The organism is Mycoplasmopsis californica, from assembly GCF_000695835.1.
In the GTDB taxonomy this organism is placed as follows: Bacteria; Bacillota_I; Bacilli_A; order Mycoplasmatales; family Metamycoplasmataceae; genus Mycoplasmopsis; species Mycoplasmopsis californica.
Genome location: NZ_CP007521.1, coordinates 288358 through 346028, shown reverse-complemented (window position 1 = coordinate 346028; position 57671 = coordinate 288358). Strand labels below are relative to the sequence as shown.

Below are 57671 nucleotides of genomic sequence, written 5' to 3'. Positions count from 1 at the left end.
GATGACAACTATTCTTATGCTCAAAGTTTTTGAGAACAAAAAAATAAAAATTATCAAAATTGACTGAAAAATATTGATAAATATACTGAAAATTACCCAGAATTATCTTCTGAACTTCAATCTTTAATTAGCAACAATATTTCTTATGATTTAAGCAAAATTGAATTCTCAGCAAACGATTTATCAACTCGTGAATATAGCGGGCAAATTGTTAAATACTTAGAACGAAATTATTGATCAATAGTTGGTGGAAGTGCCGATTTGTTTTCATCGACTAAAATTGGATTTTCAAAATCTATTAGTGAAGGCGGCCAAGGTATTAAATATGGTATTCGTGAGCATGCCATGTGTGCAATCAATAATGGCATTAATTTAGCTACCAATTTAAAAACATTAGCTTCTACATTTTTAGCCTTTGCTGATTATTCAAAAGGCGCGATGCGTCTTGCTTCATTAATGGAATTACCAGTAATAAATGTGTATTCTCACGATACATACATGGTTGGCGAAGATGGCCCGACACATCAGCCCGTTGAACAATTAACTATGTTGCGCTCAACGCCAAATATGGTTGTTATTCGCCCCTGCGATCAATACGAAACTGAGGCAGCCTTTGCTTATGCACTAAATTCAAAACGTGAACAAATTTCAATTATAACATCACGCCAAAACTTAAAAACTTATACACAACCCCAAGATTTAACAAGTGTATTAAAGACACGTTTAATTATTGAATTAAATTCCGAATCTACTAAGTCAATTAACCTTTTGGCAAGTGGTTCAGAAGTTGAAATAGCTGTTAATGCGGCTAAAAAATTAAATGAAAAGCACAACTTGAATGTAAAAGTGTATTCTGTTCCAGTCTTACAATTTTTAGTTAATGACACCGAGGAAATTGCAAAAATTTCTAATCATTTTCAAACTCCTTTATTAGCGATTGAAGCAAGCAATGACACAATGTGATATAAAATTGCTGAATATACACGTTTTAGAGCCATTTTGGCCAAAAAATTCGGTTGCTCTGGTAAAGGTGAGCTAATATACCACGATAATGGGTTAACTGTTGAAAATATCATTGATGAAACAATTAAGATGCTTGAGTTGTAATGCTAAAATTACAAAAATTTTTGATGCTAAATTAAAATTTTATATTTTAAATTAGCCTCGTTTTTTGTATAATGTAAATTATCTATTTATATTTAATGAATTATCCTAATTAAGTCATTAGAGAAAGGTTGTATGAAGAAATTTTTTACCAATATCGGTTACAATTTATCTCGTTTTTGATATGGTCTTGGCCAGCGTTGGAAATCTTTTTGAGAAAATAAAGATGTAACAAAAAAGGTTATTTTAACACTTTCATTTTTAGCTTTATATGTAATTATGACTACAATCGGGTCTCCATTTGTTAAAATTAACAGCCCTGATACAGTTCAACAAGATACATTTTTTAATACATTGAACTTAATTGGGGGTGGTGGTTTAAGGAATTTTTCATTAGCTGCCTTAGGTATTTCTCCCTTTATTAACGCTTCCTTAATTATGTCATTGCTTCAAACTAGATTGTTTCCTGCGATACACAAATTAAGTCAATCTGGTCCGCAAGGTCGAAGAAAACTAAATGTTATTACTCGAGTTTTAACCCTAATCATCGCCTTTCCGCAAGCCATTCTATTGTCACAATCCCTAGGAGCGGGTGATAATCCATTTATAAAAATTATTCCTGTCTATGGACCTAATTCATTAGCACTGACAACATACTTGATTGTTCCATTAATCTTAATTGCGGGATCGTTGTTTTCATTGTTTATCGCCGAACAAATTACTGATCGCGGGATTGGAAATGGGACATCCTTAATTATTTTTGTAGGTATGGCATTTTCATTACCAAATCAATTTAGAAGTGCTATTACATATTTTGTAGGTAGCCACTCAAATTCGGCTATATTTATTGGTTCATTAAATTTTGCAGTATATTTATTCATTTTCTGCATAACTTTATTTGTTGTAGGTTTGATTTATAACTCAGAACGTCATATTCCAATCCAACAAACTGGGGCTGGACGCTCAAGAAATGTTAAAGATATGGGTAAATTACCAATTAAATTAAATCCTGGTGGGATTATGCCAATAATTTTCTCAACAATGGTTATTTCATTCCCGATTATGATTGCTCGAATTTTGCCAAATGGAAATGGTGCTAAAGCTTGAATTAATGAATATATGCAATTTACATCACCTCTTGGTTTGTCATTGCTAGTTATCATTACTTTCTTCTTTAGCTACTTAATGGGTATCCAGCAATCAAAAATTGATAAAATCAGTGAAGATTTTGCGAAAAATTCAACTTTTATCCCCGGAGTCCAACCTGGTGAACAAACCGAAGATTACTTATTCGCAATTGTTTTAAGATTATCAACATTTTCGGCATTTTATTTAGTGTTGCTAGCGTCATTTCAATATTTACAAATCTTAATTTTACATTGACCTCCTGCAATTTCTTTTGGCGGGACAAGTGTGATGATTTTAGTATCTGTGGCACTAGAAACAATTGCTCAATTTAAAGCGAGATTAAAAACAACTCGCTTCGCTAAACAAAAACAAATTACGCGTCAAGCCAGCGAACAAATCGCTTACGAAAATATGTATACAGAGTATGGTCCTGACAAAAAAGATACAAACAAAAACAAAAATGATGAGGGGTTATTATGATAAAAGATTCGCAGCCTAAATTAAATATGGTTTTCATGGGTCCTCCTGGTGTTGGTAAAGGCACTGTGGCTGGAATAATCGCCAAAGATTATGGATATATTCATTTATCAACAGGTAGCATATTTCGCGAAGAGATAGCTAGCCAAAGTGCACTGGGATTAAAAGTATCTGAAATTGTTAAATCAGGACAGTATGTACCAGATGAAATCACCAACGAAATAGTTAAAAATAAATTAATTGAATTAATCGGCGAGCAAAAAAGCGTTATATTAGACGGATATCCGCGCACAATTAATCAAGCTCAATTTCTAGATTCAATTGAAGGGTTTGAATATGCTGTTGTGTCATTGCACGCTGATGACGATTTAGTATTGAAGAGATTATCAGGACGTCGTTTTTGTCCACAGTGCAAAAGCGGATATCATATCGAATACATGCCATCAAAATTGGGTGATAAATGTGAAAAAGATGGAGCTCTTCTATTTACGAGAGCTGACGATTCGTTAGATTCAATTAGAGTTCGCCAAAAAATCTACCACGATTCAACTCAACCTCTTTTAGATTTTTACCAAGAAAACGGCCGGGTAATTTCAATCGACGCTAACGGAAACGCTAGTGATATAGCACTTGAAGTTTTAAACAAAATCAAAAAATAACCCTTAGCTATAGTTCAATAAGATATTTTATAGCACGTGTCTTGTTGAAACTGTTCTAATCGATTACCAAATCATAAAATTGGCGCCAAAAGGCGCTAATTTTTTCATCAAATATATTTAGTTAGTGAGCAAATTACTCAGCCACATTTTTGTTCCATTAAAACTACTAACGCTGACTTAAATGGTGAGTAAACATTTCTATTTTATTAATTTTGAATACAAAAATATGAAACAAGTGCAATATAGTTTGCTTTTTTTACAATAACAATGTTATTAACAAAAAAAGGAAAGTAAAAATAAAAAAATATTGAAGTTAACAATGTTGCTAATGCCATTGGCGACAACTACAACATTATCAATGTTATTCGCATCATGCAAAAATAAAAATCATGACACCAAACAAAACCAAGAACTACAAATAGCTAAAACAAATTATGAAACTACATTGACATCAGCTAATCAACTTAAAACTACACTTGAGACACAAATTGCATCAGCTCAAGAATCAGTGCCAAAATCGCCAACTAAACTAAACTACCAGTCCGCAAAAAATCAACTTGGAAATGCAATCCAAGCTGCATCAAAACAAAAAAGTGAAATTGATGATACAGAAGCAAAAAAACAAAAACAAGAATCTGAATTAAGCTCAGCAAAAGATAAAAGCCTTAAAACTCTTGATAATGCTATAAAAGAGGCCGAGCCAAAAGAAAAAGAACAATTAGAAAAATTTAAAAATAAATTGACCCCAATAGATAGCGAACATGACTCAAGTGGCTACATTGTCTTTAAATTTAAAACATCTAAAACAATTTATAACAAAATAAAAGATAATATCCTTACAATGAAATTCAAAATAATAGGGGTTCAATGTCATATGTATAGTGATACCACAACTTCGGCTGAATATAGTAATGGTAATTCTAAAATTTATGCTAATTTATGCACAATTTATAAAGCATAATTAAAAATAACGAACACCTTTACAAAATAAAGGTGTTCGTTATTTTAATATCTAAGGTATATCTCAGGATTTATTTTATTAATTTCTAACTGTGTTTATTTGTTTTACATTTACGTCCTCAATTTTGTATTCAAGTCCATCACCATCGCCACTACTTATTATAATATCCGCTGTAATGAAGTATTTTTTAGTTCAATCGGTTTGTAATTGAATTGTTTCACCTGGCGATTTATGATGAACAAATTTAATATTCATATTTTTAAATCGATTTGAAAGCGGGTTTTTAGTTACATGGATTTCTTTTTTGCCGTTTTTTTCTTTAATTACAACGTATTGTATTTTGTAACTAGTTTGATGATAACTTGTATCCTTGATTCATTCTTTTTGAATTAGATCAACTTCTTTTCTAAAAATTATTTCTTTCGCTTCTTTAACCGAAGCATCAAAATATGATTTTTGATTAATTACATTGTTATAACTATCTAATGGCCTAAATTCATTATCAAGTGGATTAGAACCATTGGTTATAATTTTAGTCATTTCAACTCTAAGGTTAGATGATAATGTATCAAATTTAGTTCAAGCTTGATTTTTTGTTGCTTCGTCTTGACCTCTTTGGCTAATATACTTATTCAAATCAGTATATCCTTTTTCATACATTGAAATCATTTCATAAATTTTATCTAATTCAGAATTTGCTTTTTTTACATTATTTTCTTTAAGAATGTCATTAAATGCATTTTTATAATTGTCTGCAATATTCTTGTAATTAACGCTCATAGACTGGTTTGAACTTTTAATACCATTATTATTTGGAAGATTAACTATTAACGCACTTGCTGATTTTTTAATCATTTCAATTTTTTTATCAAAATGGGTTTTTTGTTCCTGATTTTCTTTTATTTTTGTTTCTATTTCTTCTTTAAGTTTTTCAAATTCGCCAATACTTGCAGTATCTTGACCTAAATTAGATTCAATTCTTAAACGATACATTGCTTTATGACTTTCGCTCAGCAATCCAGAATCAATTGTGTTTTTTAGTTCATCATATTTTTTCGTTAAATCAATTTGTTCATTTAATAATTTTGATACTTCTTCTAACTCTTTAATCACTTTATTAAATTCAGATTGATTAATTTTACTATCGCCAAAACGTGTTTTTAGTTGTGTATTAATATTTTTATAGGTTTGAATACTTGAATCAAATTCTTGTTTTAACTTCAATAAAGCATCTTTTTTATGAAGATTTTGTGAGTTGAATATTTTACTTCTAAAATTATTAGAAAAATTTTGCATCGCTTTATTTAACTCATTATATTTTTTGCTTATTTCTGATTCTAAATTATTATTTTTACTTTTTAATTGAGATAAGGAATCATTATTATTTTTTGTGTTTGTAGAAATTAACGAATTCAATGAATTTAACACAGATTGTACTGAATTATTGTCAATTTTAGCTAGCTTTTGAACCTCTGCTTTAACTTTTTGTGCCGTATCAATTAAGCCAGCATTTTTATCAGTTTCACTATTTCAACTTTGGATTCCTTCGTTTATGCTGTTTAATTCTTGCTCGGTAGTTTTGTCTAGCAACTCATCTTTTAAATCTTGCTTACCTTTTTGAGTAATTTTATTTGATGATTGAATAGTTTTTTCAATTGGTTTCTTTTTATCGTTTAAGCCATTCAATTCATTGAATTTTGCTTTGGCTTTTTCTGCACCATCTTGTTTTTTAATTTGTTCAATCGCACTCGATTTTTGACCTTGCGAAATAAGACCTAATCCATTAATCTTATCAGCTCACATTTTCTTATCGTTATTTAATTTTTTAGCTTTTTCAAATTCTTTCTTAACATTAGGTACATTTTTTTGTTTTTCAATCAATTGTTTAAATTGTGTTTTTTCTTTTTCACTCAAATAAGTGAATTCATTAATAGTTGCCGACTCTTTTTTAGACTTAACTAAATCATTTTCTTTTCTTGCTTCATTCACAATACCATCAACTTGGTTTTGTTTTTCAAGTTTATCTATTCTGTCTTTATATTTATTTTTTTGTGTTGTTTCTAAATGATTAAAGCTATCAATAGATTTTTTAGCATTTTGTTTTTTAGTGTTGAATGCTTTATGATTGTCAAGAATTTTTTGAGCAGCAGGTATTCCATTTGCGTTTTTAATGTTGTTTTTCGCACGCGTCTTTAGAACTTGTGGCAATAAAGTTAAACTATCAATTTGATTAGCAATCTGTTTCTTTTGTCCATTTAAACTCTCAGCATTTTTAACGCTATTATCTATTTGGTTATCTAAATTTGCATTAACAACTTGTTTTTTGGCATTTTCCTTCTCGGCAGCGGATAGATAATCAAGTCTAGATATTTTATTAATACTATCAGATTTTTTCTTTTGGTCTTTTTGAGCTTGAGCTTTAACTTTTTGAACGCCTTTTTCATCATCAACTGCAATTAATTGACTTTCAAAATTATTTTTTTGTTGGTTAGTTAAAAAACTATTACTTTTTATTTCGTTATTGGTATTTTCTTTAGTTTTTGACAGTCTTCTAGCTTCATCAAGCTTAGAATTAGACTTGGTTTCATCCTCTTGCCGCGTAATTTCAGTCTCAATTTTTTTCTTATAAGCATTATTAAGCAATTTAAAACTATTTAGAGCGGCTATATTATTAATGTTTGTGTTATTTAGGCGTTCTGCCCGAGTCAAAATTCCTTCAATTTCATTTTTATTTGCTTTTGAAATTTCGTCTTTAAATCCAGTTTTTAATGATGGATCTAATTTGGCAAAAGTGTCAACTTTATTGTGTGCTTGTGTAATTTTTTGATTTCATTCTTGGTACTCACGAACGATTGTATCAACACTTGACTTAGTCTTAGCGTCTTTTAATTTCTTGCCAAATTCAGCTTCAATACCACTATTGACTCTTAGTTTGGTTAAATTCAACTTAGTAAACTCTTTTTCTTTTTTATATCCATTTAAATCTGTTGCTTCATTAACTAGTTTTTTAACTTCCTCAATATTATTTTTAGCATCTAATTGATTTTTTAACTCATTTTTATGCTCATCAGAAATTAAGTCAAGTTTATTGATATTATATTTTGCTTCATCAACAGCTTTATTTAGCTCATTTTTCATTTTAGCAGCTTCAAGAACTGAATCAACTAGCGTCTTATTAACGCTTCTGTCAATTTGGTCTTTAAAGTTCTGTTTGTGATTTTTTAATGAGTCCATTTGCTCTATTTTTAATTTAGCTTCTTCTTTTTGTGATTTTAACAATAAATCTTCATAAAATTTGGTTGCTTGAGATCTAGTTTGCTCATTTTTAATCTTATCTATTATTGCTTGTTTTTCAGTATTAACGTGTGTAAGTTCAGTAATTTTATCAATTAAATTCTTTTTAAAGTCATTTAAATTATTAGCGTCCTGCAATATCTTTTGTGAGCCTTGATTATCATCTTTTTCTTTTAATGAAGCAATAAAATCTTGCTTATCTTTTGTGCCTAAATAATTGAATTCATTTTGAATTTTATCTTTAATATCAGTTTTAACTTTTTCTAAAGCTTTAAATTCATCTTTAATTTTATCTCAGTCATTTTGTAGCGATGATTCAATTATATTTTTCTTAATTTTATTTTTATATTCTTGGTTAAATTCAATTGATGATGCGATATTGTTATTATATAAATCTTCTTTTTGTTTATTTTTATTTTTTAAAGCATCAAGCTTTTCTTTAATCTGAGTTTTCTGACTTTCAGTCAATGAATCTAGTTCTTTTGATATCTTATTTTTTTCACTTTCAGCGATTCAGTTAAGCTTTTCGATTTCTTCCTTAGCTTTTGCTACGTCGACTTTAAACGTTTCTCCTTTCGCCTCAGAAATAATTACTTCAATAGTGGCCGGAGAGGTTGCTTTTTGAATTTTATCTATTAATTCTTGTTGTTTTTGTGGTGATAATTTAGAAATTTCATTAATTTTTGCAATAGTTTCAACTTTTTTGATTTCAAGCTCTACTTTTTTTCTAAGGATATCTACATCTTCTTGCGTTTTTCTATTTTGTAGTTGATTTTTTAGGCTATCTTTATCATTTATATTAGCTTGTTCAATTAGTTTGCCAACATCTTTTTTACTGTTCTCAACAGCAATTACTGCGTTGTAAATTTGACTTGCTTTTTCAATAGAATCACTGTTTTTGATTAAATTAGCAAACTCATTCTTAACTTCTGAGCTAAAGTTATTTGATGCCTGGATTTTATCAATAATGTCTTGTTTGTCTTGATTTAATTTTGCTGCTTGATTTTTAATTTTTTCAATTTCTTCTGTAGTTAATGATTCTAAAATCACTTTTTTAAAGTTGTCTTTTGAATTTTGCGATAAATTGCTATGATTTTGAATTTCGGATTTAGCATTTTTCTTAATTTCATTTAATTGACTTGCTTTTTTTAGCAACTCATCAACAAGTTCCTTAGTTTTAGCACTTGCAATTTCACTAGCAAAATCTTGGTTTTCTTTTGTATTTAAATCTGAAAACGTGGTTAAATCAGATAGAGCTTTTCTTTTAGCATTATCCAAGTCTTTAGCATTTTGTAGAATTAACTCAATTTCACGGTCGCTAGTTCCATTTTGCAATAATACATAAATATTATTTTTGTCACTTTGACTTAAATTCTTTAATTCGCTTATTTCTTGCTTGCTTTTTTGTTTAGTTTTCTCAAAATTAATTGCTTGTTCATAAATCTCATTTAAGGCGTTTAGATCTTGGGTAGCCACAATTTTGTCATAAAATACCAAAATTTGTTTATCAGATAAGTTCGATAAACCTTTTATTTTTTCATGAATTATTTGTTTTTGTTGTTGTAAATTATTGATGCTTGAACTGATATTTTGAATTGAATCCTGAGTATTAGCACTCTTAATTTCATTCGTAATTGCAATTTTATGCTCCTTAGAAATTAAATCCATTACTTTAACTTGATTTATTAGCTCGTTTTTTAGTTTTGCTAATTTAATTTGATTTTGAGCATTTTTAAGTTGGTCAACTGAATTAGATTCTGAAATCAAGGAATTTAATTTTTGTTTATTTTCTATATCTAAATTAGCATTATCTAATTCAGAATGTAAAATAGATTTTAATTTATTCAGTATATTTTCAGCAATTTGGTGTTCTCGTTTTTCTACAACGCTTATTTTCTCAATAGCTTCTTGATATTTTGTTAGATTTGCTTGATTTTTTACTTCTTTAATAGGTCCGCTTAAGCGCAGTTTTGAATTGTTAAGTTCTTTTTCTAGAGTTTGAAAATCTTTGGAAACTTTAATAATTGATTGAGATTCGTTTTGTTCTTTTTCAACTGAATTTATTTTTTGCTTAATCTCGTCTTTAATTTGGTTTAGTTTTGAGCTTAAGTCAGAAAGTGTTTGTTTAGTAATTTCAATTACTTGTTTTAATTCAGTGTTTTTGTTACTAATTTCAGTGTTTAACTCTTCCGGATTAGAATCGATAAACGAGCTTGTGTCTTGGGCAACAACTGCTTTTTGCGCTAAATTCTCAATAAATTTTGTAATTTCTTCAACGTCAGATCCTAGTTTTGCACTTTTAGCTATCCCGTCATTCAATTCAATAATATGTTTTTGCATTTCTTGCAATCATCTTTGTTTTAATTGGTCAACAGATAAACTTTCTAATTCTTTAACTAAATTAGCCACTTTTTTCTCAGCTATATCAACTTTTGACGCAATCTTAATCAAGTTGTCGACATGTTCTCTGGAATCTGTCGCTTTTTTACGGGCTTCCTCCAGTTCTTTTAGCGCCAATAAAAGCTCCTTGTTAGCTATTTTTAAACCTGGAGTATTGATTTCAGATGTATTATTTAACTTTTTAATTGCTCTTTGTGAAGTATTTTTAGCTTTATTCACAATCTTGTCTAAATTAGATTTATTTTCTTTTAATCTTTCTCTTGATTGAACAATTTTATTTTCAAAACTAGAAATATTATCTTTTAATTCTTTAAGAGCTTGTCTAATTTTGTTGTATTGTTTATATTGATCTTTATTTAATTCTTGATATTTTGCTTTAATGTCTGATAATTGTTCTTGCGTTTCATTAATAACACTTTCTAGACTATCTACTGAATTGTAATGTTTGTCAAGTTTTTGAATAAATTGCTGGGTTTTTTGGCTTTGTTCATTGATAATTCCAATAATTTTATCAATTTCACTCGCACTAAGCCCACTTGTATGGCTAATTGTTATTGCAGTGGTGCCAGCAGAAGCGGCACCGGCTGCAATAACTAAAGAATTAAATAAACCTCGTTTGACAGATTTTTTCATATCATCCTCAACTTTATCATTCATTTTATTACTAATTTATGAGAAAATTTTAAGCCTTTCGAAAAAAAAAAAAAAAAAACTACGTAAATTGAGGAAAAATTCCACAAATTTTGTATGTTATTAGCTAAATTTAGTTTTAATACCTAAAACCTGTTTAAGGGCACTAATCTTAATATTAATATTAATTTTAAGCCCAAAATACATTTACTCATGCTGTCATCTAAAATAAAAAACCCGGCCTGAATGCCGGGTTATATAATAATTATTTCTTTAAATCTATAAACTCAAATGAATCAATTCCAGAACTATAAACTGGTAATATGTTAACACCAACTAAATGATGTTGTGGGTGGTCCTTATCGTAATCTGTAAAAATATATTTACCTGCTGTTCTTGGGTTTTTGACAATAATTTTGTTGTCTATTTCTTGTCCATAAGATTCATTACTTTCTTGTTTTTTAAATTTCACTTCCGAAACTTGACGAGCGTTTTTCCCGTTAGGGTCTCAAATATCTGTATGAACAGCTAGTCATCTTGCAAAATCATTATGCGATCAAACGTATGCATACGCTCTGTTGTTTTCATATGTTTTTATAGGTGTATAGCCATTCTCAAATAACTGCATATGCTTAACCACATGATAACTATCATAATGATTAATATACATATAAATGTCTTTTGTACTAGTATCATAGTCAAATGAGAATTTAATTGTATTTACTAATGCAGATGGCATAGCTTTTGTATCATCTGTGACTTTACCATCAAACACAACTGAATTTAAATTTTTATCTTTGTTTAAAAAACCTACAATTAAATTTGATGGAACAATGACTTTTGCCACAATTTTATTATTCTCGACCGAAAGACGAACTAATTGTTTACTGTTATCTGAGTTAATAAATGTCGCTTGTTGATATTGGTGAAATTCAGGGAAAATAAATTTAACATTGAAATTCTTATTGTCTTGAACAGTCTTTTCAACTAATTTTTCACTTCCGCCATTTTTCTGAACATCATAGACTTTATTTTCAGAGTGGTTTATAACTACTGCACCATTTCCATTAATGCCTAATGCTTTTTTAAACTTAGTAATTAATTTATTTATTATTGTATTTTTATCACTGCCTTGTCAACCTAGATCGTCAGCATTTCCTATTTTTTGCTTAATAGCATATCCATATTGGTTATTGTTGTTATAAAATATTCCACTTGACTTAGGTTCTAAACCTAATTTATTTGCATTTTTAAATGATATTTCAAATGGTTCTTCATGAACAAAACCTTTATAATCACTAAATATATTTAAATTATTAGGTTTATATTCATAACGTACTTTTAGTTGTATATTTTTTTCTTCTTCGTCTTGTCTTCTGTCTGTATATCACCCGTTGCTATTGTTCTTATCTTTTATTAAATAAGTTTTTAGATAAAGGTGATTAAAAGGTGAATTAGCATCTAAAACTGTATGCCCAAATTTATTAAACATTAACAAGAATCTATTATTACCACTAATTTCCATTTGGTCAGAAGCTTTTAACTTAGATGCAATGTCTTCTAATTCTGCTTTAAATTCTCTTAGCAAAATATTAGGTTTAACTTCATGATTGTTTCTGTTGTTGTCTTGTAGCAACTTTTGAAATATTTGAGTTATTTTCGGATCATTCATTCCGTTTCTAAATTCAAGAATTTTGCTAAATATATTGCTTATTGATGAATTTATGAATGTATCTTGTATAAAATCGCTAAAACCAGATTTATTAATTTGATTATTTTGTTCCTGTAAAGCATCTTTTTTAGCATTGTATATTTTGTCTATTTCAATACGTAATTGTTCTACTTTTTCTGGTTTAAAAATATAATTCATTATTTCATCTGTTTTTGCACGTTTTTCAATTAAAGAGTTAATTTCCTCTTTCAACGTGGTGTAAAAGCTGTCAATATTTTGAATTAATTGTTTTGTATTTGATAGTTTTTCTTGAATAAATTGTAATTCAGAGGCATATGATACATTAAAACTATTTTTTAATTTATCATATTCATCTTTAATTTGGTTGAAAATAATTTTAGAACCTGGTAATAAATTAAATATATCATCTGCACCTTGGTCGTTAACTCTTTGTTTTAAGCTATTTTCAATCGAATCAATAAATTGGTGTGCTTTACCTGTTGAATTATTCAAAACTTCATCCAAATCACTATTTATTTCAGTTTTTAATTTAGTTAAAGCTTCTTTTCCTTTTTGCAATATTGAAGCAGAATCTTTTAAATAATCATTTACAAAACTCTGTTCTTGATCACTAAATTCGGCATATGTTTTTAATTTGTCATCAAGAATAGTTTTTGTTGTTAAAAACTTATTTACTTCTTGTTTAATAGGATTTATAGATTCATAACTTGATTTAGTACCGTTTGTTCATATATCGTCCACTTTTATAGAATCTTGCGTACTATCTAGCTTTGAATTTAACTCATTTAGCAGAGATTGCTGATTATCATAAAGAGTTTTAATAGCTATCCAATTTGATTTAATTGCTTCAGAAATTAATTTATTTGCATTGTTGATTTCTTCTACCGGTTTACCAGATGGTTTAATCGGAATATCTGTTAAATTATCGATTGATTTTTTAACAAAATCTTGACCTAAAATATTTTTATTGTTTTTAAAGTCATCGCTAGTTTGAATATATGCTTCAATACCTTGAGCTTGATCTCTTAATTCAGTTGTTGATAAAAGTTTTTTTCTAACAATATCATCAATCGCATTTTCTAAATCCTTGACGTATTTTTCTTTTTCACTAATATCGCCATTAATTTGAGATTTAGGAGAATCGATAAGTTGTTTAAGAGTTTCATAAGCTTTGTCAACTTCAGAAGAAGATACATCTTCACCATCAACTTTTTTATTTGTTTCTAAAACAGCTTTAGCTTCATTAATTTTTAAAGTCAACTTACGAGCAATATCTAATAGGAATGGAATCGAATCGGCTGTGTGTGCTTGAGAATTATTATATTTTTGATTAATTTCATCATACTTAGTTTTGTCTGCGTTATGACTACTTGATATTTTTTCAAGTTCCTTTTTAAATTCTTCCGACTTAGCATTTAATATTTTTCTGTTTTCTAGCGAAATGATTTCATCATTTTTAATTTCATTATCTATTTTTGCTCATTCTTGGAATGCATCGATTTTGGCTTTATGCTTATCTAGATCTAAAATGGTTTTGTCAATTTCATCAGTTAAATTGTTTGTATTATTTTCGCTAAGTCCATTTTCCAGTAATTTAGATGCTTTTTCAAGCTCTGAAATCATTGCTTTTTCGTAATTTTCAACATCTTCATTTAAAGGTGTTGTTTTATTACTAAAATCATATAACTCTTTTATTTTTGCAGCTAATTTAAGTTTAAGTTGCAATGAAGTAGCGATATTATTTGCCTCTTGCTGAATTTTTTGTAGGGTAGGATTATCATCTGCTTTTTCAATTTGTTTTTCCAAGCTCTTTAATTTTGCTTCAACTAGCGATAATAGCGATGGAAATTGACTTAACTCACTATATTTAGAATTAGATTTAACTCTTTGTAACGCTTCATAAGTTTTAATTCGTTCAGCTCTTATTTTTTCATTTTTATCTAACTCTTGACTTAATGATTGAATTTTGCCATCAATTTGATCAATATTTTGTGGGGAAATTTCACTAACCTGTTTTAGCGTGTCTCACATGGCTTGAATCATTTTATCTTCGTCTTTTTTGGTTGAATTAAACTTATTCAAGTCATTTTTACGCTCTTTTTGCCATTCTAAAATTTTATTAGCCACTTCTTTTTGCTTTTCTAAATATAATTTAGCTTTGTTTACTTTTTCAGTAGCTTCACTAACTTTTTGTTTATAAGTGTCGGCATTTTGGTTTTTTGAATCATAAAATGCATCAACAAGTAGCTTATCTACTCAATCGCTCACAATTTCTTTATTAAATTCACCCGAAAATCCGTTTAGTGAATTGTAGTTAGTGCTACTGCTTATGCCTTTAACATCGTTAGCTAATTTATCTAACTGTTTAACTTTACTAATTAATTCTTTTGAAGTGCCAAGATCTTTAATTTTTTGGGCTAATTCTGATTTTAATTGCTCTTTAGTTTTATCTAAATTCGCTAAATTGCTATATTGATTTCTCGATGAACTTACTAAATCATTTAAGTATTTAAAAATATATGAATCAATAAGCGGGCTAGCAGATACCTGTGTTTTTTCTATTTCTCTAACTGCATTACCAAGTTGTAACGCAAGTGCGTTAACATAATCTTTTAACTCATCCACATTATCAAGATGGGTGCTAATTTTTTTAATTTCACCCAAGTTAGATGCTTTAACATTTGAATCTAAAACCTTGTCAAAAGCAACCTTAGTTAAATCACTAACCTCTTGGTCGACTGTGTCATTTAAAACTCCGTTATTTGGCACTATCTCTGATAATAATTTGTCAGCTTGCTGACGTTTTGTATTTGTATTAATTGTATTTTCAGGAACTTTTCTAAAGTTATCAAAGTATTCTCAAAGTTTATTAGCTTTAGCTTTATTTTCTGAGCGTAATGCATATTGTTCATGAATTTGTTTTCATTTAGCATATATTTCAGCTTGTTTTTCGGCAATATTAGCTATTGTGTATGGTTTAGTTGGTTGATATTGCGACTCTAATAACAATTTAAGCTGCGGAATAGCCTTATTTTTTTCGTCAGTATTAATACCTTTTGCAATATCGCTTTCAAGCTCTTTAATAAAATCAGCAATATCTTTTTGTGTCTCATTGTAACGAGCAAATGATTGTACTAACTCAGTGAAGTTATTGGCTTGTTGATCGTTAAAGTTGCCTCTTAAAACATTTTCAGCATTCGATTTAAAATCGCTAACAAGTTTTTTAATCTTATCGCCACTATCTCCTAGGATTGGGGAAATGCTAGATTCAGTAAATTTTTTGTATTTTTCATATGCATTTACAGCTATATCTTTATAGTATCCTGAAGTTAGATTAGCAATTTTGTTTTTTAATGATTCGGGGGTTGAATTTTTACGATCTGCTAAATCGTTTTCAAACTCGGTTAAGGCTTTCTCATAATTGTTATATTTAGCATTTGGATCAAGTTTTTTATCAGTAGCAACTCTTTTTGCTAATTCATCACGTTTCTCTTCTGCGTTGTTTTTAGCTTCATTATATCGATTGTTAATTTGGCCTTTTTGGGCTAAAAGTTCATTAATTTTGGTATCTAATTCAGCTTGTTTTGCTTCAATTTCTGCTGGCGAGTAAGAATTTACATCCGAATCTAGAATATTCCTAAACTCACGCTCAGTATCGTTAATTTTAGTTTTTAAATCAGAATATAATTTTCATTCTTTTTCTTCTTCAGATAAAATTTTGCCTAAACTATTAATTATGCTTTTGCGCAAGATATGTTTTTTCTCAGTAACTAATACTGCATTTTGCACCTTTTTAAGTTTATTTTCAATAGTTTCGGGAGTATCTGTTGTTCCAGTGCTTACGCTTGGCAAGTTTTGTTCTATTACCCTAGCTATAACATCGGCATCTAACTTACTTTCTTGTGATGAAATCGATGTATCAGCTAATATTTCTTTTTTAACTTTAAGTGCTTGCGCAATGGCTTCAATTAATTCAAGTTCTTTAGACATAACTTGCTGAGCAACATTGGCATCTAATACTGAATCAGTGTTAGTTTTTTCTCGACCGTACTGAATTAGCTTTTCAATTGAATCGTTAAATTTATTAATTGAGTGATCATTGGCTGAATTTTCGCTAATTCTTAATTTTTCTAACTTTTTAATCACTGCTTCAATTTTGTCTTTACCATATGCTAATTCCAAATTAGAATCTGCTTGACCAACCTTCTTAATTAATTCATCAATTTTTGAACGTTTTGGTGGTATGTCATTAAGACTGATCGAACTTAAAACTGATTGAACCTCATCTTTTAAGCCCTGAGCATTAGCAATTGCTTGTGGTGTATGTGGTCCGCCATCGTTACTTTTGCCATATTCAGCTTCTTTTTGTTTATATGAATTAAATTTAGTTTCTAATTCTTTAACTTTATCTAAAAGATCAACTAATGCGTTGGCTTTTGCGTGTAATTTTAATTTATCTTCTTTAGTTAGTTGAGGGTTTTGAGCTTGTTTGTATAACTTTTCTCATAAAGCTCTAATATTTCTTTCTTCTTCACTATTTTTTTCTGAGGCAGATTGTTTTGATGGTCACAATTGGTCAATTTTTTGTTTTGCTCGCGTTAATTTCAAAAGTAACGAGCCATCTTTTCTCATTTTAATTATTTTGTTGAGTAAATTTTGAGCTTCTGAACCTAAGCTATCTATTTCTGAAGAAGAAGGATTATTTTTTTCTAATGCTTCAATTAAGTCTTTTTCTAATTTATCAATTTTAGCAAACTCAACTTTAAAGCTGTCAGGGTCATCATGTGAAGCAATAATGTCTTGACGGGCTTTTTTAAGCTCTTCAATAGCATCATTAGCAATTTCTGCTTTTTGAGTTATTAAAACATTATTGTCAAGAATATGCTTAGACTTTTTATCTAACTTATCAAAGTCCTCATATTTGAAAATTGAAGCTAAATCATTAAGCTTTTTACTGATTGAATCAGTATTTTTGTGCAAAAATGTGTCAAAAGTTAAATTTATGTCAGTGTTGAAGTTTGAGTGCTGCTCTATTAATTTTTGTAAATTATTTAAATATGATTTTTGGGCTAATGTGTATTGATGTTCACTATTTTGCGTTCTATTAAATGCTTTTTGAGCATATTCTTTTGCTTTAATTAGACCGATTAAGTTTTTGTTGTGAACTAAAGCTCTTTCCAGGGCGTTAACTGCAAAAATGTATTTATCAATTTGTGCTTGAATTTGATCCGAAGTTATTGGATTAAATTTGACACTAGTTATTTTATGTGTTTGGACATTAATTTCATTTAGCAAGTTTGTCAGTTTTTTTGTATCTAACGAGTATTTTTCAATATATTCTCTGTTTTTTGAGTCTAACTGATTATAACTTAGATTGATAAATTTGTCTAATGGTTGTAAGTCAGAAGATGTTTTAGTTTCTAAATATAATAATTGGATTTTCTGAATAACCCGTAATTGCTCACGAACATTATTTTTTTCTTCAATAATTTTATTGGCATCAAAATTTGAATCTAAGGTATGCTCACTAATTTTATTTAGTAAGTCTGTTGATAATTGGATTGCATTAGGGCTTAAATATCTCGCTTTTATATTAGGATTAACACTATTTCAGTTGATGATTTTAGCGTTAATTTCGTAATTAATTTTAGAAAATGTCTCACGGGTTTCAATTAGGGCTTCAATAGCATTAATATTTTCATTAATTTTTTCAATTGCTGAATTAGGATTTTTAGCACTTTGAATAATATCAAAAGCCATTGCCCTAAATTTAGCTAAGTCTGTTGAAGTGATGAGTGAATTGTGTGATGAAGAAAGATTTTCTAAATTATTTAATGTTTGACTAAGTATTTTCTCACTAACATATAATCGATTAATTAAGTCACGGTAATACCCGACATGTTGGATTAGAGTTGATTTTGTATCGGAAAATGAACCTGCCAAGATTTTAGTGTAATCTTTTTCACCTTGGATCGATAAAAATGTCTTTTTAAAGTGAGTAAAACTATTTTTGTATGCAGAGACAAATTCTTTAAATTGAGCCACAATTTCATTTGTGCTCAATTGAGTTGCTTCAATCATTTTTTTAGCATTTCTAAAATCGTTTAGTGCATTTTCTAGATCGCTAATATTCGCTGATGAATCAAGCAATGATGTTGATGATTCTAGATAATATCTTGATAAATTTAAGTAGTTTTTAACTAATTCATATTCTAAAATTTTACTTAAATTATTTTCCTTTGTTGAGTTATTGATTGTATGAATTAGTTTATCAATAATACCTCTATTCACCAAAACGGTATTCGTAGGTTTAAGGGCGCTTACAATTTTATTTAATTCATCTTTAACGTTTTTTTCTAAACTATAACCTAAAAAGCTATCCTTTGCAATTGTTTCGCCAATATAAACAACATTTAAATTGACAGTTTCAATCATTTCCTGGTTATATAGGGTATATTTATTGTTAAAGTCTTTATTTTTTTGTGTTTTTGCATCTTTTAAAGCATATTCAATTGATGCTTTATTTTTTGCTATAACATTGATTCTGAATGTTTCATTAAATAAATCATTTTCAATCTGATAAACATTTTGCATTCATTTATAACGCAATGCACGAGTTGGGTATAAAGTTTTTAATAAAGCAACGTTGTCATCTAATGAATTGTTATTTTGCAATAAATGTAATTTAATCAAACTAAATTGCTCATTGATTGTTGAATCTAATACATTTTTATATTCACTTATTCATTTTAATTGAGTTTGTAAATTTTCATTAACTAATTTATTTAAAGAGCTTTTTGTATCAGTTAGACTGATATTTTTAAATCTTTGTAAAAGATCTTTATCCTGAATTCTAGTTGAGTGTTCTTCTAGTAAATTGCGAATAATTTTAATAGTATATGGATTAAATTTAGCTTCTAAAATTTGAGCATTTATTCATTTAAATATAATTTCTTCTTGTTCTTGCCCAATTTCATGTAATAAAACATACTTTTGTAATGGAGTCAAATATTTATCTTGCAGTTTTGTGCGTATTTGAACATCTTTTTGTTTTCATTTTTCAATATCTTTTTGAGAAGAGAAGATGTTGTGAATATTTTTATTAAATTCACTACTAAAAGCGATATATCTAGCTATGGCATTATTTGCAATTTCTTCATCTCTTTGACTCAATACAAATAAGGTTGTACCCACTGCCGATATTGAACCCAAAATTGATAATGCGCCAAGAGTAATTTGTTTATTTTTACTCATTTTCTTCTCCCTTCTCTGGATGAATTTTTACGTATTTTCGTATTTGTCGACGAAAGTAATGAAATTTGAACCGGAAAGAGTATCATTTGTTCATCGATTATGTCTATGGAATCAACCACCATAATTCTCACTTGCAAGTTCACCTTTATCACTTCAGGCTTTTGCGAATTCCTCGGCAAAAATATTAGCTTTAATAGCTGTTTTAATATTGTTATCACTTATATTTTTAAACTCTTTACTCATCCTATCATTCGTTTTTCTCGCAATCTCTTTTGAATTCGGGGTATCTCATCAATAAAAATGTCATTTAAATTTTGCATTTGTATAATCATTTATATTTTCGAAAAAAGTACTATTAAATCCGCTAGAGCTATTACTTCATTTATTTTCATAAGAAATGTGCAAGACACAAAATGAATCATTATGTACTAGTGGGATAAAAACAAATCAAGGGGTATAAACATCATATTTTTTAGAGTCATCTGAAATTTCAAAATCATTTCCGTTTTGAGTTCAATACATAAATGATTTTCCATTAACTTTTGGCATCTTCCAACGCTTGCCATCACCGTTTTGTACTATGCCATCATTCACTAATCTAATTTTATATTTTAAAAATGAACTAGATGTAGATCAATCAACGTCTATCGATCCACGTGGATCTATGGCGTTATAAAGTTTCATATTAAACTCAGGAATCTTATTTTGTATGTTTGATGTTTTAGCCAATTTATTCTGCATAGCCTTATTCCACGATTCTTCATCATGGAACGAGACATCTTCTCGAATAAATTTTAAATTATGTTTTTTCATGTATGATGCGTTTTTTGCATATAAATTTAATAATTCAGTATATGGATTTTTTATATTTCAGCCCGCTTTTGATCATTCAAAAATTGGTGTTTGTTCTCTCATTCTATCATTCAACATATTATCTTTTTTAATACTAAACGATTTCAACGTTTCAAAATTAACTCATATATCTTTAAAGTCTCTTCTAAATCCTTCAACGTAATTGAAGAAGTTATTACCATTACTTGGTTTTTGATATCTAATACTTAGATTTATTTTAGCTTTTTTATAGGTTGTATCAGCTAAATAAATTTGGTCCGAGTAATTAGGATTACTTGTTTCCTTAGTTAGATATACCTTAACATTACTTGTGTTAAAGTATTGTTTGTCACCTTTCAATATGTTAAAGTGCTCAAAAAGATTTAAAAGTTCTGTCTGATTTGTTATTTCGATTTCATTATTGCCGCTAGAATTTCCTAATAGCTTAACTTTTTCTTCAAATGTTTCTAAAAGAGTACTTGATAATGGCTTAATGTGTTTTATTACCTTAGAATCATTTTCTGCAAGACTGCTAAAGAATAATTGTTTATTTTCTTCAAGGTTTAATCATTCTATAAGTTTGCTAATAGGCGTGTAAATTGATTTTAAAGCCTCAAGTTTTGATAAAAAGCTGTTTTCTTTCTTTTTCAAAACTTCATCGGCTGATTTTTTATTACTTTCCTTAATTGTATCAAATTGAGCTTTATATGCAGTAATTATAGGTTTAAATGGTTCATTAGAAATTAAGTCATTTTTTTGATATTCACTACCTGCTATTAGTTTTAGCATGTTAGAAAAATCCATATTTTCAAGAACTTTGTTGTATAGTCCTTCTAATCCATTCTCATCAGAACTGCTACTTCCATAGATAAGCGTATCAGTATATTTGATTGCTTTTGATAACTTAGCTATTCCATCTTTATACTTGTTAAATTGAGCTGTATATTGACTAATTGCGCTAATATCACCATTTCTTAAATTATCGCTAGTTTTTACTACTTCAAAAGAACCTTCATTAGAACCTAAATCACTAATACTTGTTTTAGCTGTATCAATTTTTGTTTTTAGTTCACCATCTACTTCTTCGGCGCTTTTATATTGATTTTTGTTCTGAATACTTGCAACTTGTTTATATAAGCTGTCATTATTTGGAGATTCCAATTCTTTTTTAAACTCATTTAGTTGCTCTTTCACTGATGAATAACTAGCTTTAGAAATTGAATTTAAGTGGGTATAGTCTTCATATAATATTTTAAAATGTTTTAAAAGTTCAAAAGCCTGCGATTCATATTTTGCTTCATCATATTCATTATTTTGCTGACTTTGAGCCTCTAGAATATGTTTTTCATACTCACTCATATATTTATCTAGCCACAAGTATCCGCGTAATAATGTTGCTTCTTCAGTAGAAATTCCGCCATTAGTATTTTGAGTACTTCCTTTTAGAAAATCTACATATTGTTTTAATACATTAACCATATTTTTTACTTGGTTTTTACTACGTTCAACAACTTGTTTTTTTAACTCTTTTAATTTATTGCTTGCTTCTATATATTTATCATTTTGAGTCTTTAAATCAGTTTGCGATTGTATAGTTTTAAAATCAGGGCTATTTAAATCTATGTTTTCAAAACCTGTTGCACTAGAACCAAAATTATCTTTAATTAGTTGTTTAACATCATTAATTTCGTGTTTTAGTTTATTTATTTCATTAGATTTTTGTAGTTTTAATTTAGTTACTAAACCATAAGAGTTGTTCAAAAGTCTTTCAACAATTTCATCTCTTTTAGTTTCTATTTGATAATCTTTTGAATGATCATAGTTTGTTAGTAAATCTTTAGCAGTGGCAATATCATGCTCTAGGTCTTTATATAGTTTTTGCATTTCTGGAGTTTCTTGTTTTTCAACATAATCCTTTTGATCTCCTGGAACTACAAATTTTTCTGCTTTTGTAATAGCTTCGCTTAACTCTTTTGAACTTTCAAACAATGTTTCAAATCCTAATGCTCCATCATTAAGGTATTCATTTTGTAATTCTTTTAATTTAGAATCATTTAAAACTCTATCTTGTTTTACTTTATTAACGAAATTATCTAATGCAGAATGAACTAATTTTTTTGCATCTTCTGATAGTTGCGATTCTTTTAACTCTTGTTCTTTTTGTGATTCTAAGGTAAATAAATCAATCTTGGTTTTGGTTGTTTTTAATTCTTTTATCTTAGCACTCAAAACAAAAGGACTTTTTTCATTATAGTAATAATTATCTTTAACTGTTTGTGAGTTTGGTTTATTAATTGCTTCTAATTGCGTAGTTAAAGACTGGATAGTTTCAGTTAAACTATCTGATTTTTCAGTTAATTTATTAGCTTGTTCTTGTTTTTCTTTAGCTTCTTCAGCATTGTCGGCAATTTGTTTATATAAATCCAATAAAGATCTAGTTGATGAAAAATCATTCATTGCTTTGTCAATTTCATTAATTTGATTTACATCTGTTATTTTGCTGATTTTATCAAGAGTTTCCTTGAATCAAGTCTCCATATCTTTTTTAAGTTCAGCATATTTAGGCTCTGTAACTTTTGCTTGATCCTCAGTAAATGCTTGTTGAATCTGTTCAAAAGCTCTTTTTCTCGCTTGTTGTAAATCTTTAGCCTTCTGAATCTTTACTGGTAACGATGCACTCAATTCATCAATCTTGTTTTTTAAATCAGTTGCGCTAAATGTATCAGATTCTGCGCTCGGAACTGATTCAAGCACTGTTTTTCTTATGTTTTCGATATCGCTATCGTAACCGTATTTAATATTATTAAATTTAAATTCAGGAATTTTTGTCTCTGTATCCAAGGTATTTTTTTGCAAATCAACTAAGCTTTTTGTTTGCTCAATAACGCCATTTAAAAGTTGTATATCTTTTACATAGTTTGAACTAGCCATTGATGTTGTATAACCGACTAATTTATCGTAAAACTCGTTTAGTTTTGCACTCGGATTCTGTGATGTAGTTCCATTAGAGCCCTGCGATTGTAAAGTATCAATTTTAGCTTTCAATTCAGAAAATGCAGTGTTTGATTTTTCAAAATGTTTTAATTTATCTAATATTTTTTGAATCTCTTTGGTGTGCTTATTTTGTTCTTCGAACTTAGTAAAATCAGTAGATGCTTCATTTATTTTTGTGCTTAATTCATTCTTAACTGTTTCAATTTGAGTTTTTAAAGCCCCCCCAACACTTTTATCCTTTTCAGCTTTAGCGTCTTTTAAAAACTTGGCAAAATCAGCAGTGTTTTGAATATTATTTTTTATGTTTCTTGCTTCTTGCTCAATCTCACGAACTTTTTTCTTGTCACTTGAGACATCATTACTTTGGGTTATTGCTTGAATTTCTTGTTTTAATTTATCAAGTTCTTCATCAACTTTATTAGCTCCCGCTTGAAAATCAGTCGCTTGATTTTTCACTTTCGAATCGTATTCAGTTTTAACTGAATCAACAAATTTAGTGACATCCTCTTTTATTTTGTCTAAAGTTAATAACTCATCAAGTGCATCTTGTAGTTTGTCACGTTCAGAATTGATCTCAATTACCGATGGGTGCTCAGCGCCATTGGCATTTATGCTTAAATTAATATTTTTAAATACATCAGATAATTGTTTGTATTTATCATCACTATTTTCAACAGTGTCAGCAACTTTATTTTGAACTTCAATTAAATCTTCAAGAGCAACAATTCTATTTAATTGTTTTATAACCTCTGAAGCTTGGTTTGGGTCCATTTGAGCTTTAACAAAATCGTCCATAGCTTTGACAACATCTTTTAATTGTTCAACTACTTTTTTATTTTGTGCATTAGTTCCATTTAGTAATGATTTTGATGCTAATTTTGACTCAAGATTTTTTATTTTTTCATCAAGCTTGTGTTTGTTTGTGAAGAATTTATCTTTTTGGTAAGCTAAATAAAGTCTGTTTTTAACTTCGTCTAGTTTGTCATGGCTTAAAATATCATATTTACTTTGAGTTTCGCTATTATTTTTAGCTTTTGAAATTAATTCTTTAAATTCGGCATCAAGTTTTTTAATTTCAGTTTCTTCTGTATTATCAGCACCTTTGATATTTTCTTGTTTTTCTTTGTCTAAATAATCCTTAATTAATTTTTCAACATCTTTAACAGAATTTTCTAATCTATTATTAATAGCTTGTTTTTGTGCTCTAAAACTACTGATATCTTGTGTAATGTCACTCATCAAGTTTTCAAGTTGAACTTTGGTTGTCTCAGGTTTGAATAAAATTTCAGTATATTTACTGATTTTTTGCTCAATTTCATTGTCTACATCTTTAAAAATATCACGTTGTGATGAGTCGTTATTATCTTTGAATTGGTTTTGTTTTAGTTGTTTCAACTCGTCTAGTTTATCTTTAGTTGCTTTACTAATTTCAATTTTATCTATCGCTTGATTTAAATTAAATAATTTATTGTTAGTTTCACCTGCTGAATCGCTAATTAAAGAGTGATTTGCGTTAATATCTTTTTCAAAAGTAGCAACTAATTCTGGGTATTTAGTTTTATCAATTTCACTTAATTTGATTGCAGCCTCTTTAAGGCGAGCTAAAAGTTGCTGACGAGCATTGATTTTGTCAGCCATGTTTTGCGCTCTGTTTTTGGCTTGTTCTTGTTTAGTTTTCAACTCTGATCTTAAGGATGCGATTTCACCTTCTAGTTGCGATATAGCTTTGGTATTTGCGGATAGAGCATCTGGATTAGAAATTTCAGCTTTTTGGTTTCATAGTTGTTGAAGCTCTTTGCTTTTAGCTTGAATGTCTGAATCTAAAGTAGCAATTTCATTTTTAGTATCTGCTACAAATTTATCAACAACCTTTTTCTCGTTGATTAATAAATCAATATCAGAATTTAATTGTGAATAAGGATTGATGTCAACTTGAGCTTGATTTTTAAGATCGCTATTGCTAATTTTATGTTTTGCTAAGTTAATGCTTTCGTTTTCTAAATCGCCCTGTGCTGAGCTGATGGCAATGTTTTTACGTGTTTTTGCTAAGTCAAATGTTTTAGCGTCAAAAAATTCTTTATTGTGAATATTTGGATTAAATAACTCTGATTCAATAAGTTTTCTGACTTCATCTAGTTGTGATTGACCGCCTGCATTTACTTTCTTAATTTCCTCAATTTGCTGAGTTAATGTCTGATTTTGAGAGTTTTGTGCAGAGTCTTTTTCAAGTTTGTCTAAATGAGCTTTCGAGTTAACTAAATCACTTTCAAGGTTTTTACTTTCAGAATCTAAATCTGATAAAGATTGCAAGCTCAATTGCAAAATACGCATTTTGTTTTTGATTTTCTCATTTTCAGCTTGTTTTTCGAGCTCGTTTTTATTCGTGTTATCACGGTTAGATTTTGATTCTTCGGCCAATTTGTCAATTGCTTGGTTTAGTTTTTGTTCGATAATACTTGGTTGTGAATTATGGCGTTTGTTGATAAAAGTGTCCTTGATTTGCTTTTTAATCGCTTTAGAAGTGCTGTCGCCACCTGCACGTGCAATTTTGTTACCAAAATCATCAACAGCAAATTTAAGATCACGGTTAATTTTAGTTAGATTAAAGCTCTCATTCGCAGGATCTTTTAGTGCTTGTTGAGCTTGTTCAACTAAATCTATAATTGACTTCATTTCTTTTGAAAAATAAGTGCGGGCTATATCGTCATTTTCATAGGCCTTTAAAACCCTTTGAGCTTCCTCAGCGGTATCAGCCAACTCTTTAGCTACGTCTATTTTGCTTTTGAAAATAGTTTGTCAAGCAGCAATCTGTGCTAATTGCGCTTGTTTTTGGTCAACGCTTAAATTTGCGTTAGCTTGAATTAGTTTTGCTTGGGTTGCAAATGAACGTACTTGATTAATTAAATTTTGTTTCGCCTCTGAATTAGCGCTATCTTGGTAAGTTTTATTGATAATTGTTTCAATATTTTGCGCTTCAGATTCAATTGCGTTAACTAAAACAGCTATTTTTGCTTTTTCTAAAATGTTAATCGCTTGATAAATGGCGTTTTCTTGTCCTAACTCATTAGACGGTTTTAATGAAGATAATTCTTGGCGTGTTGCTGTCGAAAATTCATTAGCATAAGAGTTAAAAATTGGCCGTAAATATTGTCATTGTGCCACTAAGTCAGGGGATTTTTGAATTGATTCCTTAGCAAATTCAGCATCAATTGCATTAATCAAATGGCTTAGAATAATTTTTTGTTGTTTACGAAGAGTATTAACATTAATTGCGAATTCATTAGCGATATTATCAGGAGTTAAAGTGGTATCTATAGATTTGTTAGGCAAGCTTTGAACTAAAGTATTAAATTCCGCACTTGATGTTGGTGCGTATTTAGAAGAGTTTATATCAGCATCCTTAACTTGCGATTTTAAAATTATGCTTTGCTCATTGTAGAATTGTTTTATTTGTTCATCGACACTTGCTTGAATAACAATTTTGTCAATTGCTTTGATGTATTCAAAGAAATCCTTGTATGGAACCTGTTGTGCTTTTGTTGTTAAAAGCTGAATGTTTTGCTTGTCTAATTGAGCATTTTGCAATTTAGTCAGCGATTTATCTAGGAGATTATGTGCTATCTTGATTGCGTTAAAATCACGCATAAACGCGGCGTTAAAATCAGTGATATTTTGAAAATCAGCATCTTTAATATATTTATTAGCTTTAGCAATTAACAAGTCAAGGGTAGCTTTAAATTGAGTAGGAATTGTTTTAGCTAAATTCTTAGCTTGGTCAAGTTGCGAAGATAAATAAGCTTTTGTTTGCTCAACATTATTAAAATATTGAGCATTACGTGTTCAAAAAGCGCTTAAATATTCATCAATTACACTTGCAAGACTTTGATTTTTATCGAGGTCTAAACTTGCTTGTAAAAGTCCTTTATTAGCCTGAATGAAAAATTCAATAGCATCTAATTCTGAATGCAATTTGTCTTTTATTGATTCGTCTAATTGTTGTGAAGTAATGTTTGCTTTTGCGTCAGCAATCTTAGCATAAATAGGTTTAATAATTGCATCATTGTGCTCAGTTTCAACCTTAAATAAATCATTTAATTTTTGCTCCAACAAATCACTTAGAACAACTGCTTCATCACGCGAACTGATACCACGACGAATTTGATTTCTTACTCATTCAACTATTCCGTTAGCAATGTTAACATATGGACGAATGTTCAAATTATCTTGGCGTGTCTGTAAATTTAATTCAAATACATTAGCTTTTGTTTCCAAATCCAAAATTAAATTAGCATTCTTTTGCGCTAAAGAGACCATTTGTGCAAATGTTTGCTCAAAATTGTGTTTATTATTATAATCTTTAAGTTCTGAATTGACTTTTGCTTTCAAATCGTGCGCGCTCAGTAAGTGTGAAAATGATGCAAACATTTGTTCGCCAGCTTGTGATTGGTTATTTATGTGATTGATTTTACTTTGAGCTTTCGCTAAACTCAATTGCATTTTATTACGGTGTTGTAAGAGACTTAATACAAGCGAGCGAATATCCTTGTGTCAATTACTTAATTCTTGACTTAATATTTGTTTAGCTAATCTAATATTGTGCTTTAATTCTTCCTCATAGCCACTTTTAGTTGCATCATTAGTACTCAAAAACTCTTCGCTTCGCTTAATTAATTCTTCAAGTTGCTTATGAGCGTTAGAATTCATTGTGTATTTGATACGATCGGTATTTGAGTATCAAAAAGGAACACTGATAGCTAAAGCTGCAGCAGGAATACCAGTTCCTAAAAGAGCAGCTAAAATCTTTTTATTTCTTGCTTTGTTCTTCATAATTTTCTCCTATCTATTTCATCACCCGAATATTCCATGATTTCTTCGTTCAACACTTCATATCCAACCATCTTGCACACTTCCGTTGTAATAAATGAAATCAAATGCTAAAAAAACACCAAAAACAATAATTGCTACAAACAATAAAATCGCAATAATGAAAAATGTTTTTTTAGTACCACTTAACTTTCCGACATTGTTCAATTTTTTATTAGATTGAGACAATGCAATAGTTTTTACCTGATTTGAAGCAACTTTTTCATCGTTCAACAACTTAGCTTTTTGCTTCATTGATTTTTGCTTGGTTTTGCTTTCTGAATTGATTTTCTTTTTTAATTTAGTAATTTTAGGGTTATATTTTTCTAATAACTCATCCATAAAATACCTCTTTTATATATATATATATATAAATATAGCATAAAATATATAAAATTACAATCTTCCTTCCTCTTTATTAGATGAAGTGAAAATTTAAAATAATTTTGTTTAGGAATTTCTTATTATGTTTTTCCCTATTCAATTGAAAAATGAGTAAATACGGATAATAAAATTATCTTTAAAAACGCTTTAAATAATAAAAAGAAAGTACTTGCAAATTTACTAATAATTTAAAATTAATAAATTTAATAGAACAATTTTATTATTCATACTTAATTTATCGTTTATATTTCTTCAAAAAACAATCAAACAATTATTGATATAAAGTTCATGCTTTAAATTTAGTATTTTAGTCTGAAAATTGCAAATATTTTTCACACTAAATATGTTTTTCTATAATATTAAGAATTTAAAACAGTATTTAATTTTATAATTTAGTAGAAGAATTACGTTTGGAGGGGTTATGAGCAAAATTCAGCCAGCATTTGCTAATGATGAGATTATAGTAATAAATAATTTACAAAAAAATTTCAGAAAAAATAAAGCGTTAAAAGGAGTTAGTTTTAGTGTCAAACGAGGAGAGTTATTTGGTTATTTAGGATTGAATGGAGCAGGGAAAACTGTTACTTTGAATATTATTTTAGGTCTGCTAAAAAGGGACGGTGGTGAGGTTTATATCAATGGTTTAAACATTGACAAAAATCAACTCGAAATAAGAAATCAAGTTGGTATTGTTTTTCAAGAATCGATTCTAGACCCTGAACTTTCGGTACGTGAAAATTTAATGATAAGAGCAACACTTTACAAGGATTTTTTAAAAGATGAAACAGTAGCCTCGGTTGTTGATAAAATCATTGACGAATTTCAACTTAATGATTTTGCATCTCGCCGATATGGTACTTTATCCGGCGGGCAAAAACGGCGTGCTGACATTGCCAGAGCGCTAGTTCACAGTCCAAATATCTTGTTTTTGGATGAACCGACGACAGGACTTGACCCAAATTCAAGAAAACTTGTCTGACAAATTTTGAAAAAAATTCAACAAACACGGAAATTAACTATAATGCTAACTACTCACTATATGGAAGAAGCCGATGATTGTTCAAGAGTAATAATTTTGGAAAAAGGGAAAAAATTAGTTCAAGATACTCCCGCCGCCTTAAAAACTAAATACTCATCATCAAAGATTCGCATTTATCAAATGAGTGATGAATTAAAAGAGTTAATTAACACAAGTGCAGACTTAAATTATCAAATAGATAATCAAACCTATATTTTACAATTTCCCACAGTGGCAGCTGGTCAAAGTTTTGTTGCAAATAATATTCAACATTTAAAAGATTTTGAATTTAATAAAGGTACAATGGATGAAGTATTTTTAAATGTAACGCAGAAAGGAAAAGGACAAAATGAATAAATTAATGCAGCTAACTAGACGTAATTTAATAATCTTTTTCAAAGACCGTCGTAGAATGTTTTTCACTTTTATGGCTCCATTAATTGTGCTATTGTGCTTTGTTTTATTTGCTCGCCGAATTTATTTTTCACAGATGCCAAATGAAGTGGATGAAAAAATAAAAAATCAATACGCTGATATATCAATGTTAATTGGTTTATTATCGGTTACATCCTTTACGAATGCAATTAGTTTATCGTCAATTATGGTCAGTGATGCTGAACGTAAAGTTCTTAACGATTTATACATTTCACCCGTTCGTGCGGGAATTGTTAGATTTAGTTATCTTATCTACAATATTATTTTGAATATTTGCATTACATTTCTAATGTTTATTATTGCTTTATGTTGAATGGCGATTAATCAAACATTGGTTGTTAAGGTTGATATTTTAGGAATTTCTAAAACTTATTATTCATTTAACACTGCTAAAATCTTAATAATTATTGGCATAATTGTCCTGGGTGCTTTTTTAAATAGTTCTTTATTTGTGTTTTTTCTAAGTTTTTTAAGCAATAGTTCAGCTTTTAGTGCGATTAGCGCTAGTCTAAGTGCAATAGCAGGATTTTTAATTGGGGCATTTGTCCCTCTTCACACTTTTCCTCGTCCGATTGCAGAATTTAGCTCCTTAATTCCTTCAACTCACATTTCCAATATGATTCGACACTTTATTGTTGAGGATTTAATTTTTGCTAATAAAGAATTATTTAAAGTTAATCATGCTTTATCCGATTTTAATATCTTATTTGGTCAAGATATCAAATGATGAGCATCATTTATTTACACAGTTTCCTGAACGACATTAATGATGAGCCTTAATATTTCTCTTACTAATCTAAAAAGAAGATAATTTTAAGCCCCACTAAATAACGAATAACACTCATTTTAAAGTTTATTCGTTATTTTTATTATCCAGAAAAATAATATAAATTTTAGAATTTTATTAAGTGAAAATTAAAAAAACAGCCAAAAAGACTGTTTTAAACTTGCAATGTGTAAATTTCACCTGCTAAATTACCATTCCCTGGTTTTATTCAAAAATCGTATGTACCAGACGGCAATAATATTTTATTACCTCTTATATCTATTCATTTATCAGTGCCTTTAACACGATATTGCATCGAATTATCAACACCTGTAACATAACCATTATAAATTTTTATTTCCCTATCAAGATCACGAGGTTTAAAAGGCTTAATAACTTGGACTTCACTTAACAAGTGCGTAGCATTAGCTTTTTTACGCAGCGAAACAGTTTTTGTTCCTGTCTCATTTAAATTAATGGACGTTCCTTGAACAGATTGTCAAACACCAACGTCAATTCTATACTCTATCGTCTCATCAACATTTATTATTTTTCCTGATTTATTGTCATTTCCGACAAATAAACCTTCTGGTTTAGATTGTTGAAGAACGTCAAAGGTAAACGTTTTTTGTTCATATTTAAAATCGTATCCTATTTTATAAACGTTTATTTTAATATTTTGATTTTTTAAATCGTCAAAATTATATAAATACACCAAAGTGTGATTGTCATAATTTTCAATACTTTTTATAAACGCGCCTTCAACAAAAATATTTTCGTTATTTAAATCGACTTTTTCGTTTTTATTTATTTTTAAAATATATGAACTTTTGCTATTTGTATGTTTTTCAATAGTTAAATTAACACTTTTTATATTACTGTTTTCTAACTTTGGTAAAAAGTATTCGTATTTAACCATGTTCATTTCAGGGTTTCTTTTTGCGTATGGATTACTTCTTTGTTGAAACATTTTTTCGATTACATTTTTAACAGTAGGTTCAAATTGTTTGGTATAAGGTGTATGTAATTGTAAGATATTATTATTTGTCTTTAACATTAATTGTTTATTAATTATTTTTTTAATATCTTCTTCGCTAGTAATAAAATTATTTAATTTATACGCTCTGTATTTTTGACCCATTTGATTAAAAGGGAATCTATTATTATATTTCCGATTTTGAATTTTCAAATCATAATCATTGACCAAAAAATAATTGTAATTTACATCCCGACCTAATTTTTTAGCCCCTCAGGTAGCATCCACATGATATCAACCATCATCAAGCTCAATCATATTCCAAATATGTTTTTCACTGCCTACATCTCCTGTTAGTAAAATATTTGGAATTTTTAACTCATCCATAAACATTTTAAATCCTTTAGCATATCCAGTACATACACTTGCTAAACCAATAATTGCTGAATAAGCAGTTTGATCATCACCTAAATATTGCCCTTCTTGATATCTAACATTATTACATAATCATTCATAAGCTTTTAAAGCTCTTTGCAAGGGACTTAAATGATGTCAGCTTTGCGATAATTCTTTAACCCTTTTAAGCGATTGGTTGTATTCAGCGATATTTTGGCTTTGTTTATGATTTCAAATTTTAACCTTTAATTGATACAATCCGCCTTGGTATTCGCCTCATACTTCAACATTTTTTTCTTTATCCGTATCATTAAACCCTTTTATAGTGTTGTCATTGACATACACCAGTCCCGTGTCTTTATTTAAATTGTTTTTTAATTCATAAACAACATCGTTAGGATAATAAATTCTTACATACCATTTAACACCTTCAACAGGTTCGTTTTGTTTGTCTAACAATTCAAGTTTTAATTCTTGATCTTTTATTAATTCTTCTGCATTTTTACCAAAATGATAATCAGGCTGTGAATAATAATTAAAACCAGTGTGGCGTGCACTCAAAATAGCGTTATTAATTTCTGAATTTTCTACTTTTGGTATTTGCAAAACTAATTCTTGTTTTGGATCGTTCTTTAATGGTTTAGAGGAATCGGTATTTAGTTCTTGTTTTTCAGATTTTGAGACATTATTAGCTTCATTTGCTTGCAAATCAGGTTTAATAGTGGGATCTTTGATTTTTATTTCGCTTGTAACTGGCGATGCGGGAGTTAATTTGGTTAAGGGGTGAGTTAGCTGTTGCGTTTGTTTCTCAGTCTGGTCGGACATTGTTTCACTTTGACTTGGTTTAGTGGTTTTATTAGCGGTTTCGTGTTCTGTAGATTGGTTTGAACTAGGTTTACTTAGTGATTGCACTCTTTTTTTATCGTTGTTTGTTTCAGATGTTTTTGAGATTGCATTATTTGAATTGCTTGCTACATCTTGCTCACTTAGTTGTGATAAATTTTTACAAGATACTAGTTGAGTTGAACAAATAGCAATATTCGCACTTAATATAAAACCAAAACCAATTATTTTATTTTTCTTCTTCATATTGATAATTTAGTCCTTATTTATAATTTAATTATATTTAATTGTAACTAAAATAAAAAGATGATTTTCAATATTAAAACTTTAGCAAAAGTAAGAATGCAAGACTAAACAATTAGAAAATTAATTGATAATATAACATAATTTTAAGTAGAAAACTTTATAAGACTTATATAAACATTTCTTAAACTTTAAAAATTTAGAATTTTAAATTTACTTTATAATTGACCTAGTAGATTTGGAGTCACAATGACTAAAAACAAAAAACTAAAAATTCTTTTTATTGGCGATATTTTTGGCCAACCAGGTATTGATATCCTCGCACAACATTTACCAGCACTAAAAAATGAGCACAAAATAGATATAACTATTGCACAGTGTGAAAATGTAACTGAGCGTAAAGGTTTTATAAAGCGTGATTATGACCAATTGAAAACTATCGGCGTTGATATTTGTACTCTTGGTAATCACGTTTGAGCAGAAGAAGGTATTTTCGAAATAATTCATAATCCAGATATTATTAGACCGTTAAATATAGACAAATCATATGCGGGTCAAGGAACTAATATTTTTTATTTAGATAAGGGTGTAAGTCTAAGAGTAACATCCCTGATGGGAATAACATTTAATAAGTTAATGAATCCTTGAAAAGATGAATATGCCGACAACTTCTTTGATGCAATGGACATTATAAAATATAGTGCCGAACCTGCTGACTTTCACTTTGTTGATTTCCATGCTGAAACCACGAGTGAAAAAGCAGTATTAGCACTATATTTAGATGGAGACGTGGATGCTGTCTGTGGCACTCATACACACGTTCAAACTAATGATGCAAGATTGCTACCTAAAAATACTTGCTTTATAACCGATGTTGGAATGACAGGACCTCATAATTGCGCAATCGGAGCAAATTATAAAGAGGTCTATGAAAATATGCGCTTTAGAGCAAAATCTAGATATCAAGTCTCTCCTAATTCTTGCCAACTTAATGCAGTTGTAATCGAATTGAATACAATCAATAAACATAAAAACAAAATTATTCCAATTAAAATTGATCCTAAATAATATTCCTACACACATGAACTTTGTGTGTATTTTATTTTTGAATTTTAACTATAAACCTATCTTATTAATTTAGGTTAATTGCACTTATTTAATAGTAATGTCTATTGTTTAAGTATAAATCGTTATTTTAAAATAAAATAAAACATTGTCAATGACAGGACAATGTTAAATGAATTTAATAATGATTTTGAACACGTTCAAAATTCTTTTTATTTTTTAAATTGTAGTACTCTATAATTTCATCATCGGTATAACCCAAGATTTTTGCACATCCAAGTGCTAAAGCAATAAGCTCGCTAATAGTTTCTTTTGATATATTTATTGTAGTATCACTTGCGATACGAAAAATTTCTAAAATTTGGTCTGTCGGGAATTTAGAAACAATTTTAGGTTCTATGATTGGATCTACATTCAACTTATACCCATATGATCCAAGAAAATGTAAAACATCAGCAAATTCCTCTAAAACAGCAGCTTTATCTACTGTTTTGTGTTTTTTTCAGTATTTAAAACACTGAATTTCATTAGCGAATTCAGCAGTTTCAACAAGTAAAGCTAGAAGTCATTTTGCTTTATATTCCTCAGGCATAACGTGTTTAAGGTCTTCACGCGAATTGATTGCTTTATCTAGTTCAGCTTGCATTTTAAAAATATGTGAGAAATTCATTTTCTACTCCTAAATATTTCTATAAGGTTGCTCTAAATAAACGGCGTTTATCTTAATGTTTTTGAATTTTGTTTGTAATTGTTCAGAAATATCACCAACAAAAACTTGTTCAACTAAATGCGGTATTTCAAGAATTTTAACATTATGTTCTTGAAACATAATTCAGTCCGACCATTTTATATCACTAGTTATAATTAATTCAATGCCTTCTTCACTTAATTGGCGGGCAAGTGACGATGATCCCGACCCTGCTAAAAAAGCGATTTTTGAGTATTTTTGTGTGTAGTTGCCAGCATTTGTACGAAATGAGTGAAGATTTAACTTTTTAGATAATGCATCAATAATTTCATTAACGCTCAAACTTGTAGATATTAGGCAGGGATAATTTTGTTGGTATTTTAGTACGTAATTTTGCAAATCTAAATAGCGAGCAATTTGAAATGAGGTAGACTGAGAAGAATTGTCGTAATTAGTATGAAGAGAAAGTACACTAATGCCATAGCGACGTAATTTTGATAGAATTTTTATCTTGTAGGGTGCTAATTCAAAATCGTCAGACCATAACTTCGCAAATTTAAATGGATGATGAACTACTATTAAATTCGCCTGCAATTCAATCGCTTTTTGAACAACTTGTGAATTTAAATCAATAGCTACAACAACTCCTTTGAGAGAAGAATTTAATTTAGTTTTAACACTTAAACCACTATAATCTCAGGGTTCTTGTCATTCTAATGGGTATTTTTCAAGTAAAAAAGAAACTATTTGACTAACTGTCATTATCTAAAAAAATCCTTTAGATGTTTTCCTTTTTTGGTGCAGTTTTTTAACTTGCGTAAAATTTTGTTTTCAATTTGGCGAATACGCTCTTTTGAAACATTACGCTCACGGGCTAATTCTTCAAGCGGTGTGATGTTGTATTTTTCTCCGTTTTCATCATAACCGACGCCAAATCGCTTGCAAATAAGTCTTCGTTCGTCAGAGTCTAATGATTCACGTAAAATTTCATTCAAAATATCAACTAATTCTTCCTGCGATGCATAATCAGTTGGATTCACCACACTTTCATCTTTGACAAAGTCAGAAAATGAAGAGTCGTTTTCTTTTCCGATTTGTTTATTCAAAGAAATAGGATCAATGTTGATGCGACGGATATTACGAACTTTTTCGGCATCAAAGCCTTGGCCAAAACGACTTGCTACTTCTTCATCTGTTGGTTCTGTCCCGTTTTCTTGGTGTAATTCGCGCTCAATCTTAGCTATCTTATTTATTGTTTCAACCATGTGAACAGGAACACGAATGGTGCGTGCTTGGTCAGCAACAGCACGCGTAATTGCTTGACGGATTCATCAGGTAGCATAGGTAGAAAACTTAAATCCTTTACTTACATTGAATTTTTGCGATGCTTTTAATAAACCGGCATTACCTTCAGAAATCAAATCAATAAAGCTTAATCCGCGATTTTTGTATTTTTTAGCATTATTTATAACTAAACGTAAATTATGTTTAATTAACTTATCACGAGCCCTTTTGCCTCTAAAGCCTCCTTTTTCCATTTCGAAAGCTAGTTTTTCTTCTTCTTCTTTATTTAATAATTTTCCATACTTACCAATTCAACGCATGTATCACTTAACAATATCGTTGGTTTCGCTTAGTTTGTTGATTAATTTATGAGGGTTGACATCATCAGAATCTTTGCTTAAATCAATTTCCTCATCGTCATAATTTTCAATCTCTAAATCATCATCGGTAATTGACTTGGCAGATTTGCGTTTCGATTCTTTTTTGACTTCTTTTACTTCTTTTTTCTCTATTATTTCATCTTCGTCATCTTCTGCGTAACTTGAATCGTCTGAATATTCATAATCATCGCTAAATGAATATTCTGATGAATAATCATCATCATAATCACCTAAATCAATGGCGCTTTCTAATTCGTCGTACTCTTCTTCCTCTTCATTTGAACGAGATTTTTTGAAAACTTGTTCTTCGTCAGTATTATCCGAGTTGTCATAGTCTCCATTTTCATTAATTTCTACCATGAAATCTTCGACATCACTAAAATCATCATCCCCCAGGTCTGTATCATCAAGAATCAAACCTCTTTGATGAAGTTCTGCAAGAACCTCATCCATTGAATCATCTGGTATTTCCACCTTAATCTCGTCTAAATATTCATAAACTTGTGCTTGCGATAGAGATTCGATGTTGTTGCTTTTAGCGTATTTCGAAATTAGTTTTATCACTGATTCATATTCTTTTTTAGCCATTTTTTCTCCTTATTTCTTATTTTTTGAATTAAAACTATTTTTTGAATTTATTGCATGGTCGCTAAAAACTGCTGGCAACTTGTTGGCACGGTCACTAAATTCGGGCGTTGCCGTCTCCATAGCGTATCTGCGAAAACTTTCGTTTTGAGCGTTGCGGTAAGCAAAATTAAAATTTTCTAATAAATTGTTGTAATTTTGTTCTGTATTGCGGTAAAAATCTTGTGTATAAGAATCGAATTCTTGCCGTTTTTGGTCATTGGGTGCTAAAATTTTTTTAACGTATTCCAAATCGCAATCGGGTTGAGTTATTAAATCATAAACCTCGCTTTTGTAGTCTTTGAATACCTTTAAGTATAATTTCCCTTCATTCGAATTAGCTCGTTGAATAAAAAGCTCTCGCAAAGATGGATGTTCCAAAATTGCATAAAATAATCGATCAATCCAACTTAGAGACTCTGTTTTTTGCTCACTTGCTAAATATGGTTTTTGGGGCAGTTCATGTTGATAAATATAATTATCTTCAACAAATGCTTGATTAGTATAAAAAGATTGGGTAAATTCATTAGTATAGTCAGCATTATATGAGTGTTTCTGTGTGTTTTTGGACAGATTAATATTGATTGCAGGATCAAAACTAAATTCATTTTTAATTCTGTCAATGTAATAATTTCTTATGTTTTGATTGCAGACATTGATGTATTCAAAAAAACTATCCACAAAATTACTAATGCTGTCTAGATTATTAGAAGAATCAGGCTGCAAATTATACTGATGTTTAAAATAATCATAAATAAAATCGGTTGCAAGTTGCGCTTTATCAAGCATAGTTTGGATATATTCGATTCCATATTTTTTGATAATTTCATCAGGATCAAGTCTTGTTTGATTTTTAACTATATGAACATTAATATTTTTCGATAGTAAAAATTTAGCATTTTTTAAAGAAGCGCTTTGACCCGCTTGATCACCATCTAAAAATAAAATAATATCTTTGTTATGCAAGAATTTCAAATGATTATTAGTCAATGACGTACCCATAAGAGCCACAACATTGTCTTTACCAATTTTATACAATGCTATAACATCAAAAAATCCTTCGACAATAATTAATCGTTTTTGTTCATGTGTCGCATCCTTAGCTCTTCAATAGTTATAAAGCAATGCATTTTTCTGAAATAGTGTCGATTCTGAGCTATTTATATACTTTGGCTTAGCATCTTTGTCTAAGGAACGGGCGCTAAAACCCACTACTTTCCCTTGGTCGTCCCTAATAGCAAAAGTAACGCGATTGTCAAATGTTGGAGCTAAAGTGTCGACATGTATTAGTCCTGCTTTTGCAAAAATGAGTGGTTTTTCATGAATTTTAGAACCAAAAAACTCCGTAAATACCCTCGCTTCGCAGTAGCCAATATCAAAATTATTTAACAAATCTGTGTTCAGGTCACGAGAGAGAAAAAAATTATTCAAGGTTGTGTTTTTTAGTTTTTTAAAATTTATCTTAAAAAATGAATTCACCTCTTCATTAAGTTCGGTAACTTCTAAATCGAAGGCGGAATAGCGCGAAGGCTCTGTCATAAATAATGTATTGTCATAATCTAAATTTAACTCATTAGCTAAATATTTAAGTGAATCATATCAAGAAATTTTTTTAAATTTAGAGACAAATTTAATAACATCGCCACCAACCTGACATACAAAGCACTTAAATATTTGCTTGTTGCGATTAATAGTTAGCGACGGATTTGAATCGTCGTGAAAAGGACATAAACAAACATAACTTTGGCCTTTTTTGACCAAAGTAACGTGCTTGCTAATTTCATCAACAATATCAAGTTGTGAAAGAATTTCATCTTTTAAGGATTGCAAATTATCTGTGTTCATAATTAAATATGCATTATTAAATCTGTAATTTTAATTCTTTTTTGTTCCATTGTATCGCGATCACGAACTGTTACGCATTCATCTTCAAGGCTGTCAAAATCGACAGTGATGCAAGTTGGTGTCCCTATTGCATCTTGCCGACGATAACGTTTTCCAATTGATGCCGTTTCATCAAAAATTGCATCAATACCTCGGCTTAATAAATCATCATAAATTTCGGATGCTTTTGGCGATAACTTTTTAACAAGAGGTAAAACAGCTACTTTATACGGAGCGATTTTTTTATCTAGTCGTAAGACAATCCGTGTATCTTCATCAATTTTTTCTTCATCGTATGCTTCAATTAAAACAGCAAACATTAAGCGGTCTAGACCCATTGATGGTTCAATAACGTGCGGGATGTATTTTTGATTTGTATTCGGATCTAGGTATTCTAAACTTTCGCCAGTTGCTTTTTGATGGGCGCTAAGATCAAAATTTGTACGATTAGCTACCCCTAATAATTCCCCCCATCCAAAAGGAAATCTATATTCGATGTCAGTAGTCGCTGTCGAATAGTGAGAAAGCTCTTCTTTTTCATGAATCCTTAAACGAGTATTTTCATTACTTAAACCCAGTATTTGCGTGAATTTTTGAGCTCTATTGACATAGTATTCAAATAACTCATTAGCTTGTTCCGGGGCACAAAAAACTTCAAGTTCCATTTGTTCGAATTCGCGAGTTCTAAATATAAAGTTTCCCGGCGTCACCTCATTACGAAAACTTTTGCCCACTTGACCAATACCCATTGGCATTTTAGCGCGCATAGCTCTTTGCACATTTTTGAAATTAACCATTATTCCCTGAGTTGTTTCAGGTCGTAAATAAATTTTTGATTTTGTTTCCTCTGTCACACCTTGTTTTGTTTCAAACATTAAATTAAATTTACGAATTTCACTTCATTTCGCTTTTGAACCCTCATATTCAGTTAGATTCTTATCCAAGAATTCTTTCATTTGCGAAAAAGTTAATGTTTCAGCAACAATCGTTGAATCAATTTGTTCAATTAACTTATCAGCACGGTATCTTTTGCCATTTGTTAAATTTTCAATTAAAGGATCATTAAAATTAACAACATGTCCTGAAGTAACCCATACTTGTGGATTCATTAAAATTTTAGAGTCTAATAAAAAATTATTTTTTTCTCCTTGAATAAAAAAGCGTTTTCAGGTAGCCTCAATGTTATCTTTTAACATAGCTCCAAGGGGACCATAATCTCATGTGTTAGCTAAGCCGCCATAAATTTCACTTCCTTGAAAAACAAAACCCATTGTTTTTAAATGGGTAATTAGGGTTGTAATATTTTTGTCTTTATTCAGCATGACTGCATCCCCTTATCATAAAAAGTTAAATTAAAATTTAATTAGTTTTAAGTGTACCAAAATTGCAAAAACAATTAATGCAATTAAAAGAATTGTTAAAAATACCGAAGCAACTATTCATCATTTTGATTGTGGTAAATTTCTATACTTGTGTTGGATTGGTTTTTGATGTTTTTCTAAAACGTGTACTTCAGGTAAATATTCAGTCACATAAATAACTGATTCTTCTTCCATTTTTTGAATAGGATTAAATTCAACGTTTTCTAATTCTTTTTCCTTAGTGGTTTTATTTAGTTCTAAATCTTTTTGCGGATTAGACTCTATTATTTCGATTGCTGGTTGCGGCTCTTCAATTCGACCTAAATCAATTTCTGCCGTATCAACTTCATCGGCTAGTTCAATATCACTTACCATAACACTGTCTTGCTCGATTTCAACTTCGGCTGAACTTAAAATGACATATTGGTATTCATGTAGTGGCACAAATGTCACAAATAATGTATCACTCAGCACGTATGAAGTCTCATAAGAAATTGAATTTTTAGAAGCGCCATCTTCAAAATAAGCGGCAGTTGTTGGTAAATCTTTTGCTGTATAGTCAATGCATAAAAATTGCATTATTAAACTTGAATCTAATTTAAAATTTTCAAACAATTTAGCAGTTTTATCTCTAAATTTATAAACCGGAATAGTTAATAAATCTTCAATTAAACTCGTAACATTGGCAAAATTTGCCTTAACCCTAAAGTATTCATCCTGACTTACTTGATAATGTTTTGTATTGTTTTTAATATTCTCTATTTTTTGCACATATGATTCAAAAGAGTTTAATATTTGTTCTTGAGTAAGTTCAGTGAAGTATTTTGGTTCCACCCTTGTAATTATTCTTTTATTCATTTCGCTACCCTTAAAATTAGTTAAAAAATATTGCATTTAATACTTTAATTATATATTAAATTTCTATTTATTTATTGATAAATAAAAATTAGCGAAATACATTGAAAAATGAGCATAAAAGTAAAAATATGTTTCCTTATTGTTTATAAAAAATATCATTTAGATAAAAAATAAACAAAAACTTCACTTTCTTTATATAATTAAATTATGAATAAAAAAGGTGATATTTTATTTGGAAAAGTAATTCACGTTTGTAGTGAAGGAATCACTGTTTTAACAAACAAAAAATATGTTTTTGAAATACCAAAAAAATTTGTTACAGATTGAACAGGCAAAAACCTTTATAGTGACTTCAAGCTCCGTGATCGCATTAATTTTTATGTTGAAGAAATTGATAACACTAATAAAACTGGGATTGGTAATTTTAAGATTAACCACAGCTACTATGCACGCTCTCCTTATGCCGAAGAATTACGTGAAACTAAACATGGCTTTACTAAATTAAAAGAATCAATTAAAAGGGAAATAACTTCTTGAGAACAGAATAATAGAGGTTGCTAGTGTCAAAGTTATTGCTTAAAGCGTATAATTACTACCCCGATTTTAGCAATGAAAATATTGCTAAAATCGGTACAGAAATTATTGACGGCATCAAATTCAAAACTGTTGATGGTTTTGAAAATTTTGGTTTTCATGAGCTAGCTCTAAATTTCAGTAATCAAAACATTGAAGAAATTAAAAAACTTGCAAAAAATATTGTAAGCACTAAAACTACTGACATAATAATTTTTACTGATTTACGCACCGAACAAAATTATCGCTCAGGATATGAATTTGTGTATAGTAATGATTTATTACTTGAGAACAAAATACGCTTTCACTTCATTCTATCTGACAGTCCACAATATGTTTGATTTCAACGTTTTGAATCGCTTAAAATGCACTTAAACTGAGAGACGACAAGTTTTATTTTTGCTAAATTACACACATTTAATACTGAATTTATTGAATATATAAAAATTATTCTCAATTACTTGCAACAACACCATGGATATTGACGAACGCTAAATAAAAGCTATTTAATCGGAAAGGAAAACGTAGAATTACAGCTAGATTTTATTGAAATTAGTGAAAATAATAAGCTAATTAGTCCCAATATTTTAGAGCCCCGATACGCCTTTTTTGCGGAAATAAATTTACTGCTTTTATTTTTAAAAGGTGTTGATATAGCCAAGGTTTTGCAAGGTTACGTGAGTGGTTCCAATGATTTCACTTCAAATTTAATAGGTTTAAATCAGGCACTTCAGTATGCATATATTTGCTCGATTTTGGCAAATGACAAAAAAAGGTCTCTCCTAATTAGCAGTGATCCGGCAATAAATTCAGTACTAACTCTGTACTCTAAATTGAAAAACGAGCAATATATAAATAAAAACAGACTGTGTGCAACAATGCAATTCCCTGAACATATATACACATATGCTCCATACACAATTGCGATGAGTAATATTTATTATGCAACATTTGTACAATTAAATTCACAAAGGCACGACTATCGAATTACCCCAGAATTAAGTATCAATGATGGAGTAGGCAAATTTAAACAAAATCGCCTGAGCGAATTTAATCACAGAAATAACGATGGAATTGTTACGACATTATCATCTGTTGCGAATGTTCCGCTTGCACACATTATACTCGAACAAAACGGAGAAATAGAACTGGGGATTTTAGTCGCTTTTTTTTACTGGTCTAATATTTTTGAAGCATATTTAAACAAAATAAACCCTTTTGAAATTTAAGGAGAATTATGAAAACTATAAATCTTAATTTGAAAAACGCAATAAATACTGAGGTATTCGACCGATACCAAAGTAGGATATCTAAAATACATGACGCTATTTATAGTAAAAGTGTTGTTGAAAGAGATTGATTAGGCTGGCTTGATTTACCGACAAAATTAAATAATGATGAATACAAATCAATGCAAGAACTAGCTAAAAAATGAAAAAATATGAGAGTTGAAACTGTTGTAGTAATTGGTGTGGGTGGTTCATACTTAGGAGCGGCTGCGGGATATGAGTGACTTTATGCGACACCATCAATAAAAAAACCGGATATTGAATTAATTTTTAGTGGTAATAACGTAAGTGCTGAGACACTTGTGTCTCAATTAAATTGTGTTGAAAATAAACATTTTGCAATTAATGTTATTTCTAAGAGTGGAAAAACACTCGAAACAGCAATTGCTTTTAGAGAGTTTAGAAAATTATTAGAAACAAAAATTGGCGCAGCTAAGGCTAAAGAGTTAATAGCAGTAACCACTGACGCTAAAAACGGTATATTATACGAAATGGCAAAAACGAGGGGTTATACTAGATTCATAATTCCTGATGATGTCGGCGGGCGTTTCAGTGTTTTATCCCCAGTTGGTTTATTCCCCTTCATGTGTGCAGGCTTGAATACAGAAAACCTACTCAAGGGTGCACAAGATGCATTGCGCGAATATGCTCATCCTTCCTTAAAAAACAATGATGCATATGCGTATGCATTAGCACGTTATATCCTCTCTAAACGTGAATTTTCACTTGAATTACTAATTTCTTATGAACCGAAAATGCGTTTATTCCAAGAATGATGAAAACAACTTTTTGCTGAAAGTGAAGGAAAAAATGGACGTGGTCTTTTTCCGGCTTCTTCGCAATTTTCAACCGATTTGCACTCTTTAGGTCAATTCATCCAAGATGGAGCAAGAATACTTTTCGAAACAACACTATTTGCAAAAAAACCAGTGCAAGACTTAACTTTACTAACAGATTCACAAAACGAAGATAAGATAGCTTATTTAGATGGTAAATCTTTACACAAGGTGAATTGAGCTATATTTGAAGCTAGTTTGCAGGCTCACCACGAAAGCTCAAATATACCAAATATTGTTATTGAATTTGAGAAAATGGACGAATATAACCTTGGTTACCTATTTCAATTTTTCATGTTAGCCTTAACTATGTCCGCCTATCTTTTAGGTGTTAATCCTTTTAATCAACCTGCCGTTGGTGTTTATAAGGCTAATATGGCTAAGACCTTATCTAAAATTTAGTTAATCATAAATTAAAAATTATTAATAAATACTTAGCTAGACAAAAATTCTCGCTAAGTATTTATTTTATTAAAACTTCCTAAGCAACAAATATTTGGAAAATAAAATTTTGTCCAAAAAATAGTTTAAGTGCACAATGTCTACTCGGATACCTTTTTTTAAATAATTATTTTGTTATTAAAAATTTATATGTATAATTAAAAAGCACCGTAAATGCAGAATATTGTTCTATTAAGTTATACGGCACCATAGCCAAATGGCCAAGGCATAGGTCTGCAACACCTTGATTACCGGTTCGAGTCCGGTTGGTGCCTCCAATATTGCGTCCGTAGCTCAACTGGACAGAGCGCTTGGTTACGGCCCAAGAGGTTGTGGGTTCGACTCCTGCCGGACGCGCCATATGTAAATTACACCTTTAAAATCGCAAATGCGATTTTTTTATTTGAATATGCAGATTATTGATTACAGTCGAAATTTATAATTAAACTCGTTTTCTATTTATTTGTAAAAAATAGTAATAATTTTTAATTTTTTTCTTTTTATTTTTAAATATGGTGATAAAATTAATCAGTAACTTTTTTGTTACAAATGTTATCCTTTTTTCGATATTTTTTATACACCCTTGAACGACTAGAAATAGTTGATTTTTTATTTATATATAAAAACACGATGTAAAATCGTGTTTTATATTTTCTGCGGTATAGAAATTCCAAGTAATCTTAATCCATTTTGTAGAACAGTACTTGTGGCCTTAACGAGTGCGAGGGCGTTTTCTTGGTCTGATCTTTCGATGATTTTATCTGTGTTTGAATATCAAGAGTTAAATTCCTTAGCGACCTTAATAATATACTGAGTTAATATATTTGTTGCTAATTTATCTACTGATTTATCAATAATTTGTGGAAATTCCATAAGTAATGATGAAAGCTTTAAATCGGGAGTTGATGAATAATCTGATGCAATCAAAGTTTTTTTTGTTGCGCCAGCTTTTTCAAGTAACGCCAAGGCACGAGCATTAGCGTATTGTACTAAAAAAGCTGGATTATCATTTGTTTTAGCGGTTGCTAAATCAATATCAAAATCAAGTTTAGTATTCGTTGTTCTATCTAATAGGATAAAACGTGCTGAATCGCTCCCTACTAAATCAATAAACTCACGTAATCAAAAACTAGTTCCACGACGTTTGGACATTTTAAACTCTTCACCATTTTTAATTAAACGCACTAGCTGCATACATAAAACAACTAATTTATCAGGATTATTACCGATATTTTTCATCGCCGACTCCATACGCTTAATGTACCCTGAATGGTCTGCGCCTCAAATATTTAAAATTGTTGGATTGTCTCCATTTGAATGAAATTTATGATCGTGATAAGCAATATCAGGTAAAAAATAAGTATATGTGCCATCAGATTTAATTAAAACACGATCTTTGTCATCGCCGTCTAGGGTAGTTTGAAGTCATAAAGCACTGTCTTTAACGTAAGTATTTTTAAGTTTTGCGACAGTATCTTTAATAGCTTTAGAATCCTCGTTATATAGAGTTTTTTCACTGAAAAAACGATCAAAATACACATTAAAACGTGATAAATCTTGTTTAACAGCACTCATAAATAGTTCAGTTGATCTATTTTTAAAATATTCTAATACTTCCCCATTCAATGATGAATTTATAAATTTATCACCTGATTCATTGTAAATTTGTTCTGATGCTCAAATAATATCATCTCCACGATAGCATTCCTCAGGCATTGGGAAATTCTGATCAAATTTTTGCTGATAACGAGCAAAAACGCTTTGGGCTAAAACGTTTATTTGATTACCTGCATCATTAATATAATATTCACGTGTAACGCTTAAACCGCTAAATTCACAAATATTAGCAATAGTTGAGCCAATAGCTGCATTACGCGCGTGACCGACATGCATAAACCCAGTTGGATTAGCCGAAACTCACTCAATATTGATATTTCCGCGTTTTTGCCCGCGACCGTAATTTTCTCCAAGCTCAATTATTTGATTAATACCAGAGACAATTGATGATTCTGCCAGCAAGAAATTAATGAAACCTGGTCCTGCTACCTCAATTTTAGCAATATTTAAGCGAGACAAGTGGGGTTGTAATAATTCGACAATTGAATTAGCAAGGTCAATAGGATTACCTAATTCCTTGTTGCCCATTGCCATATTCGTTGTGAAATCCCCATGGTCTTTAGGTTGAATTAATACTACCTGACGCTTAATATTTAATTTTGAAGCAATTTCAACTAATTGTTGGTGCAATAAATTTTTAATCTCTGATTTTGTCATAATTTTCATTATACTAAAATAACAAAAAATCACTCTAAAAAGTTATTAACCTTTAATCTAATATTCAGTCTTTTTTTACTGAAAACTCAATAAAAAAACCTCGAAATGAGGTTAAAATAAACTATTATTTTCTTAGGTTTAATTCTGCTAAAGCTTTTGTGTAAAGATCGAAGTTTTCTTGTTTTAAATGTGCTAAAAGAATACGACGTTTTGTAATTTTAGCTAAAAATCCACGACGTGAGTGATTGTCTTTTGGATTGTTTTCAAAGTGTTTTTTCAAATCTTCAATTTCAGCCGTTAAAATTGCAATTTGCACAAATGAATTACCTGTATCTTTAGCATCTTTACCATATTTAGCTACTAATTGAGCTTTTTGTTCTTTAGTAATCATAATAACTCCTTTATTATGTTTTGTCCAAGCGCAAAATTTTAATTCTGACCTAGAACAAAAATTATTTATTTAATTACAAGGTCTATTTTAACATAAGTTGAAAAAAACGTTCAAAATAAATTATATATTGTTATTTTTTGCTTAAATAAATAAAATACTCCTTAGCTCTTTCTACGTCATCAGGATTAATTTTTTCTTGTGAGTTTGGATAAAAAGGTCTTAAAAATGAATTAATCGTTATTTTCGACTGATGCTTTTTATCTGAGGTTCAAGTAAAGTCAATCATTTCAATAACTCGTTCATTGTTCGAATGAATAGTTAACAAACAGTAATAATACATATTGGCGATTTCAATATTGGCACAGTACACTCCTGGTCTCATTTTCGCTAGATTAGCTCTAAAATCCAGTTTTAAACGGTTATCTTCTTTTCCGATTAATGCATGAAATCCGTACTTAAAAACAGATAAAATATTTACTAAGTCAATGTCGCCGGCAAATAATGCTTCCTTAATAAATCCGGTTGATACCTTTTGCTCGTTATTCAAACGCATAATTTGAACTGGATGAAAACGGTTTCCGAAGCGATTTTTCAGCGTTTCTATATTGCCATGAGCATTTATCCCATATTTAAAATCAGTACCACTTATTAAATCAAAATCATTTTGTTTTTTAACTAATGTATCTATAAAATTATCTGGCGACATTTGCCGAATAATACTGTATTTTAACTGAACTGCGTATTTTATTCCGATACCAGCAAACGCTTGCAAACGAAATAGTTCATCCGTAAACATAACCGAGTGATTTTTAGGTAAATTTTCAACATCGCTAAAATAAACTATCACAATATCACGTTCTATTTCGCTTTGAGACGCCAATTCTTTTGCACGTTCATATAATAAATTGTGGCCAATGTGGAACGATTCAAAAGAACCAATCATGAAGATTGGTTTTTTTAATTCAACTAAATTACTTAATGTATAAACTGTTAAAGACATATATCAAAAATTATATATTAAATCAGGTTTAACTCTTTTAATTTTAAATAAACATCATCTTCTTTAACGCTTTTAGCAATATCCTTGGCAACCTTTTTTAACTCAGGATCGCACTCTTCCATTGCAACTCCCCACGCAGCATTTTTCACCATTTCAAAATCATTAGAACTATCACCAAAAGCAATAACGTTTTTGCTATTTTTCAGTCCTAAATAATTCGCTAATCAATCGATGGTGTCACTTTTAGTAACATTTTTTGGGCAAATAAACAAGCCTTTATGTCATGTTGAATTAACATCTAAATCTAAATTGTTTTGTTTGATAACTTCTTTAATTTTTGTTACTGTAATTTCTGTGTCTTGCTTATTTTTGCACATAATTGTGATGATGTGTAAGTGGTCTTTATCCATCATATTGAAATCCATAGGTTTCATTTTTGAGTAGTGCGGACTTAAAAATCATGTGTTAATATCAGTACCTTCTGTGTAATAACACCAATTTAAATCAGTGATTGTCATACCGATTGCTTGATCGATATTTTGAATCGCTGAGTGAATTATTTTTAATTCAGAAAGAGCAATAGGTTTTTCATAAATCATTTTTTTTAATTTAAAATCATAGACAAACATTCCGTTTGCGCCGATGAAATAATCTAAGTCTGGGGTGTTTTGAGCGAGATTGCCAATTGTTACAAATTCGCGAGCAGTAGCTAATGTTGAATAAATATTTTTATTCTTTAATTCCTTAAACATTTTAGTAATCGTATCGCTAAAATGAGATTGTGTATATGGCAAAATTGTTCCATCAATATCGAAAGCTGCTAATTTAATTGAATTTTTTAGTGCTTGTTTAGTCATTTTACCCCCCATATTTTTATAATCGATTGCCAAATAATTTAACTACACGAGCAAAACTATTCGCAACCTCAATAATACCTAGAACCTGAGTGCCGTTTTTTTGGTTAGTGATAACGTATTGCCCATCAGTTGTCTCAATTGGCAATAAAAGTCCTTTTTGCAAGACTTTTATTTGGTCGCCACTCAACATTAATGAAGCAACACTCAGTAAAGGCAGGACATTAATTATAGCAACAAAATTATTGTTTACTAATAGATTATTGTTTAATGTGGAAATTTCAGTTCTTTCTAAATCACTCATGTATGAGCATGTATTGAACGCTTGACCAATATCATGTGCTAGCGACCTAATGTAGGTGCCATTTGAGACTTTAAGCTTAACGACCAATTCTTGGGATTGGTAGTTAAATGAAATAAATTGTGCTTCATGAATTTTTATTTTTTGAGCTTTTAATTGAACTTCTTGCTTACGGCGAGCTAAATCGTATGCACGAGTACCATTAATTTTTTTAGCACTAAAAATAGGTGGTATTTGGACATTTTGTGTTCTAAATCACTCTAAAACAGCGTTTAAATCGCTTTCGTTAATTTTATTTTCGCTAGTCTGGGTAATTTCTCCCTCTTCATCATATGTTGAGCGAGCTTGTCCAAAAATGATGCTAGCCTTATACGTTTTTGTTTTATCCTTAATATATGGCAAAAGTTTTGTATCATCATCAGTAGCGAGTAGAAGAAGACCACTGGCCAATGGATCTAATGTTCCGCTGTGGCCTATTTTTTTAATTTTCATTTGACGAGCAAATTTTTTAATGCAAGCAAATGAAGAAATATTTTTAGGTTTGTGTAGTAAATAAAACATAAAGCCTCCTTATAAAAAAATCGCTTAAATAAGCGATAAATGAATGTTTAAGCTACAAAATCATTGATTCCAGGAAATATTTGCTCATCTACACCAGGTAAAACTCAATATTTGCTGTAAAAACGTTTTTTAATTCCTACGTGACGTTTAATTTCTAATTTTGTTCACAAATACATATAAATATAATTTGAACACAACGCTAGAATAATACCGCCGAAAATTAAAATGTAGGCAAACGAGAATGAAATTGGATAGATAAACGCAATCAGAACTACGCCAATTAAAACTAAGATCATTGAGCTATAAATGCTCCGTTTTAAATTCTGGCGCAAACTTATATTTGCAACTTTTTTAATATCTTCCACTTCAACATAATCATTGTGATAAAAATTAGCTAATAATTCCTTGGTTTTAGCAATCAGAACTAATTTATCATTAGTTGAATATAACAACACTGAAGCAACGCCGATTACGATTAACTCATTAATCTCAACACGTGCCACAATAGCAAAAGCAACCAATAAACAAAATTCTAGTAACATTCACAAAGTGATTGAAATTGCGTGTGTTCATTTGTATCTTATTAAAACATAAACAAAAACAATAACAACAGCTGCCAAAAATGCATATAATGAATTTAAAATGAAATTCAATCCTTGTTGCGGACTAACTTGGTATTGTAAGTGATCTAAATTTAGATTTAAACTTGAAGTAATTTCTTTTAATTGCTGGAATTGAGTTTGTGTTAGTAATTCTGGTGTTTTAATAACCACATTATAAAATCCATTTGTATCAATTACGTTTACACTGATTACATTTGTTGCATTTTTAATAATTGATTGATTAATAATTGCATCTTTAATTTGTTGTGCTTGAATTAAACCGATTGGGGAAGTTTCAGTTCCTTGAATTGTAACGTGAGTTCCACCTTTAAATTCTAGCGATAGATTAAATCCTTGGGCTCAATTTCCATTAATTCCGGCAAATATTGCATAAACAACAATTGCTACAATGCAAAAAATTAAAATAGATGTCGCAACTCATTTTGTACTTTTAATAAAATCAAAATCAGATAGTTTGGCTTGGTAACTTGGATGTAATTTTTTACTACGCATTCCAAGTAATCCTGGTTTATTAATAAATGTTTTAGTGTCGACAATAATTAAAGATGCAAAACGAGTAATTAAAATTGTTGCAAACATTAACGATATTACGCTAAAAACGGTGCCGATGCTAAAAGTCCGTAAACTTTGCAAACTGAAGTAAAAGAACATAAAACACATTAATAGCATTAAAATATTCGAATCGAAGAAATGTCCCAATGTACTACGTTTAGTTATCGCAACTGCTTTCCTTATTTTTTCGCCACGATAAAGTTCTTGTTTTAATCTTGAGAACGTTGCTACAATTGCATTAAAACAAACCGCTAAGCCAATTAATATTGAAGCAAGTGCAACAGGTGAATATTCACCACCTAGCCCAACTAGTAATGTTAAGGATAAAAAGGTATATAGAGATAGCGTAATTGAACCTAAAAGTCCAATGAAGGCATAATTAATTAATAGTATAAGAATCATGACAACAAGAATTACACCCGCTGCAATAAATGAAAGAGTGTATGCATAATTAATTTGGGGAGTAGCCGGAATTAAATTTGATGAAATAACACGTAAATCATAATTAGATGTACCAAATGAAATTTCATCTGCTAATTTGTTAGCATCAGATTGAGATAATCTTTGACCATTTGCATCACTTAAGATTGTGAAACTATCGCCGAATTGAAACCTTGATATTGGTTGTTGATTAATTAAAAAATTCTGTGCTTTAATCGAGTGGATTTTTAATAGACCGTTACCTCGTATTAAGTTTGGATCCTCATTGATGTAGACAAATTTATATGGATTACCATCAACCTTTTTTCACTCAGCTGAGTACTCTTTTTGAGCTATCGAAACTAAGGTGTCAAGATTTAATCAAGTTAATAAAACATTGGCCTTAGTATTTTTAGGTGATGCTTCAATTTTTTTGTTTAAGTAATTTTTCAAGTGATTTCACTGAATTTCAGCATCTTTTTTAAAATGTACATTAACTATAAACCCGCCACTTCCAAATCCATTAAAGTTTGGTTTAGAAGACTCAACAGGAGGTACAAATTGTTTTAATCCATCTGGTTTTTTAATCTCTTCTGCTCAATTAACTTTGTTATCAGCGGTCGGTTCAACAAATTCACCATTTCTGAATAGCGGCTGACCATTAATATCTGTAAAAATTAATGTAGATTTTGTAGTAATTAATTTTTCAAATTTTTTGCGATCCTCAAAGTTCAATGCACCAGTTTTTGAGACTCTAATTTTGTCATTTCCCTCAGCAACAACTCTAATATCGTTATAATCACTAGTACTGTTAATTCTAGTTTGAATTGAACGAGCAACCTGTTCAGCTGAGTAATTTTTCTGGTCATTTTGCGATTTATCAATTGAAATCAAAAACTCTTGTCCACCACCATACTCAACTGATTTTTTAATATTTTTAGATGTGTAAAGTGTAGTACCTACCGCAACGGCTGACACACTTGCTGTAACTATAAAAAATGATAAAAATCATCTTTTTCACGTTGTTAAAGTGAAAAAGTTTTTCCAAGTCGATGCTTTAAAAAGCTTTTGAAAGAACCTTTTAATTTTATTCATAAGTTTTCCAATTATATACTACATTATAAAGATTAATATTAATTTATATTATATATTAAATATATATTACGAGCATGTGAATTTTTGCAGAAATTGATGTTGCTTATTTTTTATAAATAACACAGTAAAATACACAAACAACAGGTAATTAATCACTTACCTGTTGCGTATGGCGATAGTTTTCTAATAAATAATTTATGCCGCGGGAAGTTATTTTTCGGCCACGTGGACTTTTTTCAACTAATTTAAAATAGAGCAAAAGTGGTTCGATTTCATAAATTATATTTTCTTTTTGATAATTCAAAATTCCTGAAAGCGAATCTAGTGATGCAGCCTTATCACCAAATGTATCGCAAAGAACCCGAAGATATTCTAAATGCTCTCTATTTAGACCTAATTCAAATAATTCAAGATGCTTAAACGTTTCAAGAACAGTATCTTTCGAAATAATTGTTTCATTTTTATTAATTGAGAAGTCAAATATTCGCTTAATTAAATGAATCGCAACGCGAGGCGTTGCTTTTGAATATTTAGCAACTAAACCTCAGACCTCTTTTTGCCCTATAATATTTAAATTTGATTTGGCACGCATAATTATCTCAACGATATCCTCCTCAGTGTAAGGGTTGAGTCTACCTTGAAACCCGAAACGGTCACGTAGTGGTTGGCTAAGTAAATTAACTTTTGTAGTTGCACCAATTAAAGTGAATGGCTTAAGCGCCATTCTCATTACCTTCGTGTTGCCTTCGGGACCGATAATGATATCAATTTTGTAATCTTCCATCGCCGAATAAAGAAGTTCTTCAACATTTTTGTTTATTGAGTGAATTTCGTCAATAAACACAATATCACCAGTGTTTATTTGTGTAAAAACACTCAAAATATCAGCTTTTTTCTCAAGTAAAGCCCCTTGTAAATAATGGACTTTAACATCTAACTCATTACCTAGAATTGTTGCCAAACTTGTTTTACCAGTTCCGGGAGGACCATAAAATAAAATGTGGTCCAAAGGTTCGTTGCGATGTTTAGCACCAGAAATCATTGTTTGTAAAGTTGTTTTAAGTTTAGGTTGGCCAACAAACTCATTGAAATTATTGGGACGCAAAATTTGAATTTTCATTTTCCATCGATTTACCTGTCATTATATGCATTGCTTGCTCTATGATTGTTTCAACATCATTAGCTGCATCAATAGATGCCATAGCCTCGTCAATTTTATGTGTTTTAAAACCAAGTATTTTTAAAGTTTCCTTAGCTTCTTGAATTGTATTTGCTGCCATTATATTTTGCGATGCCTTCTTAGTATTGATTATTTTACTCCATTTATCACTTAATTCAGCTACGGCTAAGCGTGCAACCTTAGCATTTAAGTACGGCGTTTTAGATATAGCATCTAAATCCCCGAGTGCAATCATTGATGCCATCTTTTCTCAACCATTGTTCAACATATTAAACGCAACCTTTGGTCCTACCCCGTTTAGCGCAATTAAATCAGCAAAAAGTAATCTTTCCTTAAAATCTTTAAATGCATAAGTAGCTTTATAATAGTCGTTATTTATCTCAAATAAATATAATTTTAACTTTGTTTTTGCTTCAACTCTTTCAGAGTTTGGCATAATTAGGTTATAACCAACAGAAGAAGATTCGAAAATTAAATTTGCACCATTTTTATATACTATTTCACCTATTCTATATAGAATCATTCATTTCTCCTTATTATGTAGGGTTTATCTCACGCCATTCGATATTAGATATTTATAAAATGGCAAAAGTTCAAGATATTCTTTTGCTGTTTTGTAGTATTTAGTATTTTTTAAATTGTTATCAGCTTCAATTTTAGAATTTGTAAATAGACTAAATTTCATTTTAATTCCTTTTTTCTCCCTACAACAAAATTGTAGCAACTGTAAATAGTGTTTTTAGCCTATCTTTTTTCTTATTCTAAAATGTGGATAAGTACAGCATTTTTAAATTTAATTTCCCTAAATAACTTAAAAATAAGCATTTAGCCAATATAACGCACATTTCTAATGTTGGAAAAACTGTGGATTACAAGAAGAAAATATTGTGGTAATGGAAAAATAAAAAACCACCACAAAGGTGGCGGCGATTTAACATATGGTGCGCAAGGAGGGACTTGAACCCTCACGCCGTGAAGCACTAGAGCCTAAATCTAGCGTGTCTGCCAATTTCACCACTCGCGCATATGGTGCCGGCTATAGGACTCGAACCTACGACCTACTGATTACAAGTCAGTTGCTCTACCAACTGAGCTAAGCCGGCTTATTGCTTGTTTGCTTATCTATTATAGCTTAAATATAAATTTTAAAAAATATTTTTTTAATAATTATAAATTATTCATTCTTAAAGTAAAATACATCCATTTTTTAAGAGGGGCATTTTACTTTAAGAATTTATACTGAACAATCACAAGTGATAGTTGCAATGGTAAGCTTAACACTTATATCATGTAGCATTTCTAAATTTTATTAATTTTTTTATATACTCTCTTTCTTCTGTTGATAGCTTATATTTATCAAAAAGTTGTTCGTCGATTTCTGCTATGAATTTAGACTAGTCTATATCACTTTTGATATCATCGAAATCCGCCATATAATGCATTTGATGATCTAAATTATATTTTCCCCTAGCGGAATATAATCATCTATCCCCCAAATTATATTTTTATATCTAATCAATTCTCTTTTTTAAGACATCAAAAATAATGCTTATCTGTAATGTTAATTACAAAGATAATTGTAATTTAGTGATACCATTTAATCAAAATTAATATTTCTTATAAAGAGCGTATAAAAAACTTATAACTCATAAAATAGGAGTTATAAGTTCAAGCTTAATTACGATTTTTTACTTAGAATAACTAGTGCAGGTTTAATTACTCGGTCATGAAGTAAATATGCCGCTGAATTAACTTTTAATATTGTATTTGCTTCAACATCGTTATTAACCTCAAAATCAAGGACTTTTTGGGTTGAAGGGTCAAAAACCGAACCAATTTCTGGAGAAACTATTTTCAAGCCGTGCGCACCAAAAACATTTTCAATCATACTTAAAACCATTTTAAATCCACCAACATATGTTTGAACTGATGAATCGGGTGTATTTAAACCCGAATCAACAGCTATTTTCAAAGTTGCGTATGGATTGGCGAAGTCTTCAAAGAATTTTTGCATTGCGTATTGCTTAATGCGATCAATTTCCTCTTGTGGAGCAGTAATTCTTTTATTTGCATTGATTTTGTTTGATAGTTCGCGAACCTTAGTGCGTAAAGTATCATTTATTTCTTCTAATGCCACAAATTTTTCGCCCAGCAATTTGAACTCCGACACAGATTCTTCCAATTTTACTTTTAGTTCCTGAATTAACTTATCTTTTTTATCAATTTTTTTATTAATTGAACGCATTGAAAGGTTCAATATATCAAATTTAAGTATTTTATTATTGTATTTTTCGTCAGAATGATTGCTAAAATCAACAATTAAACTATATTTTTTTGATCATCCTTTTTTAGTAATGAAAGCATCGATGTCAGGGTGGATTTGGTTTTCTCCAACAATAAATTCAAAGTTACGGTGTGATAATTCCTTAATAAATTTATCGCCTTCATAAACCTTAATATTTAAATTTAATTTTTGTCCGTTTTCTATTTTATTTGCCATATTTATTCCTTCTCTTTGTCAATAATTAAGTCTTCAAGTAATCTAATCGCAGCTAATGAACGACGATAATCCATTCGATTAGCGCCAACTAGGCTTATCTCTTTAATTTTTGCATCGCCACTGATTTTTTTAGTAATAATTGAGCTATGGTCATCACGAATTGAAATCTTTAAATTCGAATCATCATCCATATCATTTTCAATTGTTTTTCAAATAGATTGATTTTCAATTAAATATAGTATATTTGATAAATCGGGTCGTGAAATATCATTAGCTAGAATAATTTTATCTTTACCATAAACAATGTTTTTGTTTTTTAACTCAAAATCAAAAACATTGTTGACCATACTTTCTAAAATGCTTTCATAGTTTTTTATTTGCATCGCTAATATTGGTGCTAAACTATCAGCAGTCTCTTTTAATTTTAAAATTGGTACATCAATTAGACGTTCTTTAAAGATTCGAATCGCAATCCGTAAATCATTCATATTTGTTCGTCTTAAATCAAGAGAAACAACACGGTGACTAACCTCTCCAAAAGAAGTGACCAACACAACCGTTGCCTCAGCATCACTAAGTGGCACTAATTGAATACTCTTAAGTGTACTCGATTCATTCGTTTCGCTAGTTACCAAGGTGATACCAACTGTATCAGAAATTACTTGACAAGCTTCTTTTACAGTTTCATCAATATTATGTCTTCGGTGAGCAAAAATATCTTTAATTTTTTCTCTCAAAGTTTGTGAATCATGTGGGACTAAATATTTTGCATAGTACAAATATCCTTGTGCAGATGGTATTCTACCACTTGATGTGTGTGTTTTTTCTAAAAATCCTTCTTGCTCTAAATTTTGCATAATATAACGAACTTTTGCGCTTGAAAAATTTATTTTAAAGCGATCAATCAATGCATTAGAACCGATTGGGACGCCTGTTTCAATATATAGTTGAATAATACTTTTTAAAATTATTTTATATTCTTGATTTAAATCGATGCTATTCATAGGTTTATTATATCATAATTCACTTTATAATTTAGCAATGCAAGAATATGAGTGCTAAATTTAATTTTTGCAAATAATTTGAGTTAATTCTAAAAATTAACCTATTTATGCTTGTTTAAGTTGTTTAATTAACTTGATAACGAAAGAATTATTTTAAATAAAAATAAACGCTGTCTAGCGTTTAAATTTTAATTATTATTTTTTAGCTGTTTTTGCAAGACGTTGATTAAATTTATCAATCATACCTGTAGCTTTGGTTTTTGCTCTGTCACCGGTATAAACAA

Annotated in this window: 33 protein-coding genes and 4 tRNA genes (2 of these 37 only partly in view); 12 read left to right on the top strand and 25 right to left on the bottom strand. The window is 29.8% G+C overall.

Features of this window, described 5'->3' with window-relative positions:
* The 4 genes from MCFN_RS01410 to MCFN_RS01395 all read left to right on the top strand — a co-directional run.
* Positions 1-1107, top strand: the 3' portion of a protein-coding gene (locus MCFN_RS01410) for a transketolase-like TK C-terminal-containing protein (protein WP_038561494.1). Its footprint begins 849 nt before the window's first position; 1107 of the gene's 1956 nt are visible here — the last part of the coding sequence; its start codon lies beyond the left edge, outside the window; the stop codon is at positions 1105-1107.
* Between the two features lie 132 nt (positions 1108-1239).
* Entirely contained in the window at positions 1240-2715 is a 1476-nt protein-coding gene (secY, locus tag MCFN_RS01405) for a preprotein translocase subunit SecY (protein WP_051604556.1), read from the top strand.
* Entirely contained in the window at positions 2709-3368 is a 660-nt protein-coding gene (locus tag MCFN_RS01400) for an adenylate kinase family protein (protein ID WP_038561492.1), read from the top strand. The genes secY and MCFN_RS01400 overlap by 7 nt, the downstream gene beginning before the upstream one ends.
* A gap of 319 nt (positions 3369-3687) precedes the next feature.
* Positions 3688-4329 carry a hypothetical protein gene (locus MCFN_RS01395; protein ID WP_038561490.1) on the top strand — a complete coding sequence of 214 codons (642 nt, stop codon included), beginning with the start codon at positions 3688-3690 and terminating at the stop codon, positions 4327-4329.
* Between the two features lie 78 nt (positions 4330-4407).
* Here MCFN_RS01395 and MCFN_RS01390 read toward each other — a convergent pair whose 3' ends face one another.
* From MCFN_RS01390 to MCFN_RS01375, 4 genes are all read right to left on the bottom strand, one after another.
* On the bottom strand, positions 4408-10680 hold the full coding sequence (locus MCFN_RS01390; protein ID WP_038561488.1) for a GA module-containing protein: 6273 nt from the start codon (positions 10678-10680) through the stop codon (positions 4408-4410).
* Positions 10681-10918: 238 nt separating this feature from the next.
* Positions 10919-19600, bottom strand: a complete 8682-nt coding sequence (locus tag MCFN_RS01385; RefSeq protein WP_038561486.1) for a hypothetical protein — start codon at positions 19598-19600, stop codon at positions 10919-10921.
* 27 nt (positions 19601-19627) lie between these two features.
* Positions 19628-28252, bottom strand: a complete 8625-nt coding sequence (locus MCFN_RS01380; protein WP_038561484.1) for a hypothetical protein — start codon at positions 28250-28252, stop codon at positions 19628-19630.
* Between the two features lie 9 nt (positions 28253-28261).
* Complete coding sequence (locus MCFN_RS01375; RefSeq protein WP_038561481.1) at positions 28262-28630, bottom strand: hypothetical protein; 369 nt, start codon at positions 28628-28630, stop codon at positions 28262-28264.
* Positions 28631-29093: 463 nt separating this feature from the next.
* Between MCFN_RS01375 and MCFN_RS01370 the strand changes: the two genes are divergently transcribed.
* Together MCFN_RS01370 and MCFN_RS01365 are read left to right on the top strand one after the other, a co-directional pair.
* Positions 29094-30047: an ABC transporter ATP-binding protein gene (locus MCFN_RS01370; RefSeq protein WP_051604555.1), complete on the top strand. Its 954-nt coding sequence runs from the start codon at positions 29094-29096 to the stop codon at positions 30045-30047.
* A complete protein-coding gene (locus MCFN_RS01365) occupies positions 30040-30936 on the top strand; it encodes an ABC transporter permease (RefSeq protein ID WP_038561478.1) in 897 nt (298 codons plus the stop codon). Before MCFN_RS01370 ends, MCFN_RS01365 begins: the two co-directional genes overlap by 8 nt.
* 130 nt (positions 30937-31066) lie before the next feature.
* Here the strand turns inward: MCFN_RS01365 and MCFN_RS01360 are convergent, their stop codons facing one another.
* On the bottom strand, positions 31067-33352 hold the full coding sequence (locus tag MCFN_RS01360) for an MAG6410 family transglutaminase-related lipoprotein (protein ID WP_038561475.1): 2286 nt from the start codon (positions 33350-33352) through the stop codon (positions 31067-31069).
* A 246-nt stretch (positions 33353-33598) separates the two neighbouring features.
* On the opposite strand from MCFN_RS01360, the gene MCFN_RS01355 reads away from it, so the two are divergent.
* Positions 33599-34417: a TIGR00282 family metallophosphoesterase gene (locus tag MCFN_RS01355; RefSeq protein WP_038561472.1), complete on the top strand. Its 819-nt coding sequence runs from the start codon at positions 33599-33601 to the stop codon at positions 34415-34417.
* Positions 34418-34592: 175 nt separating this feature from the next.
* Here the strand turns inward: MCFN_RS01355 and MCFN_RS01350 are convergent, their stop codons facing one another.
* From MCFN_RS01350 to MCFN_RS01325, 6 genes are read right to left on the bottom strand one after another with little or no spacing between them, the layout of a single operon-like run.
* On the bottom strand, positions 34593-35084 hold the full coding sequence (locus MCFN_RS01350; protein ID WP_038561469.1) for a dUTP diphosphatase: 492 nt from the start codon (positions 35082-35084) through the stop codon (positions 34593-34595).
* Positions 35085-35093: 9 nt separating this feature from the next.
* The gene (locus tag MCFN_RS01345; RefSeq protein ID WP_038561466.1) at positions 35094-35864 is read right to left on the bottom strand and encodes a Nif3-like dinuclear metal center hexameric protein; all 771 of its coding nucleotides are present in this window, start codon (positions 35862-35864) and stop codon (positions 35094-35096) included.
* Positions 35864-37354, bottom strand: a complete 1491-nt coding sequence (locus MCFN_RS01340; RefSeq protein ID WP_038561463.1) for an RNA polymerase sigma factor — start codon at positions 37352-37354, stop codon at positions 35864-35866. The genes MCFN_RS01345 and MCFN_RS01340 overlap by 1 nt, the downstream gene beginning before the upstream one ends.
* A 9-nt stretch (positions 37355-37363) precedes the next feature.
* The gene (gene dnaG / locus MCFN_RS01335; protein WP_051604554.1) at positions 37364-39235 is read right to left on the bottom strand and encodes a DNA primase; all 1872 of its coding nucleotides are present in this window, start codon (positions 39233-39235) and stop codon (positions 37364-37366) included.
* Between the two features lie 2 nt (positions 39236-39237).
* The gene (locus tag MCFN_RS01330; protein WP_038561460.1) at positions 39238-40596 is read right to left on the bottom strand and encodes a glycine--tRNA ligase; all 1359 of its coding nucleotides are present in this window, start codon (positions 40594-40596) and stop codon (positions 39238-39240) included.
* A 30-nt stretch (positions 40597-40626) separates the two neighbouring features.
* Entirely contained in the window at positions 40627-41493 is an 867-nt protein-coding gene (locus tag MCFN_RS01325; RefSeq protein ID WP_144238972.1) for a hypothetical protein, read from the bottom strand.
* A 207-nt stretch (positions 41494-41700) separates the two neighbouring features.
* Between MCFN_RS01325 and MCFN_RS01320 the strand changes: the two genes are divergently transcribed.
* From MCFN_RS01320 to MCFN_RS01300, 5 genes are all read left to right on the top strand, one after another.
* Positions 41701-42054: a S1 domain-containing protein gene (locus MCFN_RS01320; protein WP_038561448.1), complete on the top strand. Its 354-nt coding sequence runs from the start codon at positions 41701-41703 to the stop codon at positions 42052-42054.
* Positions 42054-43295, top strand: a complete 1242-nt coding sequence (locus MCFN_RS01315) for a hypothetical protein (protein ID WP_038561446.1) — start codon at positions 42054-42056, stop codon at positions 43293-43295. The genes MCFN_RS01320 and MCFN_RS01315 overlap by 1 nt, the downstream gene beginning before the upstream one ends.
* 8 nt (positions 43296-43303) lie before the next feature.
* A complete protein-coding gene (locus MCFN_RS01310; RefSeq protein ID WP_038561443.1) occupies positions 43304-44593 on the top strand; it encodes a glucose-6-phosphate isomerase in 1290 nt (429 codons plus the stop codon).
* 242 nt (positions 44594-44835) lie between these two features.
* Positions 44836-44910: transfer RNA gene (locus MCFN_RS01305), tRNA-Cys, on the top strand.
* Positions 44911-44915: 5 nt separating this feature from the next.
* A tRNA-Arg gene (locus MCFN_RS01300) sits at positions 44916-44992 on the top strand.
* A 285-nt stretch (positions 44993-45277) separates the two neighbouring features.
* Here the strand turns inward: MCFN_RS01300 and argS are convergent.
* From argS to rpmE, 14 genes are all read right to left on the bottom strand, one after another.
* Positions 45278-46906, bottom strand: coding sequence for an arginine--tRNA ligase (argS, locus tag MCFN_RS01295; protein WP_038561441.1), 1629 nt, complete (start codon positions 46904-46906; stop codon positions 45278-45280).
* A 124-nt stretch (positions 46907-47030) separates the two neighbouring features.
* The gene (rpsO, locus tag MCFN_RS01290; protein WP_041103169.1) at positions 47031-47297 is read right to left on the bottom strand and encodes a 30S ribosomal protein S15; all 267 of its coding nucleotides are present in this window, start codon (positions 47295-47297) and stop codon (positions 47031-47033) included.
* Positions 47298-47427: 130 nt separating this feature from the next.
* Positions 47428-48297 carry an FAD synthase gene (locus tag MCFN_RS01285; RefSeq protein WP_051604553.1) on the bottom strand — a complete coding sequence of 290 codons (870 nt, stop codon included), beginning with the start codon at positions 48295-48297 and terminating at the stop codon, positions 47428-47430.
* A gap of 17 nt (positions 48298-48314) precedes the next feature.
* On the bottom strand, positions 48315-49154 hold the full coding sequence (locus tag MCFN_RS01280; protein WP_038561433.1) for a YcsE-related riboflavin metabolism phosphatase: 840 nt from the start codon (positions 49152-49154) through the stop codon (positions 48315-48317).
* Positions 49155-49170: 16 nt separating this feature from the next.
* Complete coding sequence (gene truB, locus MCFN_RS01275; RefSeq protein WP_038561430.1) at positions 49171-50013, bottom strand: tRNA pseudouridine(55) synthase TruB; 843 nt, start codon at positions 50011-50013, stop codon at positions 49171-49173.
* A gap of 47 nt (positions 50014-50060) precedes the next feature.
* Positions 50061-52703 carry a protein translocase subunit SecDF gene (gene secDF, locus MCFN_RS01270; RefSeq protein WP_038561428.1) on the bottom strand — a complete coding sequence of 881 codons (2643 nt, stop codon included), beginning with the start codon at positions 52701-52703 and terminating at the stop codon, positions 50061-50063.
* A 148-nt stretch (positions 52704-52851) separates the two neighbouring features.
* The gene (gene ruvB, locus MCFN_RS01265; protein WP_038561425.1) at positions 52852-53823 is read right to left on the bottom strand and encodes a Holliday junction branch migration DNA helicase RuvB; all 972 of its coding nucleotides are present in this window, start codon (positions 53821-53823) and stop codon (positions 52852-52854) included.
* Complete coding sequence (gene ruvA / locus MCFN_RS01260; protein ID WP_038561423.1) at positions 53795-54406, bottom strand: Holliday junction branch migration protein RuvA; 612 nt, start codon at positions 54404-54406, stop codon at positions 53795-53797. Before ruvA ends, ruvB begins: the two co-directional genes overlap by 29 nt.
* Positions 54407-54430: 24 nt before the next feature.
* Positions 54431-54568, bottom strand: coding sequence for a hypothetical protein (locus tag MCFN_RS03545; RefSeq protein WP_158419985.1), 138 nt, complete (start codon positions 54566-54568; stop codon positions 54431-54433).
* 254 nt (positions 54569-54822) lie between these two features.
* Positions 54823-54907 (bottom strand) — tRNA-Leu (locus MCFN_RS01255).
* Between the two features lie 3 nt (positions 54908-54910).
* Positions 54911-54986 (bottom strand) — tRNA-Thr (locus MCFN_RS01250).
* A gap of 575 nt (positions 54987-55561) precedes the next feature.
* Positions 55562-56383 carry a nucleotide exchange factor GrpE gene (locus tag MCFN_RS01245; RefSeq protein ID WP_051604552.1) on the bottom strand — a complete coding sequence of 274 codons (822 nt, stop codon included), beginning with the start codon at positions 56381-56383 and terminating at the stop codon, positions 55562-55564.
* Positions 56384-56385: 2 nt separating this feature from the next.
* A complete protein-coding gene (gene hrcA, locus MCFN_RS01240; protein ID WP_038561420.1) occupies positions 56386-57387 on the bottom strand; it encodes a heat-inducible transcriptional repressor HrcA in 1002 nt (333 codons plus the stop codon).
* Between the two features lie 195 nt (positions 57388-57582).
* Positions 57583-57671 carry the 3' end of a 50S ribosomal protein L31 gene (gene rpmE / locus MCFN_RS01235; protein WP_038561418.1) on the bottom strand. The gene runs 124 nt beyond the window's last position, so only the last 89 of its 213 coding nucleotides appear in the window; its start codon lies off the right edge, out of view; it ends in the stop codon at positions 57583-57585.